Genomic DNA, 57,671 nt, shown 5'->3' on the forward strand with positions numbered 1-57,671 from the left:
CAATATTTGCTGCAGCCTTCCATGATGGAGACGAAGGCCGCCGGCCCGTCGACCCGCGCGGGGGGCATGGCGTCGAACTTCTCGATTTCCGGAAAGGAGATGTCCACCTGGGACTGGCCGGTGGTGCGGCGCCGGTCGATCAGTTCGGGCAGGCGGTGCAGGGTCTGGGGACCGAAGACCACGTCCACATAGGGCGCGCGGCGCACGATGGCCTCGCCTTCCTGGCTGGCCACGCAGCCGCCCACGCCGATCACCAGGTCGGGATTCAGCCGCTTCAGGTGCTGTACCCGCCCCAGGTCGGAAAAGACCTTTTCCTGGGCCTTTTCGCGCACCGAACAGGTGTTGAACAGGATGATGTCGGCGTCGTCCGGGATCTGGGTCAGTTCCACGCCCTTGGCCGCGTGCAGCACGTCGGCCATTTTTTCGGAATCGTATTCGTTCATCTGGCAGCCGAAGGTGCGGATGAACAGCTTTTTCACACGGCCGGGTTCCGTGGGCTGCAGCAGGGTCGCCAGGGCTTGGTCCTGGCTCTGGCGCCAGGACTGGTCCTCCAGGTGCTCGGCGGATTCACGGGATGCGGGGATGACGCCGGGGCGGCGCACGGGGGTTTCTTGCATGATGGCTGCCGTGACGGGTTTATATCCCGGGGGCGAAAGGTGGAAACCCCTGATTGTACCGTGGCGGGCATCCGATTCTTGTGGGCATGCCGTGTTGTTGCGCCGGCGAAGGACGTTATGGTTGAGCACTCAACAAATCATGGGTTATAAGCAAATTACCAAAAGCAGGATTGTTCAAAAATCCGCACCGGAGGCGATGCCGGCTGGATGGCGTCGCGGACCGGTATCACCAGGGGGAACGGACATGACCACTCAACACCTCGTGAATCACGGGCGCCGGCGCGCCCTGGCCGTCGGCGGCGGGCTGGCGGCCCTGGCGGGCCTGCCGGGGGCCGCGCTGGCCGACGGCGTGCGCCAGGATCCGCCCGCCAAGGCCGCTGCCGGCGGCGGCAAGGCCTTGCCGGAATATGCCGCGTGGAAGGACGCGGACGCCATGATCGTGCATAGCGCCAACACCATCGAATTGCGGCGCGAGGCTTTCGGCCACAGCACGATCACGCCCAGTGAACGCCTGTACGTGCGCAACAACCTGAATCCGCCTCCGGCCGACATCGTCAAGGATCCCGACGTCTGGTCGCTGGAGGTCGCGGGGGTCGCCAAACCCGGCAGCCTGACCGTGGCCGACCTGAAGCGCCTGGGCCTGACGGCCGTGACCATGGTGCTGCAATGCTCGGGCAACGGTCGGGCCTGGTTTCCGCACAAACCCAGCGGCACGCAATGGACGGTCGGCGCCGCCGGCTGCGTGGTGTTCGCAGGCGTGCCTGTCAGGGACGTCGTCGCGGCGCTGGGCGGCGTGGCGGGCGGCATGAAATACATGACCGGCACGGGCGGCGAGGCTCTGCCCGAGGGGGTCGATCCCAATATGGTGAGGGTGGAACGCTCCGTGCCTCTGGAAGCCATGGAGGACGCGATCCTGGCCTGGGAACTGAACGGCGCCGCTCTGCCGTTGGCGCACGGCGGCCCGTTGCGCCTGATCGTGCCCGGCTACATGGGTGTGAACAATATCAAGTACATCCGGCGTCTGGCGTTCACCGAGGCCCAGTCGCCGGCCAAGATCCAGCAGAGCAGCTACCGTTTCTACCCCGTGGGGGAAAAGGGCTCCGACAAGTATCCATCGATCTGGGAAATGCCGGTCAACTCCTGGCTCACCTCGCCCTACGAGCCGGGCAAGCCCCTGTCGGCGGGCCGGATGCTGCTGTCGGGTGTCGCCCTGGGCGGATTCCACGCGCTCAAGGGCGTGGAGGTTTCGATCGATGGCGGCCAGACCTGGCAGTCGGCCGAGTGGTTCGGCCCGGACATGGGGCGCTATGCTTGGCGCAGCTTTGCGATGTCCGTGGACCTGAAGCCGGGCAAGTACCGGATCGCCACTCGCGCGACCAATGACCAGGGCGAAACCCAGCCCAAGGAACGGCGGGAAAACAACCGGGGCTACAACAACAATAGCTGGCTGGATCACAGTGTCGAGCTGGAGGTGGTCTGAGTGCGCGGTTCGATGAGCTTGAAGGCCTGGCCGGTCCGCGCCGCGCTCCTTGGCGGATGGGGGCTGGCGGTCTGCGGCGCCGCGTTCGCCGCCGCGCCCGATGCGGCGCGGCTGGAAGAGGGCCGTGCCCTGTTCCGGAAGAACGCGGTTCCGGCCTGCGCGGTCTGTCATACCTTGCAGGATGCGCAGGCCACGGGGCCCGTCGGGCCGAATCTGGATGAGTTGCAGCCTGATCGCGACCAGGTGCTGGCCGCACTCAGGGACGGCGGCGGCGCCATGCCGTCCTTCGAAGAATCGCTGACACAGGAGCAGCGCGAAGCGGTGGCGGATTATGTGGTGTGGGCGACGCATCCGCATTGAGGGCGCGCCGCCGGTGTCCGGGCGCGTTAAAAACATAAAGGGATGCCTCACATCATGTGAGGCATCCCTTCCACGTCGCCGCTTGCAAGCGGCTCCGATTCGCCAGGCACCGTTCAGTCCGCAGGGACTGAACGGTGCCCTGCCTCATCCAAGCTCGACTTCCGGACCGTCCTTCTTGACGGGCTTGACCAGATCCTCGCGCTTGATGCCCATCCACATCGCCAGGGCGGCGGCCACGAACACCGACGAATAGATCCCGAACCAGATCCCGATCGTCAGGGCCAGCGAGAAGTTGTGCAGCGTGGGGCCGCCGAAGAAGAACATCGACAGCACCATCATCTGCGTCGAGGCGTGCGTGATCACCGTCCGGGAAATGTTCTGCGTGATCGACGCGTTGATGATCTCGCGCACCGAGGCCTTGCGCTGCTTGCGGAAGTTTTCGCGGATCCGGTCCATCACCACCACGGATTCGTTCACCGAATAGCCCAGTACCGCCAACACCCCGGCCAGCACCGACAGCGAGAATTCCCACTGGAAGAAGGCGAAGAAGCCCAGGATGATCACCACGTCGTGCAGGTTCGCCAGCGCGCACGAGGCCGCCAGTTTCCATTCGAAGCGCACGGCCAGGTACACCATGATGCCCACCACCACGAACAGCAGGGCCATCAGGCCGTTGTGCAGCAGTTCCTGGCCCACCTGCGGCCCCACGAATTCCACCCGGCGCAGTTGCACGTCCGCGCGCTGGGCCTGCAGGGCCGACAGCACGGTGCGGCTCTGGGTCGCGGTGTCCTCGTTCGGGCGCACCGGCAGGCGGATCATCACGTCCTGCGAGGTGCCGAAGTTCTGCACCTGGAAGTCCGAATAGCCCAGGGCGTCGATCGCCGTGCGGATCTCGGCCACCGGCGCGGACTGCTCGTAGTGGACTTCCATCACCGTGCCGCCGGTGAATTCGATCGACAGGTGGAAGCCCCGGGTGGCGATGAAGAAGACGGCGGCCAGAAAGGTCAGCAGGCTGATGATGTTCAGGATCAGCGCATGCCGCATGAACGGGATGGTGCGATGGATGCGGAAAAATTCCATGATGTGTCCTTTGAACCCGTCAGTCCTGCTTGGGTTTCCAGATCTGGCCGATGGAGATCGTCTTCAGCTTGCGCTTGCGGCCATACCACAGGTTCGCCAGGGCGCGCACGCCGACCACCGAAGAGAACATCGAGGTCAGGATGCCGATGCAGTGCACCACGGCGAAGCCGCGCACCGGCCCGGTGCCGAAGGTCAGCAGGGCGACGCCCACGATCAGGCTGGTCAGGTTGGAGTCGAAGATCGTCGCCCAGGCGCGGTCGAAGCCCAGGTGGATGGCCTGCTGGGGCGGCAACCCGGCGCGCAGTTCCTCGCGGATGCGCTCGTTGATCAGCACGTTGGCGTCGATGGCCATCCCCAGCGTCAGGGCGATGGCGGCGATGCCGGGCAGGGTCAGCGTGGCCTGCAGCATGGACAGCACCGCCAGCAGCAGCAGCACGTTGAAGCTGAGCCCCAGCGTGGAGAACAGGCCGAACAGGTGGTAGTACAGGATGATGAAGATCGCGATGGCGGTGAAGCCGTACAGCGTCGAATCGAAACCCTGCTTGATGTTGGCGGCGCCCAGGCTGGGGCCGATGGTGCGTTCCTCGATGATGTGCATCGGCGCGGCCAGCGCGCCGGCGCGCAGCAGCAGGGCCACGTCGGCGGCTTCCTGGGCGGTCATGCTGCCGGAGATCTGCACCTGGCCGCCGGGGATCTCGGAACGGATCACCGGCGCGGTCACGACCTCGCCCTTGCCGTTCTCGAACAGCACGATGGCCATGCGCTTGCCGATGTTGTCGCGCGTCACGTCGCGGAAGATGCGCGCGCCCTTGGAGTCCAGCGTCAGGTTGACGGTGGGCTGCTGGGTCTGGTGGTCGCGGCCGGGCTGGGCGTCCTGCAGGTTTTCACCTGTCAGGATCACCTGGCGGCGCAGCAGCAGCGGGCGGCCGTCGCGGTCGGTGTAGCGCACCAGGCCGAAGGGCACGCGGCCCGATGCCAGTGCGGCCGTGGCGGTGGGCGAGTCGTCCACCATGTGGATTTCCAGGGTGGCGGTGCGGCCCAGGATGTCCTTGGCCTTGGCCACGTCCTGGACGCCGGGCAACTGGACCACGATGCGGTCGCCGCCCTGCTGCTGGATCACGGGTTCGGCAACGCCGAGTTCGTTGATCCGGTTGTGCAGCGTCTGGATGTTCTGCTTCAGGGCATTGTCCTGGACCTGGGTGATGGCGGCCGGGCTGAGCTTGCCGTCCACCAGCCACTGATCGCCTGACCGGCCGGTGGTGAAGACCATTTCGGGCATGGCGCGGCGCAGCGTGTCGACGGCCGCGTCGCGGTCGGCCTCTGTGGCGAAGGTCGCGCGCACCGACTGCTGGTTGCGCTCGACGTCCTCGGCCTTGAGCTTGGCGTCGCGCAGGGTGGTGCGGGCCTCGCCGGCCATCGAGTCGTAGCGGCTGGTCAGGGCGCCCTGCATGTCCACCTGGAGCAGGAAGTGCACGCCGCCGCGCAGGTCCAGGCCCAGGTACATGGGGTGGGCGCCCAGGTCCGTCAGCCAGTTCGGCGAGGCCGTCATCAGGTTCAGGGCGATCGTATAGTCGGGATTCTGCGGATCCGGGTTGAGCGCCTTTTCGAGCTGGTCCTTGGCCTTGAGCTGCGTGTCGGTGGAGTCGAAACGCAGCCGGACCGTACCGACCGGCCCGTTCATTTCGAACGAGCCCGCGGTCGGGCGCAATCCGCCCTGGTCCAGGGCCTGTTCGGCCCGGGCCAGCGTGTTCTGATCGACCTTGACGGCCGTCTTGGCCCCCGCGATCTGGACCGCTGGCGATTCACCGTAGAGGTTGGGCAGCGTGTAGAGCACGCCGATCAGGACGGCGGCCAGAACGATGAGGTATTTCCAGAGAGGGTAGCGGTTCATGGTCGATCAGGTGGGGCGGGTCTGGAGAGACGAGGCGCCGGACGGCGCCCGCCGGGCGGATCAGAGCGACTTGATCGTGCCCTTGGGCAGCACGGCGGTGACGGCGCTGCGTTGCACGATGGTTTCCACGGCCTTGTCGCCCGACTGGGCGATTTCGACGGTCAGGTAGTTGTCGCTGACCTTGCTGATCTTGCCCAGCATGCCGCCGGTCATGATGACTTCATCGCCCTTGGCCAGGGCCTCGACCATTTTCTTGTGATCCTTCTGGCGCTTCATCTGCGGGCGGATCATCAGGAAATACAGAATGACGAACATCAGGATGATGGGCAGCATGCTCATCAGCGGGTTCGCTTCCGCGGCGGCTTGGGCCGGGATCAGGGTCAGGGTGTCGACGAGGGACATGAAGGCTCCTGCGGGGTCGTTGGGTTTCGATGGGCGGACACGCGCCGGACGATATCCGGCCCGTGTGTGAAATTAACTCTTGATTGTAGCGGGATATGCGCCAGGCCGCGTTTCCGCCCTCATTCGATGCCGCGCGCCCGGTCGCGGTGGAAAGCCTCGCGCCAGGACTCGAAACGGTCTTCCTCGATGGCCGTGCGCATGTCTTCCATCAGATGCAGGTAGAAGTGCAGGTTGTGCAGGGTGTTCAGGCGTGCCCCGGTGATTTCCCCGGTGCGCTGCAGGTGATGCAGGTAGGCGCGCGAGAAATGCCGGCAGGTGTGGCAAGCGCAGGTCGGGTCCAGCGGGCGGGTGTCGTCGCGATAGCGGGCATTGCGGATCTTGATGTCGCCGTGGCGGGTGAACAGCCAGCCGTTGCGCGCGTTGCGGGTGGGCATGACGCAGTCGAACATGTCCACCCCCCGGCTGACGCCTTCGACCAGATCTTCGGGCGTGCCCACGCCCATCAGGTAGCGCGGCGTCTGCGCGGGCATGCGCGGGGCCACGTGGGCCAGCACGCGCATCATGTCTTCCTTGGGCTCGCCCACGGACAGGCCGCCGATGGCGTAGCCCTCGAAGCCGATCTCCGTCAGGCCGGCCAGGGATTCGTCGCGCAGATCCTCGTACATGCCGCCCTGGATGATGCCGAACAGGGCATTCGGATTGCCCAGGTCCAGGAAAGCCTGGCGCGAGCGGCGCGCCCAGCGCAGCGACATGCGCATCGAGGCGGCGGCTTCCTCGTGGGTGGCGGGCCGGTCGCCGATGCGGTAGGGCGTGCATTCGTCCAGCACCATGGCGATGTCGGAATTCAGGCTGCGCTGGATGCGCATCGATTCCTCGGGCGTCAGGAACAGGCGCGAGCCGTCGATGGGCGAGGCGAAACGCACGCCTTCCTCGGTGATCTTGCGCATCCCGTCCAGGCTGAAGACCTGGAAGCCCCCCGAGTCCGTCAGGATCGGACGGTCCCACTGCATGAATCCGTGCAGGCCGCCATGGCGGTCCAGGATGTCGGTGCCGGGCCGCAGCCACAGGTGGAAAGTATTGCCCAGCACGATCTGGGCGCCGATGTCCTCGAGTTCGTGCGGCAGCATGGCCTTGACGCTGCCGTAGGTGCCCACGGGCATGAAGATCGGCGTCTGGACGACGCCGTGATTCAGCGTGAGGCGGCCGCGCCGGGCGGCGCCGTCGGTGTGCAACAGTTCGAATCGGAGTCCGGTCATGGTCTGGTTCTGTCGGTCAGGGCTGGCGTGCGGCGAGGTCCTGGGCGGCCTCGATGAACATGGCGTCGCCGTAGCTGAAGAAGCGGTAGCGCGCCTGCACGGCGTGGGCATAGGCGCGGCGGATCGGGTCCATGCCCGCCAGGGCGGACACCAGCATCAGCAGCGTCGATTGCGGCAGGTGAAAATTGGTGATCAGGGCGTCCACGTTCGCGAAGCGGTAGCCGGGCGTGATGAACAACCGGGTATCGCCCTCGCAGGCGTGTTCGCCGTCGCCATCGCGGGCGGCGGCCTCCAGCGAGCGCACGCTGGTGGTGCCCACGGCGACCACGCGCCCGCCGCGGGCGCGGGTCTCGCGGATGCGGCGCAGGGTCTCGGCCGGCACGACGTAGCGTTCGGCGTGCATGACGTGCTCGCTGATGCGCGCGACGCGCACCGGCTGGAAAGTGCCGGCGCCCACGTGCAGGGTGACGAAGGCGCGTTCCACGCCCATGGCTGCCAGACGGTCGAGCATGGGCTGGTCGAAATGCAGACCGGCGGTCGGCGCGGCCACGGCGCCGGGCTTGTCGGCGTAGACGGTCTGGTAGCGGGCTTCGTCCTCGCCGTCGGCGCCGTGCGTGATGTAGGGCGGCAGGGGCACGCTGCCGTGGCGTTCCAGGAGTTCCAGCACGGGGGCGGGAAAGTCCAGCTCGAACAGTTCGTCCCGGCGGCCCCGGACCTCGGCCTCGAAGGCGCCGTCGGCCAGGACCAGGCGTGTGCCCGGGCGTGGCGACTTGCTGGCGCGCACATGCGCCAGGGCGCGCCGGGGTTCGGTGATGCGCTCGACCAGGACCTCGACCTGGCCGCCGCTGTCCTTGCGGCCGCGCAGCCGGGCCTTGATGACGCGGGTGTCGTTGAAGACCAGCAGGTCGCCCGCGCGCAGCAGGCCGGGCAGGTCGGTGAATTGCCGGTCGTGCAGGCCGCCGGCGCCGTCCAGGTGCAGCAGCCGGCTGGCGTCGCGCCGTTCGGCGGGATGCTGGGCGATCAGTTCGGGGGGCAGTTCGTAGTCGAACTGGGAAATATCGAGGGAGTCGGTCACGGCTGGTCCGGCGGGCCGGCAAGGGCGTCCGGGAAGAAAAATGTCAGGGGAGGGAAAAACCGGAGGTATTTTAGTCCGATGCGTTGCCGGCTCGATGCGCGGTCCCCCGGACCGGGGAGCGGTGCGCGCGGATCGCCCGGCATTTGCCCGTTCATCGGCTCCGCCGCTTTGGATTATGCTGACGCTTTTTGACGCTTAGGGAACCTCTGAACATGTCGAGCGGCAAGCAGGCGCGGCGGATCTGGGCTGGATGCAAGGCGCGAACTGCGGCGATGGCCGGCGCCGTCGCAAGGATGCGCGACGCGGTGATCGATCCGCAGCGGCTGGGCGCGGGCCTGGCGGCATGCCTGCTCGCGGGCGTGTCCCTGGGGGCCGGCGCGCAGGCCCTGCCGCCGGAACTGCAGAAGGCCTGGAAAGCCACCAGGCTGCCGCTGTCGGCCTTGTCGCTGGAAATCCGCGAGGCCGGCGGTCCGGTCATCGCCCGTGTCCAGGCCGACGAGCCGCGCAACCCGGCTTCGGTGATGAAGACCGTGACCACCTGGACCGCGCTCTCGGCCCTGGGGCCGGATTACGTCTGGCGCACCCGGTTTCTGTCCGACCCGGGCGCCCGCGTCGACGATCAGGGCACCCTGAAGGGGCCGCTCTACGTCCAGGCGGCCGGGGATCCCTGGTTCCGCCAGGAAGACCTCTGGAACATGCTGCGCGAGCTGCGCCTGCGCGGGGTGAAGAATCTGTCCGAGGTCGTCGTGGACCGCGGCCGTTTCGGCGACGTGGCCATCGACCCGGGCGATTTCGACGATGCGCCGGACCGCCCCTACAACGCCAGCCCCGATGCGATGATGGTCGGTTTCGGCGCGACCCGGGTGGTCTTCCTGCCCGACGCCCGGTCGCACCAGTGGATTCCCCTGCTCGACCCGCCGGCCCGCGATGTGCGCGTCGAGGGCGGTCTCGAATGGCTGAACGGCACGTGCAAGGGCTCGCCCGCAGTGGCGGCCGACGTGCGGCCCGAAGGGTCCGGGGCGGTCATCCATGTCTCCGGCAAGGCGGTCGGCGACTGTGGCGAATTCAGCGTGTACCGCCTGGCCGGCAAGCAGGGCGATCATTTCGAGGCCCTGTTCCGCCTGCTCTGGCGCGAACTGGGCGGCACGCTGGCGCGCGGCGTCCGCGACGGCCGCGCACCCGCCCGGGCCGTGCCGCTGGCCTGGCACGATTCGCCCTCCCTGTCCGATGTGATCCGGCAGATCAACAAGCACAGCAACAACGTCATGGCCCGCATGACCCTGCTGACCCTGGGCGCGGAGCTGAACGGCCCGGGCGCCACGCCCGACAGTGGCGCACGGGCGGTCCGGCAGATCCTGAAGAACCAGGGGGTGGACACGACGGGCTGGGTGCTGGACAACGGCTCGGGCCTGTCGCGCCAGGGTCGCATCACGGCGCGCGGCCTGGCGCAGATGCTCGACGCGGCCTGGCGTTCGCCGCTGATGCCCGAATTCGTTTCTTCGCTGGCGATATCGGGGGTGGACGGCACGGTGCGCCGCCGCCTGCGCGCCGAGGACACGCGCGGCCAGGCGCACCTGAAGACCGGCACCCTGCGTGATTCGCGCGCGCTGGCCGGCTATGTGCGAGGCGCCAGCGGCAAGCGCTACATTCTGGTCAGCCTGGTCAATGATCCGGGCGCGGCCGCCGTGCGTCCATTCGACGATGCCGTCGTCGAATGGCTGGCGGCGCGCTGAGTCGCGCGACCCGGGGCTGTTTCAATTCACACGCATGAATATTCAATAACATCGGAGGAACAATCATGCATGCATCCTTGCGCTTCATGACGGCCGCTGTCGCGGCCGCCTGCCTGTCGGCGGGGGCCGCACAGGCCGCCGACACCGTCAAAGTCGGCCTGTTGACGACGTTGTCCGGCCCGGGCGCGGCCTTGGGCATCGACATCCGCGACGGTTTCGAACTGGCCGTCAAACAGGCCGGCGGCACGCTCGGCGGCCTGAAAGCCGATGTCATCGTGGCCGATGACCAGCTCAGTCCCGATGCCGCCAAGCAGACCGCCGACCGCTTGCTCAAGCGCGACCGCGTCGATTTCATGACCGGCATCGTGTTTTCCAACATCATGCTGGCGGTGGGCCAGCCGGTGTTCCAGTCCAGGACTTTCTACATCAGCGCCAATGCCGGCCCCTCGCAATACGCCGGCGCCCAGTGCAATCCGTACTTCTTCAGCGCCTCCTACCAGAACGACACCATGGACGAGGCGGCCGGCAAGGTCGTGCAGGACCGCGGCTTCAAGAAAGTCGCGCTGATCGCGCCGAACTACCCGGCGGGCAAGGATCACCTGGCCGGCTTCAAGCGGTTCTACAAGGGCGAGATCGTCATGGAGGACTACACCCAGCTGAATCAGCTGGACTACGGCGCCGAACTGTCCAAACTGCGCGCATCTCAGGCGGATGCCGTGTTCATCTTCCTGCCGGGCGGCCTGGGCGTGAACTTCATCAAGCAGTTCGTGGGCGCAGGACTGAACCGGAACATGAAACTGTTCGCGCCCGGCTTCTCGGGTGACGAGGACGTGATCCGCGCCGTGGGCGAACCGATGCTGGGGCTGTTCAACACGTCCCAGTGGGCGCACGACATGGACAACGCGGCGAACAAGCGGTTCGTGGCCGATTTCGAGAAAGCGTACGGGCGCCTGCCCACGATGTACGCTTCGCAGGGCTATGACGCCGCGCGCCTGATCGACGGCGCGGTGCGCAAGGTGAACGGCAATCTGAAGGACAAGGACGCGCTGCGCAAGGCGCTGGAGTCGGCGCCCTTCGAATCCGTCCGGGGCGCGTTCAAGTTCGATGCCAACCACTACCCCATCCAGGATTACTACCTGCGCGAAGTCGTCAAGGATGCCCAGGGCCGCGTGACCAACAGGCTCGTGGGTCGCGTGCTGGAAAACCACGCCGATGCGTACGTCGGCGCGTGCAAGATGCCGTCCTGATCCGCCGGAACGCGCGCGCATGAACGGCATCCTCCTGCTCGAACAGCTGCTCAACAGCCTGCAGTTCGGTCTGATGCTGTTCCTGCTGGCGGCCGGGCTGACGCTGGTGTTCGGCATCATGGACCTGATCAACCTGGCCCATGGTTCGCTGTACATGATCGGCGCCTACCTGGTCGCCACCCTCGCGGTCGCCTCCGGTTCGTTCTGGATCGGCCTGGCGGGCGGCGTGGCCGCCTCGGCGGTGTTGGGCGCGGTGCTGGAATGCACCGTGATCCGGCGGCTGTACCAGCGGGATCATCTGTCCCAGGTGCTGGGCACTTTCGCCCTGCTGCTGATGGCCAATGAGGGCGTGCGGATGATCTGGGGCTCGCAACCCTTGATGATGCCCATGCCCGCCGGACTGTCCGGCCCGGTCGAACTGCTGCCGGGCTTCAGCTATCCCGCCTATCGCCTGTTCATCATCGGCGCCGGCCTGGCCGTGGCGCTGCTGCTGTACGTGCTGGTGACGCGCACCCGGCTGGGCATGCAGGTGCGCGCGGGGGCATCCAACCGTGAAATGGCGCAGGCGATGGGCGCCGACGTGCGCCGCCTGTTCACGCTGTTGTTCGCCTTCGGGGCCGCGCTGTGCGCGGTGGCGGGGGGAATGCTCGGGCCCCTGCTGGCCGTCCAGGTCGGCATGGGGGAGAGCATTCTCATCCTGGCATTCGTGGTCATCGTGATCGGCGGCATCGGTTCGATCCGGGGGGCGCTGGTCGGCGCGTTGCTGGTGGGCCTGGTGGACACGGCCGGCCGCACGGTGGTGCCGATGCTGTTCGAGAGGTTGATGGGGCCCGCCGCCGCCGACAATGCCGGTCCGGCCGTGGCCTCGATCCTGATCTACGTGCTGATGGCCGCCGTGCTGTTCTGGAAACCGCGGGGCCTGTTCCCCGCCCGGGGGTGAGGAGAGGATGGCGCATTTTCCGCGACATGGGTCTCCGGGGCTGCTGGATCATGCGCTGCGCGCCCGCAGCGCCGTACCGCTGCTGCTTCTGCTGGCTCTGCTGCCTTTTGCCGCCCTGGCGCTGGACGAAGGCTTCTACATCGGCGTGGCCAGCCGCATCCTGATCTTCGCCCTGGCGGCGACCAGCCTCAACCTGATCCTGGGCTTCGGCGGCATGGTCAGCTTCGGCCATGCCGCGTTCGTCGGCATGGGCGCCTATACCGTGGGCATCCTGATGCAGGCCGGCATGGCGTCGGCCTGGGTTGCCTGGCCGGCGGCGCTGCTCGTCGGCGGGCTGTTCGCTTTCGTGATCGGGCTCGTCAGCCTGCGCACCCAGGGCGTGTATTTCATCATGATCACGCTGGCGTTCGCGCAGATGCTGTTCTACCTGATGGTATCGCTCAAGCAGTACGGCGGCGAGGACGGGCTTTCGTTGGCGACGCGTTCCGATCCGGGGCTGGGCCTGGACCTGTCCGACGATGTGCAGTTCTATTTCGTGGTGCTGGCGATCTGCGCCGGCGTATTCGTCTGCCTGGCCCGGCTGCTCAATGCGCGCTTTGGCCACGCGCTGCAGGCGATCCGCGAAAACGAGACGCGCATGGCCGCGCTGGGTTTCGCGGTCTATCGCCACAAGCTGATCGCCTTCACGCTGGCGGGCGCCATCGCCGGGCTGGCCGGCGCCCTGCTGGCCAACCAGAGCGGTTTCGTCAGTCCGTCCCTGCTGCAATGGAGCCAGTCCGGCATCCTGCTGGTCATGGTCATCCTGGGAGGCGTCGGCCATCTGTATGGCGGTCTGGCCGGTGCGGCGGCGTTCCTGCTGATCGAGGAAATCGTGTCCTCCTACACCATCCACTGGCAGTTCGGCCTGGGCGCCTTGCTGCTGGCCGTGGTGCTGGTGGCGCCCAACGGGCTGATGAGCCTGGTGCGCCGCCGGGGCGCGCCATGACGCCGGCCCCCATGGAAATCCTCTGCGCCGACCGGCTGGTCAAGCGTTTCGGCGGGCTGGTGGCCACCGATCAGGCCAGCCTGACGATCCGCGCCGGTGAACTGCATGCGCTGATCGGCCCCAACGGCGCGGGCAAGACCACGTTGATCCACCAATTGTCCGGCGCACTGGCGCCGACCAGCGGCACGATCCGCTTCGCGGGCGAAGACATCACGGCGCTGCCCATCCACGCGCGCGTACATCGGGGGCTGGTGCGCTCCTACCAGGTCACCAGTGTGTTCCGGCGCCTGTCGGTGCTGGACAATCTGGCCCTGGCGGTGCAGGCGCGCGACGGCGGCGGCCTAGGATTCTGGCGGCCGGCGCGGGCCGAGCGGGAACGCTATGCCGACGCCGCATCCGTGGCCGAGCGGGTGGGGCTGGCCGCTTGCCAGGATCGCATCGCCGGTGCGCTGTCTCATGGTGAACAGCGCCAGCTCGAAATCGGCCTGGTGCTGGCCTTGCGGCCCCGCCTGCTGTTGCTCGACGAACCGCTGGCCGGGATGGGCGCCGAGGAATCCGGACGCATGGTGGCGCTGCTGCGGAGTCTGCGCGGCGAACACACCATGCTGCTGGTGGAGCACGACATGGACGCCGTCTTCCGTCTGGCGGACCGGATTTCGGCGCTGGTGTCCGGCCGGGTCATCGCGACGGGCACCCCGGACGAAATCCAGGGCCATCCTGAAGTCCGGCGCGCCTACCTGGGCGACGAACAGGGGGAGGCATAGATGGGCGGTTTGCTGGAAGTCGAAGGCCTGGAGACCACCTACGGCGACAGCCGGGTGTTGTTCGGCATCGACCTGGCCATCGGACCGGGGGAAGTCGCCACGCTGCTGGGCCGCAACGGCATGGGCAAGACCACGACGGTGCGTTCCATCCTGGGCCTGACGCGCGCGCGGGCCGGCACGATCCGTTTCCTGGGGGAGCGGATCGAATCGCGTGCGCCGGACCGGATCGCCCGCATGGGCCTGGCCGTCGTGCCCGAAGGGCGCCAGATTTTCCCGAACCTGTCCGTACGGGAAAATCTGCTGGCCTTCGCCGCCCATCGAAATGCCAGCGCCGATCCCTGGACGCTGGAGCGCGTGCTGGCGATGTTCCCCCGGCTGGCCGAACGGTCCGCCAATATGGGCGGCCAGCTCTCGGGCGGCGAGCAGCAGATGCTGGCCATCGGCCGCGCCTTGATGACCAATCCGCACTTGCTGATCCTGGACGAGGCCACCGAAGGCCTGGCCCCGCTGGTCCGCGAGGAAATCTGGCGTTGCCTGGATGCCTTGCGCAGCCAGGGGCAGGCCATCCTCGTCATCGACAAGTATGTCCGGCGCCTGGTGCGGCTGGCCGACCGGCACACCCTCATCGAGCACGGCCGGGTCGTCTGGCAGGGCGATTCGGCCGCGCTGGCCGACCGCCCCGAACTATGGCAGCGCTACATCGGGGTCTGACCCGGATGCACCCGCGTCCGCCGCCGCGGCGCGGCTTTGTCGCCGTCCGGCGAGTTACACTTCAGTTCATTCTGTTCCTGACGCCGAACCGCCATGCCCATCCATGAAATCCGCCACCCCTTGATCCGCCACAAACTGGGCCTGATGCGGCGGGCGGACCTCAGCACCAAGAATTTCCGCGAGATGGCCCAGGAAATCGGCGCCCTGCTGACCTACGAGGCCACCCAGGACCTGCCGCTGGAGCCGGCCCGCATCGCCGGCTGGGCGGGAGCGGTCGACGTCGAGAAACTGGCCGGCAAAAAGGTCACCGTGGTGCCCATCCTGCGCGCCGGCATCGGCATGCTGGACGGCGTGCTCACGCTGATTCCGGGGGCCAAGGTCAGCGCCGTGGGCATCGCGCGCAACGAGGAAACCCTGCAGGCCCAGCCCTACCTGGAAAAGCTCGTCGGCCAGCTGGACCAGCGCCTGGCGCTGATCGTCGATCCCATGCTCGCCACGGGCGGCTCGATGGTGGCCACCATCGACATGCTCAAGCAGGCCGGCGCCCGCACCGTGCGCGCCCTGGTGCTGGTGGCCGCGCCCGAGGGCATCGCCGCCGTCGAACGCGCCCATCCGGACGTGCACATCTACACCGCGTCCATCGACGATCACCTGAACGAGAACGGCTACATCATTCCCGGCCTGGGCGACGCCGGGGACCGCATTTTCGGCACACGCCAGAAGACCGACTGAGGACACGGAAGGACCGTTGCCCGGCCCCTGTATCATCTTTGACTTCCGTCAGTTTTCTGATGTTTTGATACATCGGGTTTTCCCCGATCGGGTAGGATGAAGGCTCATCATTCCCTTTCACAGGAGCTGTCCATGGCCACTCGCAAGCAAATCGCCACGCAATCTGCGGGGGATGCGTTGATCGAAGACCTGAAATCCAGCCTGGACCAGGCGGAAAAACTCCTGCGCGAGGCCGCCGACGCGACGGGCGAAAAGGCCGCCGACCTGCGCGCCCGGGCGCTGAGCGCGCTCGACCAGGGCCGTGAGGCCCTGTCCGAAACCCAGGCCAGCCTGATGGAGCAGGGGCGCAAGGTCGCGCATGATACCGACGAATACGTCCAGGCCAATCCCTGGAAGGCCGTCGGCATCGCCGGGGTGGCCGGCCTGCTCCTGGGCGCGCTGCTGTCCCGTCGCTGATCCGGATGGGACCGCTCGGCCGCGCGTTCTCCGACCTGGCCGCCCAGGTGGCGGCCCTGGGGGGCACGCGTCTGGAACTTCTGGGCCTGGAGGCCCGCGACGCGGGCGACCGTCTGCTGCGCCGCCTGGCGGCGCTTCTGGCGGCGGCGGTCTTCCTGACGCTTGCGCTGCTGGTGGCCACGCTGGCCCTGGCATTGATCTTCTGGCCGACCGAATACCGTTACCTGGCCCTTGGTCTGCTGGCGCTGCTGTATGCGGCGCTGGGTACGGGTCTGGCCGCCTGGCTGATCCATCGCCTGAAACACGATCCCGACCCGTTCTCCGTGACGGTCGAGGTGCTGCGCGAGGATGAGGCGGGTCTCAGGGCCGTCCTTGCGGACGGCCCTGTGCCAGACGAATCGGAGCGGCATGCAGGCCGCGACGTGGACGAAGGCCGCAAGGGGGATTGATGAGCACACGTCTCGGAGATCGTCCAGGCCGCCCCAAGCGAGAATCCGCCGCAGACCGCCGCCTGCGCATCGAACTGCTGCGCATGCGCGCCGGGTACGAACGTCTGGCCGTCAGGCGCGGCGCCTGCCGGCTGGCCGGTGAATTGCGGCCCGAGGCCCTGGCCGCCCAGGCGCGCGACCGCCTGGGGTCGATCGGGCTGGGCTGGCTGGGCGGCGGGCTGCAGGCCCTGCGCCGTTATCCCGTGCTGCTGTCCTTGCTGACCTCGGTGGTGACCAACCGTCGGCGGCGCGGCATCGCACTGAAGACCGCCCTGATCGCCGGCCTGGTGTGGTTGGGCAAGCGCCGGAGCCGCGAAACCGATCCGTGAATCGCAGGAGGCTCGGTGGGCGCCTGTTGCTTTACAAGCCCAACGCCCCCCACATGTCGTCCACGCGCCGCTTGACCTCGGGCGTCATCTGGATCGGCCGGCCCCATTCGCGCTGGGTTTCGCCGGGCCATTTGTTGGTCGCGTCCAGCCCCATCTTGCCGCCCAGCCCCGAGACGGGCGAGGCGAAATCCAGGTAGTCGATCGGCGTGTTGTCCACCAGCAGGGTGTCGCGCACCGGGTCCATGCGCGTGGTCATGGCCCAGATGACCTCGGGCCACTGCCTGGGATCGATGTCCTCGTCCACCACCACGATGAACTTGGTGTACATGAACTGGCGCAGCACGCTCCACAGACCGAACAGGATGCGCTTGGCGTGGCCCGGGTACTGCTTGCGGATCGACACCACGGCCAGCCGGTAGCTGCAGCCTTCGGGCGGCAGGTGGAAATCGACGATTTCCGGGAACTGGCGCTTGAGCAAGGGCACGAAGACCTCGTTCAGGGCCACCCCCAGGACAGCGGGCTCGTCAGGCGGCTTGCCGGTGTAAGTGCTGTGGTAGATGGGGTCGCGCCGATGGGTGATGCGCTCGACCGTGAAGACCGGGAACCAGTCCTGTTCATTGTAGTAGCCGGTGTGGTCTCCGTAAGGGCCCTCCAGGGCCATCTCATAGCCGGTGTCCGGCGGCGGGGAGACGCCTTCGGGCACGTCGGGACGCCGCGCGCGCGGGTCGGAGGCCGGCAGGATGTGGCCTTCGAGGATGATCTCGGCGTGGGCCGGCACCGACAGGCCGCTGCTCAGCGCGGGGGCGACTTCCGTGCGCGAGCCGCGCAGCAGGCCGGCGAACTGGTATTCCGACAGGCTGTCGGGAATGGGGGTGACGGCCGCCAGCGTGGTGGCGGGATCGGCGCCCAGCGCCACCGCGATCGGGAAGGGTTCGCCGGGACGCGCCAGGGCGTGGTCGCGGAAATCCAGCGCGCCGCCGCGATGCGACAGCCAGCGCATGATGAGTTTGTTGCGGCCCATCAACTGCTGGCGGTAGATGCCCAGGTTCTGGCGGCGTGCGCGCGGCCCGCGCGTGATCACCAGCCCCCAGGTCAGCAGCGGCGCCACGTCGCCCGGCCAGCAGCTTTGCAGGGGCAGGGCGTTCAGGTCCACGTCGCCGGCCTCGACGACGACTTCCTGGCAAGGCGGGCTGCGCAGTTGCCGGGGGTTCATGTCCCACAAGGCCGATTTCAGCATGGAGACCTTGGACAGGGCGTCGCGCATGCCCTGGGGCGGCGTCGGCTCGCGCAGCGAAGCCAGCAGTTCGCCGGTCTCGCGCAGGGCGGAGACGTCTTGCGCCCCCATGCCCCAGGCGACGCGCCCCGGGGTGCCGAACAGATTGGTCAGCACCGGGGTGCCGCAGGCCTGGCCGCCATGCACCGGATGTTCGAACAGCAGGGCGGGGCCGGCGGCCCGCAGGACCCGGTCGCTGATTTCGGTCATTTCCAGGGCGGTGGAGACGGGGTGCGCGATGCGCTTGAGCTGGCCCTGGCGTTCCAGTTGGGCGATGAAGTCTCTGAGGTCGCGGTATTTCACGGCGTGATCGTCGATCGGTTACAGTGGTGTCGTGCCCAAGATTACCATTCCCCTTGCCCGGACGGTTTCCGGAGGTGCCCATGCGGTCCGTTCCTGAACGGCTGCGGCATGGTGTGCGCGCCGTGCTGCGGCCCGTGGGCGAGTTCGTCCACGTCAGTGCCATCTACCTGGGACTGGCTGTGCTCACCACGCTGGGCCTGAGCCTGGTGCTGCCGTCCATGCGCCAGCAGTCGCAACAGCTTCATGAAGTCGTCCTGGCGATGTTCCAGGCCGACGGGGGCGGCTATGCGCCCGATGACGAGGGCGATCTGCAGGACTGGGCGCCGCCGTCCCCCGCGGGCGGGGCGCCGGATGCGGGCGCTCCATCCGCCGAACCGGCTGGCGGCGACGCCGACGCGGCGGACGCCGGCCAGGCGGGCACGACCGGCCAGGACGGCGGGACGGGGACCGGGCGCATGGGGTTTTCCGCCGCGTTGGCCGCCAGTCTGCGCGACCAGCCGATCCAGGGTGTGACCCAGGTACAGGCGCATGCCCTGCGCAGCTATCTGTCGCGCAAATACCGTATCGCCAGCAGCGTGGCCGGCGCCCTGATCCGGACGGTCTTCGACGTCGGCCGCGAACGCAAGCTGGACCCGCAACTGCTGCTGGCCGTGATCGCCATCGAATCGCGCTACAACCCCTTCGTCGAGAGTTCCGTGGGCGCCCAGGGCCTGATGCAGGTCATGACCAGCGTGCATCGGGCCAAGCTGCGGCCCAGCGGGGGGCCGGCGGCGGTCTTCGATCCGGTGGTCAACATCCGGGTCGGGGCCCAGATCCTGGCGGACTGCATCCGCCGGCGCGGCAGCCTGGAGGGCGGCCTGGCGTGCTACGTCGGTGCGACCGGACCCAGCGATGGCGGTTACGGCGCGCGTGTGCTGGCCGAACGCCGCCGCATCGCTCTGGCCTCGGGGATCCCGCCCAAGAACTGAATCCCGGACACGTTCCGGCGGGGTGCTAGCGGTTTCCCAGGAACGCCGCCATCCGGTCGATGGCCTCGTGCAGGCGGTCCAGGCCGGTGGCGTAGGAAAAGCGCACGGTGCGTTGCGCATGGGCCTGGCCGAAATCCAGTCCAGGCACCGCGGCGACCCCGGCCTCGTGCAGCAGGCGGTGGCAGAACGCCGCGCTGTCCATCCCCAGGCCGTGGATGTCGGAAAAAATGTAGAACGCCCCGTCCGGCGCGGCGGGCACGCGCAGCCCCAACCGTTCGAAGGCGGGCAGCAGGAAGTCGCGGCGTTCCTTGAACGACAGGCGCCGGTGTTCGTAGACCTGCATGACTTCGGGCTCGAAACAGCTGAGCGCCGCGTGCTGGGCCAGCGCCGGGGCGCAGATCGCCAGGCTGGCGGCCAGGCGTTCCAGGGCGGGCATCATCGTGTCGGGCGCGATCAGCCAGCCCAGGCGCCAGCCCGTCATGTGGAAGTATTTCGAGAAGCTGTTGATGATCAGCAGGTCGTCGTCCAGCGTCAGGCCGCTTTGCGGCGGCTCGTCGTAATACAGACCCAGGTAGATCTCGTCCAGGATGACGAAGCCGCCGCGCGCACGCACGGCGGCGATCAGCGCGCGAAGGGCCTCGCGCGGCATGGAGGTGCCGGTGGGATTGCTGGGCGAGGCGATCAGCACGCCGCGTGTGGCCGGGCCCCAGTGGGCGTCGATGTCCTCGGGGCGCAACTGGTAGCGGTGTTCCGCCGTGGTCGGCACCAGGCGCGTGATCCCGCCGGCCGCCGTGATGAAGTTGCGATTGGCGGGATAGGACGGGTCCGGCATGAGGATTTCGTCGCCCGGATCGACCAGGGCCATCGCCGCCAGCAGCAGGGCGCCCGAGGCGCCCGAGGTGATCAGGACACGGGCCGGGTCCACTGTGGCGCCGAAGTGCGTGCCGTAATAGTGGGCGATGGCCTCGCGCAGCGCCGGAATGCCGGCGGGCGCGGTGTAGCCGCTCAGGCCGGCGTCGGCCGCCCGGTTCAGGGTTTCCAGTACGCGCGCGGGGGCGGTGAAATCGGGCTCGCCGATCCCCAGGCTGATGATGTCGCGCCCCTGGGCCGCGAGCGCCTGGGCCTGTTTCAGGACTTCCACGGCGTAAAATGGCGCCGTGCGTTCGGTTCTGTCGGCCAGTCGGACCATCGTGCAACCCTGCGATACTGTTCGGAAAGAAAGCCCGATTGTAGTCTCCTAGCCCCCGTCCCCGGAGCCCCGCCATGCAGTCCTCCTCGCGCCGCGCATTCCTGGTCGGCCGCCGCACGGAACGATCACCCTGGGAAACCTTCCTCGCCCGCCTGCGCCGCGCCGCGCAGGGCGCGGTGCACGATTTTTCCACGGAGGCGGGCAGCGCCCGGCTGGTGCCGGGCCACATGCAGGATGTCTATCATGCCCGGTCCCTGTGCGTGGAACACGGCGTCACGCTGGCCCTGGACGGCATGCCGTCGGCGGCGCGGCTGGACGACGGCCCCGTGCTGTGGATCGAACCGGGGGCCGCGATGGCCCGCTGCGAGCGTCTGGGGCCGGACGATCCGCGCTGGTTCGTGCAGCCCGGCTGCCTCATCGGCGACCTGGAGCAGGCCGGATTGCCTCAGTTCCGCGACCAGCCGCCGCATCTGACGGTGGCGGCCTGGCTGGCCGACCGGCGCGGTTGCGACTGGGACCGCGGCGACACGGCCTCCAGCGGCCTGGCGCATGCGCTGGTGCTGCTGGCCGACGGCACGCAGGCCAATCTGGGCGCCTTCGGTGTGGACAACCGCAAGCCGCTGGACAATCTGCGTGTCCAGGGCATGATCCCGCGCCTGTTCGAGCTTGCTTCGGCGCCGGGCACCGACGGCGCGCGGGACGATGCGCTCTGGAACGGGCGCTACCGGCTGGACGCCCTGCGGCCGCTGGACGGGCGCACCATCAATCTGGCCCATCTGCTGCTGGGCCACGGCGGCGAACTGGGCTGGGTCGAATGGCTGGTGTTCGACGAACGCGCCGGGGCTCCGTCCGAGCGGCCCTACGAACAGCGCTACGGACGCCGGCCGGGCACGGGCGACGCGGCGGGGGACACGGACCTCGCCGTGCGCGCCCTGTTCGATCCCGACGGTGTCTTTCCGGAACAGGGCCAGCAGTTCTGACCGTCCGCCCGGCTGCGGGCTTTCCCCCATATGGTCCGCATGCGTCCCGCGCCATACCGCCCGCCCGCGCAAGCGGCTAGAATGGCCGGCAGCACACCTGTTTATTTTCCATTACGTATCAAGGCTGCCTCAACATGGACGAATCCTTGCGCGCCGCGGCGCTCGAATATCACGAGCACGGCCGTCCCGGGAAAATCTCGGTCACCCCCACCAAACAGCTTTCCAATCAGCGCGATCTCGCCCTGGCCTATTCCCCCGGGGTCGCCGCCGCGTGCGAGGAGATCGTCGCCGACAGCCACAATGCCTTCCGCTACACGGGGCGCGGCAACCTGGTCGGCGTCATCACCAACGGCACGGCCGTGCTGGGCCTGGGCAACATCGGCCCCCTGGCCTCCAAGCCCGTGATGGAAGGCAAGGCCGTGCTGTTCAAGAAATTCTCCGGCCTGGACGTGTTCGACATCGAGATCAACGAACAGGATCCGGACAAGCTGGTCGACATCATCGCGGGCCTGGAGCCCACCTTCGGCGGCATCAACCTGGAAGACATCAAAGCGCCCGAATGCTTCTACATCGAGCAGAAACTTCGCGAGCGCATGAACATCCCCGTCTTCCACGACGACCAGCACGGCACCGCCATCTGCGTGACCGCGGCTTTCATCAACGGCCTGGAAGTCGTCGGCAAGGACATCTCCAAGGTCAAGGTCGTGGTCTCCGGCGCCGGCGCGGCCGCCCTGGGCTGCCTGGATCTGATGATGGACATGGGGCTGCCGCTCGAACACATCTGGGTGTCCGACATCGAGGGCGTGGTCTACGAAGGCCGCACGGTCCTGATGGACGAAAAGAAAGCCCATTTCGCGCAGCAGACCGACGCGCGCACGCTGGACGACATCATCGGCGGCGCCGACGTGTTCCTGGGCCTGTCGGCCGGCGGGGTGCTCAAGCCCCATATGGTCGAGAAGATGGCCGAACGCCCGCTGGTGCTGGCGCTGGCCAACCCCAATCCGGAAATCCTGCCGGCCGACGCGCTGGCGGCGCGGCCCGACGCCGTGATCGCCACGGGGCGGTCCGATTTCCCGAACCAGGTCAACAACGTGTTGTGCTTCCCGTACATCTTCCGCGGGGCGCTGGACGTGGGCGCGACCACCATCACGCGCGGCATGGAAAAGGCCGCCGTCATGGCGATCTGCAAGCTGGCGCGCGAAGAACAGAACGACGTCGTGGCGGCGGCCTACGGCCTGTACGACGTGTCCTTCGGGCCCAGCTACTTCATCCCCAAGCCCTTCGATCCGCGCCTGATCGTGCGGATTTCCCCCGCCGTGGCGAAGGCCGCCATGGACGACGGCGTGGCGACCCGGCCCTTGGCGGACCTGGAAGGCTACGCGGGCCAGCTGGAACAGTTCGTCTACCATTCCGGCGCCTTCATGAAGCCGCTGTTCTCGGCGGCGCGCGCCATGGTGCGCGAAGGCGGCAAGGCGCGCATCGTCTTCGCCGAGGGCGAGGACGAGCGCGTGCTGCGCGCCGTGCAGATCGTGGTGGACGAGCGTCTGGCCAAGCCCATCCTCATCGGCCGTCCCGCCGTGCTGGCCGACCGCATCGAGAAATACGGCTTGCGCATCCGCCTGGGGGTCGACGTCGAGGTCACCAACCCCGAGCACGACGAACGCTTCCACCAGTACTGGACCACGTACTGGGAACTGATGTGCCGCCGGGGCATCACCAAGGAAATGGCGCGGGTCGAGATGCGCCGTCGCCTGACCCTGATCGGCGCCATGATGGTGCGCCTGGGCGACGCCGACGGCATGATCTGCGGCACGGTGGGGTCCTACGGCAACCACCTGCGTTTCGTCGACGAGGTACTGGGGCAGCAGCCCGGCGCCCGCACCTACGCGGCCATGAACATCCTGCTCCTTGCGGAACGCACCGTGGCGCTGGCGGACACGCACGTCAACGACGACCCGGACGCGGCCCAGATCGCCGAGATCACCCTGATGGCGGCGGCCGAAATGCGCCGTCTCAACATCGAGCCCAAGGTCGCGCTGTTGTCGCGTTCCAATTTCGGCACCGGCAGTTCGTCCTCCGGCGAGAAAATGCGCCAGGCCCTGGCCCTGGTGCGCGAACGCGACCCCGGCCTGGAAATCGATGGCGAGATGCACGGCGACTGCGCCCTGGACCCGGCGCTGCGCGAGCGCATCCTGCCATCCACCACCTTGCATGGAGAGGCCAATCTGCTGATCTGTCCCAACGTGGACGCCGGCAATATCGCCTACAACCTGCTCAAGACGGCGGCGGGCGGCAACGTGGCGGTCGGGCCGTTCCTGCTGGGCGCCAACGCGCCGGTGCATATCCTGACCTCCAGTTCCACCGTGCGGCGGATCGTCAACATGACCGCGCTGACCGTGGTCGATGCCAACAAGCCCCGCCACGCATAGGAAAGTGCCGGACGATCGGCCAGCCCCCGATGCGTCCTCCGGCGTGATGGCCGGCAGGGCGGCCGGCCGGCCCAGGGTCGGCCTGGTCCTGACCGGCGGCGGCGCCCGCGCCGCCTACCAGGCCGGCGTGCTGGCGGGTGTGCTGGAACTGCTGGACCCGGAACGCCGCCCAGGCTTCCCCAATCCCTTCGACATCGTCTGCGGCACCTCGGCGGGGGCCATCAACGCCGCCGCGCTGGCCTGCCGCGCCCATCAGCCGCATCGCGCCATCGATCATCTGTGCGGCCTGTGGCAGTCCTTGCACACCCGGGACATCTATTACTCGGACGCCGTGCGGCTGATGCACACCGGCCTGCAATGGCTGGGCATGCTGAGCCTGGGCTGGATCCGGCCGCAACTGTCCCGCTACGCGCCGCATTCCCTGCTGGACAACGAACCCTTGTGCGGCCTGCTCGGCCATGCGCTCAATTTTTCCCGTCTGGGCACCAATCTGGAACGCGGCCATCTGAGCGCCTTGGCCATCACGGCGACCGCCTACACCACCGGCGAGCATCTGACGTTCTACCAGGCCCGGCGGCGCATCCAGCCCTGGTCGCGCACCTTGCGCCGGGCCGTGGCGTGCTCCATCGGCGTGGACCACCTGATGGCTTCCAGCGCCATTCCCTTCGTCTTTCCCGCCCGCGCCATCCTGATGGGCGGCCGCACGCTCTGGTGCGGGGACGGGTCGATGCGCCAGCTCGCCCCGATCAGTCCGGCCATTCATCTGGGGGCCGAGCGCGTCTTCGTGATCGGCACCAATTACCGCGACGAAACCAGCCCCGACAGCCATGGACTGGACCCGCCGTATCCCAATCTGGCCCAGGTCGCGGGCCACACGCTGTCGAACATTTTCCTGGACGGCGTGTCCATGGACATGGAACGCATGGAGCGGATCAATGCGCTGCTTGCACGAATCCCGGCAAATCGTTTAAAAAGCGATTCACTGCGACCCATCCACACCCTGATGATCGCGCCCAGCCGGTCCCTGGACCAACTGGCGCTGGAGCATCTGGATGAATTGCCGGGCGCCGTGCGCACCTTGTTTCGCGTGTTGGGCGTTTCGCCGCGCAAAATCGAGCCGGGAGGCGGCGCGCTGGCGTCCTACTTGTTGTTCGAGTCCGGCTACACTCGCAGCCTGATCGATCTGGGCAGGGCAGACAGCCTGAGTCAGGCAGAGAAAGTCATCGCTTTTTTCAAGGAGTGGTCCGCATGAGTCCGGCCCAGATAAAAAAAATGCTCACGCAGGGTGTGGTGGATGCCCGGGCGGTGAGCGAGCAGGAAGCCCTCGCGGCCGCGTCCGAAGCCGGTCTGGCCGCTTTCGTCGTCGATTGCGACCGCGCGCGCAACCGTTCCGCCGTGCTGCGGGCCGTGGTCAAGGCCATCGACTACCCGGAATATTTCGGCGGCAACCTGGACGCCCTGTACGATGGCCTGTGCGATACCCTGACGGACCAGAAAGAAGGCCTGTTCCTGTGGTTCCGGCATCTGCATTCCGGGGATCCGGCCCTGTCGGAGGACGCCCGGGCCATCCAGGCCGTGTGCGACGACGTGGTGGAATTCGGCCACAATAACGAACGCCGCTTCGCCTATGCCATCCAGCACGCCGGGGCGCATCCCGCGCCCGAGCCGGGGGTCGACCCCACGCCGTATTCCGGCCGCGAGGAATCCTGATTTCCCCGCGAAGGCAGCAAAAAAACGGCGCCGTCAGGCGCCGTTTTGCTACCAGTCCAGCAGGGCCGTGGCCGCCGCCGCCAGCGCCAGGCCGGCGGTTTCGGTGCGCAGCACCCGGGCGCCGAATCTCGCGCCCGCCAGGCCCCGGCGCCGCGCCAGGGTGAGCTCATCGGGCGACCAGCCGCCCTCGGGGCCGACCATCAGCGTCAGGCTGTCGCGCACGTCGGCCAGGGCCGCGCGGAAATCCAGAGGGCCGTCGGGGTGGCAGAACAGCGCCGGGCCGTCCACCGTTTCCAGGCAGGCCGCCAGCGGCGCGGGCGGGTGGACGGCCATCAGCCGGTTGCGGCCGCATTGTTCGCTGGCCGAGCGGGCGATGGCGCGCCAGTGATCCAGGCGTTTGTCCAGGCGGGGGCCGGACAGGCGCAGGACGCTGCGTTCGGCGGCCACGGGGCGTAGCTCGGTCACCCCCAGCTCGACCGCCTTTTCCACGATCCAGTCCATCTTGTCGCCCGAGGCCAGGCCCTGGATCAGGATCAGCCGGCCGCGCAGTTCGCTTTCGACGGCTTCGTGCGGGCCCAGTTCGGCCAGGGCGCGCGGGCCCTCGATGCGCAGCATGGCGGAGTATTGGCCGCCCCGGCCGTCGAACAGGACGATGGGCACGCCGTCCGCGAGCCGCAGCACGCGCAGCGCGTGATGCGCCAGGGCGGCCGGCAGCTCGATGCGCCCGCCGGTGGCCAGCGGGGTCTCGCAGAAGAAGCGGGGAGGCGACATGACGGTGTGCGGTCCGGCAATGACCATGGTGCGGATGCCGTGGAATATAAACCGGATCGGTCTGGGTGGTAAAATCCCTGGCTTTGTGATTCTGTATGCGGTGAGGCCATGGCTTCGGTCGTGCAGCGCTTGCCCCCAAGACCCCTATGAGCGCCTTGCCCGCCCCCGATCCGTCCATGGCCGATGCCATTCGCGTCCTGGCCATGGATGCCGTCCAACAAGCCAATTCCGGGCACCCCGGTGCGCCCATGGGCATGGCCGACATCGCCCACGTGCTCTGGACGAGGCACCTGCGCCACAATCCGGCCGATCCGGCCTGGATCGACCGCGACCGTTTCGTGCTGTCCAACGGCCATGGCTCGATGCTGATCTATGCGCTGCTGCACCTGACCGGCTACGACCTGCCGATCGATGAACTGCGCCGGTTCCGCCAACTGCATTCGCGCACGCCGGGCCATCCCGAGGTCGGCGTCACGCCGGGCGTCGAAACCACCACCGGTCCGCTGGGCCAGGGCCTGGCCAATGCCGTCGGCATGGCGCTCGCCCAATCGCTGCTGGCGGGCGAATTCAACCGCCCTGGGCACGAACTGATCGGCCACGATACCTACGCCTTCGTCGGCGACGGCTGCCTCATGGAAGGCATCTCCCACGAGGCCTGCTCGCTGGCCGGCACCCTGGGCCTGTCGCGCCTGATCGTGTTCTACGACGACAACGGGATCTCCATCGACGGCGAGGTCCGGGACTGGTTCGCCGACGACACCCCGGCGCGCTTCGAAGCCTATGGCTGGAACGTCCTGCGCGGCGTCGACGGCCATGACATGAACGCGATCGACGCCGCCATCGTCCAGGCCCGGGCGCACGCCGCCGACGGCCGGGGGCCGACCCTGATCTGCTGCCGCACCGTGATCGGCCGCGGCGCCCCGACCAAGGCGGGCACCGAGAAAGTCCACGGCGCGCCCCTGGGCGCCGACGAAATCGCCGCCGCGCGCAAGGCCATGGGCTGGAATCATCCGCCTTTCGAGATCCCGCGCGAAATCTACCAGTACTGGGATGCCCGCGCCCGCGGCTCCGACCTGCAGTCCGAGTGGCAATCGCGTTTCGATCGCTATGCGGAAGCCCACCCCGAACTGGCCGCCGAATTGTGCCGCCGCATGGCGGGGGAACTGCCGGCCGATTTCGCCGAGCGCGCCCGCGCCTTTGTGCTGTCCACCCAGGACAAGGCCGAATCCATCGCGTCGCGCAAGGCCTCGCAGCAGGCCATCGCCGCCTTCGCGGAAATCCTGCCGGAATTGCTGGGCGGCTCGGCCGACCTGACCGGTTCCAATTTCACCGACTGGAAAGGCGTCGAGCCCGTGCGCCGCGCGCCCGGCGGCCCCCGGTCGGGGCGCCACGTCAACTATGGCGTGCGCGAATTCGGCATGGCGGCGATCATGAACGGCGTCGCCCTGCACGGCGGCTACCTGCCCTTCGGCGGGACTTTCCTGACCTTTTCCGACTATTCCCGCAACGCCTTGCGCATGGCGGCGCTGATGAAGCAGCGCGTGGTGCACGTCTTCACCCACGATTCCATCGGCCTGGGCGAGGACGGCCCCACCCACCAGTCGATCGAGCATGCGGGCAGCCTGCGCCTGATCCCCAACCTTCACGTCTGGCGCCCCTGCGACACGACCGAAACGGCGGTCGCCTGGCAATGCGCCCTGGCGCGCCCCGCCAGCCTGGGCATGGCCGTCCACGCCGGCGGACCCTCGGCGCTGCTGCTCTCGCGCCAGAACCTTCCCTTCGTGGCGCGCGATGCCGCCACCACCGACGCCATCGCGCGGGGCGGCTACGTCCTGCGCGACATGGTGGGCGCGCGCGCCGTGCTGATCGCCACGGGTTCCGAGATCGAACTCGCCCTGCAGGCCCAGGACCGCCTGGCCGCGCGCGGCGTGGCGACTCGCGTGGTCTCCATGCCCTGCACCCAGGTCTTCGATGCCCAGGACGCCGACTGGCGCGACTCGGTGCTGCCGGCGGGCCTGCCGCGCGTGGCGGTCGAGGCGGGCGGCACGGCGACCTGGTACAAATACGTGGGCACGACGGGCGCCGTCGTGGGCATCGACACCTACGGCGAATCCGCCCCCGCGGGTGAACTGTTCAAGCATTTCGGACTGACGGCCGACCATGTGGCCGCCGCCGTCGAGCAGATTTTGTAAAGGAGCTCCTTCATGACCATCCGCGTCGCCATCAACGGTTACGGCCGCATCGGCCGCAACATCCTGCGTGCCCACTACGAAGACGGCAAGAAGCACGACATCCAGATCGTCGCCATCAACGACCTGGGCGATCCCAAGACGAACGCCCATCTGACCCGCTACGATACGGCGCATGGCCGCTTCCCCGGCACGGTCGAGGTCGACGGCGATTACATGGTCGTCAACGGCGACCGCATCCGCGTGCTGGCCGACCGCGATCCCGCCAAGCTGCCCTGGGGCGAACTCGGCGTGGACGTGGTGCTGGAATGCACCGGCTTTTTCACCTCCAAGGAAAAGGCCTCGGCCCACCTGAAGGGCGGCGCGAAAAAGGTCATCATCTCCGCTCCGGGCGGCAAGGACGTGGACGCCACCATCGTCTACGGCGTCAACCACCAGGTCCTGAAGGCCTCCGACACGGTCATCTCCAACGCCTCGTGCACCACCAATTGCCTGGCGCCGCTGGTCCACCCGCTGCACCAGCAACTGGGCATCGTCAACGGCCTGATGACCACGGTGCATGCCTACACCAACGACCAGGTGCTGACCGACGTCTACCATTCCGACCTGCGCCGCGCGCGTTCGGCCACGCAGAGCATGATTCCGACCAAGACGGGTGCCGCCGCCGCGGTGGGTCTGGTGCTGCCCGAACTGAACGGCAAGCTCGACGGCTACGCGATCCGCGTGCCCACGATCAACGTGTCCATCGTCGACCTGTCCTTCGTGGCCGCGCGTGAAACCACGGTCGAGGAAGTCAACGGCATCCTCAAGGCCGCCTCCGAAGGTCCGCTCAAGGGCATCCTGGCCTACACCACCGAACCGCTGGTATCGGTCGACTTCAACCACGATCCGGCTTCCAGCACGGTGGACGCCGGGCTGACCAAGGTGTCCGGCAATCTGGTGAAGGTCGGTTCCTGGTACGACAACGAGTGGGGTTTCTCCAACCGCATGCTCGACACCACGGTGGCCCTGATGGCCGCCAAATAAGGCATCCGGCGCATTGCGACGCGGGGCGGGGCAACCCGCCCCGCGTCGTATCCGCAGCGCTCGACGGCGGGCGCTCCGGCCAGGCGCGGAGCCTGGGCGTTTCGCCCCTGAACCCACTTCCGAGGCAATCTTCCATGACCATACAGACACTCACCGGCCTGGCGCAGTCCGGCGCCCTGAAGGGCAAGCGCGTCTTCATCCGCTCCGACCTGAACGTGCCCCTGGAACAGGGCCATGTCGCCGAGGACACCCGCATCCGGGCCTCGGTGCCGGCGATCCGGCTGGCGCTGGACGCGGGCGCCGCCGTGATGGTGACCTCGCACCTGGGCCGCCCCAAGGAAGGCACGGTCGGCCCGGACGATACCCTGCGTCCCGTCGCCGAACGCCTGGCCGAACTGCTGGGCCGGCCGGTGCGGCTGGTCGCCGACTGGGTCGGCGGCGTGGACGTGGCGCCCGGCGAGGTGGTGCTGCTGGAAAACTGCCGCTGCAATCCCGGCGAAAAGAAGAACGACCCCGAACTGGCCCGCCGCATGGCCGCGCTGTGCGACGTCTATGTCAACGACGCTTTCGGCACGGCGCATCGCGCCGAGGCCACGACCGAAGGCATCGCCCGCCATGCGCCGGTGGCCTGCGCCGGCCCGCTGCTGGAAGCCGAACTGGATGCCCTGGGCCGGGCGCTGCGGTCCCCCCGCCGGCCGATGGCGGCCATCGTCGGCGGCTCGAAAGTCTCCACCAAGCTGTCCATCCTGCAGTCCCTGGCCGACAAGGTCGACCAGTTGATCGTGGGCGGCGGCATCGCCAACACGTTCATGCTGGCCGCCGGCCTGCCCATCGGCAAGTCGCTGGCCGAACCCGACCAGGTCGATCAGGCCCGGGCCGTCATGGACGCCATGAAGGCGCGCGGCGTCGAAGTCCCGATTCCCGTGGACGTGGTGGTGGCGACGGCCTTCGCCGCCGACGCCCCGGCCACCGTCAAGGACGCGGCCGACGTCGGTCCCGACGACCTGATCCTGGACATCGGGCCGCGCACGGCCGCGGCGCTGGCCGACCAACTGCGCAAGGCCGGCACCATCGTCTGGAACGGGCCGGTCGGCGTGTTCGAGTTCGAGGCCTTCGCCGGCGGTACCCGGGTCATCGCCCAGGCGATCGCGGAATCGGATGGCTTTTCCATCGCCGGGGGCGGCGACACCCTGGCGGCGATCGCCAAATTCGGCATTGCCGACCGGGTCGGCTACATCTCGACCGGCGGCGGCGCCTTCCTGGAATTCCTGGAAGGCAAGACCTTGCCTGCGGTCGCCGCCTTGCAGGCACGCGGGGCATCCGAAAAATGAATAATCAGGATTCCAATATTTAATTGGAAAATACCACGGCTGGCCGGTAAGGTGGGGCATCCGCTTCCGGATCACCCGATACACGGCCTCCGCGCAGGGGGCCGCAACGCACCAACCGTGGAGTTTCCATGTCCAGGACTTACTATGCGCCGCACGGCGGCCACCCCCCGCAGACCGATCTGCTGACCGACCGCGCGATGTTCACCGAAGCCTACGCCGTCATCCCGAAGGGCGTGATGCGCGACATCGTCACCAGCCATCTGCCGTTCTGGGACAACACCCGCCTGTGGGTGCTGGCGCGTCCGCTGACGGGCTTCGCCGAAACTTTTTCCCAGTACATCGTCGAGGTCGGCCCGGGCGGCGGCAGCGACCGGCCCGAGCAGGATCCGCACGCCGAAGGCGTGCTATTCGTCGTCGAGGGCGAAATCGAACTGACCCTGGCGGGCGCGAAACACGTCCTGAAACCGGGCGGTTATGCCTTCATCCCGCCGGCTTCCGACTGGGCCCTGCGCAACCAGAGCGCCGCCGCCGCCCGCTTCCATTGGATCCGCAAGCGCTACCAGGCCGTGGACGGCGTGCCCGCGCCCGAAGCCTTCGTCACCAACGAGCAGGACGTCGAGCCGATCGCCATGCCGGGCACCGAGGGCCGCTGGGTCACCACGCGTTTCGTGGACATGGCCGACATGCGCCACGACATGCACGTGAACATCGTCACCTTCCAGCCCGGCGGCATCATTCCGTTCGCCGAGACCCACGTGATGGAGCACGGCCTGTACGTGCTGGAAGGCCAGGCGGTCTACCGCCTGAACCAGGACTGGGTCGAGGTCCAGGCGGGCGACTTCATGTGGCTGCGCGCCTTCTGCCCGCAGGCCTGCTACGCCGGCGGCCCCGGTCCTTTCCGCTATCTGCTGTACAAGGACGTCAACCGCCATGCGCCCCTGACGCTGGGCGGCCTGGGGCGCTGAGAGGCGGCCCGGATCCGTCCGGCTCAGGACAGTCCGCCGGGGACCGTCCTGTGTCCTTCCTCGTCGAGCAGGTCCGCCAGCGCGCGGGCCAGCGCCCGGACCGTGTCGTCCGCCGTCGGGCGGTGCAGGAGCACGATTTCGTAGTCGTCGACCACCGGCAGGCCCTCGCGGGGCCCGAGGACGGCATGGTCCGGGGTCACGGTCCGCAGGGGCAGCAGGCTGATTCCCAGGCCGGCGGCGACCGCGTGCTGGATGCCGTGCAGGCTGGAGCAGGTATAGGCGATGCGCCAGCTCCGGTCCATGGCCTCGATGGCGCGGATGATGTCCTCCCGGTACAGGCCCCGGGGCGGAAAGGTCACCAGCGGCACCGGGTCGACTTGGAAGCATGGATGCCGCGCGCTGTCGATCCAGGCCAGGGTTTCCGGCTTGCAGGCGACGGCCGCCCGGCTGTGGCGGCGCTGCTTGACCAGGATCAGGTCGAGTTCTCCCCGGTCGTAGCGGGCTACGAGCCCGGAACACAGGCCGCTGGTGATTTCCAGCTTGACCTGGGGGTGGCGTCGGCTGAAATCCGCCAGGACCTGTGTCGCGCGGCTGGCGACGAAGTCCTCCGGTACGCCCAGCCGCACGGTGACGGCGACCGCGGCGCCCGCCATCACGTCCAGGATCTGGTCGTTCAACGCCAGCAGGTGGCGGGCGTGGCCGAGCAACGCCTGGCCGGCGTCGGTCGGCAGGATCTCGCGGCCGCCGCGGTCCAGCAGCCGGTGGCCGACCAGTTCCTCGAGCCGGCGGATTTTCTGGCTGACGGTGGACTGGGTGGAGTGCAGGCGGGCCGCCGCGGCGGTGAAGCCGCCGCAGTCCACCACGGCGACGATCGCCTTCAGCAGGTCCGGGTCCAGGAGCGGCCGGTTGGGCCCATCGGGTTTCGTGCGGGATTCCATGTCGCCATCCGTGTGATGCATGGATTATCCCGCATTCATGGCCTCGACATTCATCGTCTCAATAAGCGCAGGCCGTTGCCCACCACCAGCAGGCTGGCGCCCACGTCGGCGAACACCGCCATCCACAGCGTGCCCAGGCCGGCGATCGTCAGGACCAGGAACACCGCCTTGATGCCCAGGGCGATGACGATGTTCTGCACCAGGATCCGGTGGGTGGCGCGCGACAGCCGGATGAACCAGGGGATCTTGCGCAGATCGTCGTCCATCAGTGCGACGTCGGCGGTCTCGATCGCGGCGTCCGTGCCCATCGCGCCCATGGCGAAGCCGACGTTGGCGCGCGCCAGGGCGGGCGCGTCGTTGATGCCGTCGCCCACCATGCCCACGGAGATGCCCGGAGCGGCCAGGCCATCGACGATCCGCAGCTTGTCCTCGGGCAGCAGGCCGCCTTCGGCGCGGTCGATGCCGGCCTGGGCCGCGATGGCCGCGACGGCGTGCGGGTTGTCGCCCGAGAGCATGGCGGTGCGCACGCCCAGCGTGTGCAGCGCCCGGATCGCGGCAGCGCTGTCGGGCTTGATCGTGTCGGCGACGGCGTAGAGCGCCAGGGCGCGGTGTTCGTCCGCCAGCAGGACGACGGTCTTGCCCTCGCGCTCCAGGGCTTCCAGTCGGGCCTCCAGGTCGGCAGAGCACAGGCCGCGTTCGTGGATCAGCCGGTGATTGCCCAGCAGGTGCGGGCTGCCGTCGACGAGGCCCTGGGTGCCGCGTCCGGCCAGGGCCTCGAAGGCCTCGACCGGCGCGGCGGGACCGGTGTCCAGGCCCTGCGCCACGGCGCGCGAGACGGGATGGTCCGAACGGGCCGCCAGCGCGGCGGCCACGGCATGGCTGCGCGCGGGATCGGTCGCATCCAGCGCCACCGCGTCGGTCAGCGCGGGGCGGCCATGGGTGACGGTGCCGGTCTTGTCCAGCGCGATCCAGCGCAGCAGGCGGCCCTGTTCCAGATGGACGCCGCCCTTGACCAGGACGCCGTGGCGGGCCGCCGCCGCCAGGCCGCTGACGATGGACACCGGCGTCGAGATCACCAGGGCGCAGGGGCAGGCGATCACCAGCAGGACCAGCGCCTTGTAGACCCATTCATACCAGCCGCCCAGGCCCAGCAGGGGCGGCAGGACGGCGATGGCCACGGCCAGCAGCACCACCAGCGGGGTGTAGATGCGGGCGAAACGGTCCACGAAGCGCTGCGTGGGCGCGCGCGCCGATTGTGCGGATTCGATGGCGCGGATGATGCGCGCCAGGGTGGATTCACCCGCATTCGCCAGGACGCGGTAGTGCAGTTCGCCCGTGCCGTTAATGGTGCCGGCGTAGACCGGGTCGCCGGCCGTCTTGTCCACGGGCAGGCTTTCACCGGTGATGGGGGACTGGTCCACGGCCGAGCGGCCCGATTCGACCTGTCCGTCCAGGGCGATGCGCTCACCCGGACGGGTGCGCACCAAGTCACCCGGGGACACGGTTTTGGCAGGGGTGTCGCGCCAACTGCCGTCGGCCTGCTGCACGGAGGCCCGGTCCGGGGCAAGCTGCATCAGGCCCCGCACGGCGCGGCGGGCGCGGTCCAGCGAGCGCGCCTCGATGCGTTCGGCCAAGGTGAACAGCACCATCACCATGGCGGCCTCGGCCCATTGACCCAGGATCAGCGCGCCGGTGACGGCGATGCTCATCAAGGCGTTGATGTTCAACTGGCCGTGGCGCAGCGCGGTCCAGCCCTTGCGATAGGTGACCAGGCCGCAGCCCGCGATGGCCAGCAGCGCCAGGATGGCGGGGACGGCCCAGTGCGCCCCGGTCCAGTGGGCGGCCTCGGCGGCCAGGGCGGCGGCGCCCGAGGCCGCCAGCGGCCACCAGGATCCGGACGTTTCGGCCGCTTCGGCCGCCGGTTCGGCCGCGCCGGCCTGTTCGGGCGAGAAACCCAGCGCGCGGATCGCCTGCAGGATGGATTCCAGCGCGTCGGGCGCATGGACGACGGTCAGGACGCGCCGCATCAGGTTGAAGTCCAGCGAGCGCACGGCGGGCAGGGCGCTCAGCGATTTGCGGATCAGGGCTTCCTCGGTGGGGCAGTCCATCTGCAGGATGCGCAGTTCGGTCCGCAGGTCGGCGCCCTGCGCGGTGGGGGGCGCCAGGGGATCGGCCTCCGGGCCTTGTCCGCCGTGCGCGGGGGCATGATCGTCATCCCTGCCGTGACAGCAGGCCGGGGCCGGCGCACGGGCATGGTCGTGCGCATGGCCATGGACGGAGGCGGCGTGTCCGTGTGCATCGTGAGCGGCGTTTTGAGGCATGACAGTTCCTGTGCTGCGATCTATGATGGCAGTACACACCTTGTAGTCGCTACAAGGTCAAGCCACCCGAACATGCCAGGAGGATCCCGCATGAAGATCGGCGAACTGGCCCGCGCCGCCCGCTGCGCCCCCGAGACCGTCCGCTTCTACGAGCGGGCCGGCCTGCTGCCCGCGCCCGCCCGCAGCGAGGGCAACTACCGGCAATACGGTCCGGCCCACCTGGAACGGCTGCGCTTCATCCGCAATTGCCGGGGACTGGACATGGCGCACGACGAGATCCGGGCGCTTTTGGACATGATCGACCATCCCGCCCGGGACTGCGGTGCGATCAATCATTTGCTGGACGAACACATCGCGCACGTCGATGTGCGTCTGCGCGAGTTGCGGGATCTGCAGCGTCAACTGGTCGGGCTGAGAGAACAATGCCGCGTCGAGCAACCGGTGGACGCCTGCGGCATCGTGCAGGGACTGGCGCGCATGGAGACGGCCGAAGGACCGGCGCGCGGCACGCACCTGGGCTGACCGGGACCCGGGGCGGGCCGGGAGCCGGCCGCCCGCCCGTGTCAGACGGGGTCGAAGTGCGTCATCACATCCAGCACCGGCAGGTCCGCCATGACGCGGCGCCGGGCCTCGACGGCGATGGCGTGGCCGGCCTCGATCGTCAGCTTGCCATCCATTTCGATGTCGACTTCCACCCAGATCATGTCGCCCATCTTGCGGGTGCGCAGGTCGTGGATGCCCTGCACGCCGGGCGTGCCCAGGATCCGTTCGCGGATGGCGCGTTCCGTGCCGGCGTCGGCCGCCCGGTCCACCAGATCGTTGAAGGCCTGCCAGGAGAATTTCCAGCCCATGCGCACGATCATCAGGCCCACCACCAGGGCGGCCAGGGGGTCGGCCAGGGGCAGGCCCGCCAGATTGGCGCCCACGCCCAGCGCCACCACCAGGGACGAGGCCGCGTCCGAGCGGGCATGCCAGGCGTTGGCCACCAGCAGGGTCGAGCGCACCCGGTGGGCGACGCGCAGCAGGTAGCGGAACAGCAGTTCCTTCGAGAGCAGGGCCAGCAGGGCGGTGTAGAGGGCGGCCTGGTGGACCACGGGAATCAGTTCGGGGGCCTGCAGGCGCTGGAAGCTGCCCCACAGCATGCCCACGCCGACGGCGGCCAGCAGCATGCCGATGCCCAGCGTGGCGGCCGTCTCGAAGCGCAGGTGTCCGTAGGGATGGTCGGCGTCCGGACCCTTGGCGCTGTGCTTGTTGGCGAACAGCACCAGGCCGTCGGAGACCAGGTCCGACAAGGAGTGGATCGCGTCGGCGACCAGCGCCTGGGATTGGGCGAACAGCCCGACCGCCAGCTGGGCGGCGGTCAGCAGCAGGTTCACCCAGACGCTCACCCAGGTGCTGCGCCGGGCGGCCGCCTGGCGGTCCGGCGTCTCGATGCGGGTATCGGGCAGGGATGACATGCCCGCAAGTATACGGCGACAACCCCGGCGAAAGCGCACGGTACACTGAAAGCCCGGCAAGCTCCAAAGGATCGCGGTCCGCATGCGGTTCCCTTTTCATTCCGTCCTGGCGCGCGGTGCGCGCCTGATGCATCGTTTTCCCTGGCACTGGCTGATCGCCGTGCTGGTCGCGCTCGACGGCTACCTGTTCATGCGGCCGCTCTGGCAGGCCATCGGCAGCCAGGGCCTGCTGCAGACCCTGCAGATCCATGACGGCGCGGGCATCGCGGCCTTTCTGGATTCGGGCGGCATCGCGCAGCTGTCGCGCCTGATGCTGGGCTTGGGCGTGCAGGTGATGGCGATCGGACTGCTGTATCGCGCCCGCATCGCCTGGACGATCACGCTGCTGTTGCTCGCGGCGGTGGGCACGGTGTCCTTGTGGCATGGCCGGGGTCACCTCGGCCTGCTGGTCTACACGGTCGTGCTGGCCGGGGCGCTGATCGGCTATTGGCGCCGTTTCGACCGGGCCAGCCTGACGGCGGGCGGCCTGTTCGCCGCGCTCAGCGTGGCCAGCCTCCTGGTCTACGCGGTCTTTGGCGTCCTGTACCTGGGCGAGGAATTCTCTCCGCCCGTGCGCGACCCGGTCACGGCGCTGTATTTCTCCATCGTTTCCATGTCCACCGTGGGCTATGGCGACATCGGCCCGAAGACCGACGCGGCGCGCCTGTTCACGATTTCGATCATCATTCTGGGAATCACGGTTTTCGCCACGTCGATCAGCGCCGTGGTCGGACCCTTGATCGGCGGCAACATCCGCCGGCTGATGCACGGAAGGAACCCACGCTCCATGAGAAAGAACCACATCATCCTGGCCGGAGTCGGCCCGCTGGCCCTGAGCCTGTATGGCGCGTTGCGCCAGCGCGGCCACGAGGTCACGGTCATCGTCCCGTCGGCCGAGGGCCATCCGTATCCGGCCGATGCCGACGTGCTGGCGGGCGACGCCTCGGAAACCGGTGTGCTGCTGCAGGCCGGCGCGGCGCATGCGCAATACGTCCTGGCCCTGCGCCAGGACGACGCGGAGAACGCCTTCATCGTCATGGCGGGCCGCGAGGCCGGCGGCCCGGACACCAAACTGGTGGCCCTGGCGAATTCATCCCAGCACCTGGCCAAGATCCGGCGGGTGAATCCCGACATCGTGATTTCGCCGCAGGCGCTGGGCAGCGAGATCCTCGCCCGCACCCTGAGCGGCGAGCCCATCGACGAGGCGCTGATCACGCGCCTGCTGTTCGGCGAGAAGACGCCCGATCCGGCCTGACCGGGCTTTCGGGCTGACTCAGTGGATGCGCATGCCCGGCTGCGCGCCCGGCCAGGGTTCCAGGACGTAGATCCCGGCGTCCACGCCCTCGTCGGCGTGGCTGGCCGCCAGCACCATGCCTTCGGACACGCCGAAGCGCATCTTGCGCGGCGCCAGGTTGGCCACCAGCACGGTCAGCTTGCCGGTCAGGTCGTCCGGCTTGTAGGCGGACTTGATGCCCGAGAACACCTGGCGCAGGCGGCCTTCGCCCACGTCCAGCGACAGGCGCAGCAGCTTGTCGGAACCGTCGACTTCCGTGCATTCGACGATGCGCGCGATACGCAGGTCGATGCGGCCGAAGTCCTTGATGTCGATGACGTCGGCGATGGGTTCGCCGCCCGGGATCGCCGCCGGCGCCTGGGGCGGCTCGAACAGATCGTCGAGCAGGGCCGGATCGACGCGCTGCATCAGGTGCTTGAATGCCGCGATGCGCGCGGGCAGTTCGCCGGCGTCGGCCCAGACGTAGGTCCGGTCGTGGCCGAACAGTTCGCGGGCGACGCGCCCGGTCAGGGCCGGCAGCACCGGCGTCAGCATCACCGACAGGGCCTGGAAGCCGGCCAGGGCGCGCGAGCAGATGTCCTGCAGCGCGGCCTTTTGCGCGGGTTCGGCCTGGGCGATGCCCTTGGCCAGCACCCAGGGCTGGGCCGCGTCGAAGGCCTGGTTGATCTTGTCGGCCTGGGCCATGATCCGGCGGATGGCGCGGCCGTATTCGCGCGCCTCGAAGTCGGCCCGCACCTGTCCGGCGCAGTCGCGCAGTTCGGCGCGCATCGCGTCGGTGTCGCCGGTGTAGGCCAGGGCGCCGTCGAAGTGGCGGGTGATGAAGGTCGCCGCCCGGCTGGCGATGTTGACGTACTTGCCGATCAGGTCGCTGTTGACGCGCGCGACGAAGTCGTCCGGGTTGAAGTCCAGATCCTCGACGTGGGCGTTGAGCTTGGCGGCGATGTAGTAGCGCAGCCATTCGGCGTCCATGCCGATGTCCAGGTAGCGCAGCGGCGAGATCCCCGTGCCCCGGCTCTTGGACATCTTTTCGCCGCTGACGGTGATGAAGCCGTGCACGTGCAGCATGTCGGGGATCTTGCGGCCGGAGAACTTCAGCATCGCGGGCCAGAACAGGGCGTGGAAATAGACGATGTCCTTGCCGATGAAGTGCACCTGCTCGGTGTCGCCGTCCGGCGCCAGCAGGGCGTCGAAATCCAGGCCGTTCTTGCGGCAGTAGGCCTTCAGCGAGGCCAGGTAGCCGACCGGGGCGTCCAGCCAGACGTAGAAATATTTGCCCGGCGCGTCGGGGATGGGAATGCCGAAGTAGGGCTCGTCGCGGGAGATGTCCCAGTCGGCCAGGTTGGCCTCGGCGCCCTCGGCCGTGCCCAGCCATTCGCGCGTCTTGGCGAGGACTTCGGATTGCAGCCGGGCGGTGCCGTCGGCGCGCGCGCCGGTGGTCCATTCCTGCAGGAAGGCCACGCAGCGCGGGTCCGACAGGCGGAAGAAGAAGTGTTCGGACGTGCGCAGCACCGGCCGCGCCTTGGTCAGGGTGGAATAGGGCTCGATCAGCTCGGTCGGGCTGTAGACGGCGCCGCAGACCTCGCAGGAATCGCCGTACTGGTCCTTGGCGTGGCAGCGCGGGCATTCGCCCTTGATGTAGCGGTCGGGCAGGAACATGCCCTTGATCGGGTCGTAGAACTGCTCGATCTCGCGGCTGTCGATGAAGCCGGCGGCCTTCAGCGCGCGGTAGATGTCCTGGGACAGTTCGATGTTTTCCGGCGTGTCGGTGCTGTGCCAGTGGTCGAAGCGGATGTGGAAGCCGTCCAGGTATTTCGGCCGTTCGGCGGCGTAGCGGCCCACCAGGGCCTGGGGCGTGATGCCCTCGGCCTGTGCCTTGAGCATGATGGGCGCGCCGTGGGCGTCGTCCGCCCCCACGAAGTGCACGGTGTGGCCCGCCATGCGCATGGCGCGCACCCAGGTGTCGGCCTGGATGTATTCCATGATGTGGCCGATGTGGAAGGAACCGTTGGCGTAGGGCAGGGCGGTGGTGACGAAGATCGTGCGCGACATGGGGCGGGAAGAGGGGAAAAAGGCAAAGGATTGATTCTATCAGGCGGGGTCGGTGGGGGGGGGGCGGTCTTGTCCGCTGTGGCGATGGGGCGGATCAGGCGCATTTGCATCCGATGTGGCGTTATCGGATGCTGTCCCCGAGGGGGCTGGAGGTGGGTAGCCTGGTGGCGATCTGGAAGGGGATGGGGTTGAGATTGGTGGTGCAGCCGGTGGGGCTTGCTGAGTCTGTGTAGGGGGATGACTTGAATCGGCCAGAAGCGGCAATTCCTCTTTCTGAATTCAATGACAGCACTGTCGCGAATTGCAGCTTTTCGGGCCATGAATCACGTTTCCTATGCCGAGAGTGGTAAACACATAACTCGCTTCCTTTTGGGCTGAATCGCCTAGGACCAATAAACAACACAAATACAAATGCTCGGTGCCGACTATCGGCGCGCCAGTTCAATGGTCCGGAACTCGTCACCCAGGAATCCGAACTTGTGTACGAATAGGCCTGCAATTTTCTCGTCGGCGGTGGCAAAAAATACTTGTCGATCCGACTTGACAACCAGATTTCGCAGGTAGTCCAGGAAGGACAAGGCGTTGAGGTCGTCAATGTGCGAAATCGGGTCATCTAGCAGAATGACCTTAGGGCCAGCTTTCACTTGGGCGTTCATTGCCAAGAACATTGACAAGGCGTAGGCGGACCGCTGGCCTGTACTGACTTGGTTGAGTTGAACCGGCAAATTGTTGTCACGCCTTCTCAATGGCGTCTCAGCGTCGGCGGTGACCACATATTCAGCTGGTGCGTGTATTCGACCAAAGATGCTGTCAGCCACCTTATGTGTCGCCGCGACGACAGCAGCACTAGCAGCGTCGAGCGATTGTTTATCGATGATGTTGTCCAGAACACGCTGCGCGCCCGACAGTCGCTCAATCGCCCCCCGGGTGCGAGCTAGGCGGCCAGAGAGCTGTGCAAGCTGTTCCCGGAGCGTTGTCAAACGCGTTGCCGAACGGTTGTCGGCCTGCAGAGCCGCTTGGACCTTCTTGGCCCCCAAGACGGCTGCTTCCAACGAAGTCAGGAGCGATCGCATGTCAGCCTCAGGCACGAAGTCCAAGTAACGATGAGCCGCAGCGCACGCATCGGCAGCCCGCTGTCCCACTCTTTGACGTGCTACCAGTTGCTGAATGGCGGTGTCCAAGGTGTTGTTGCTTTGAACACCTGTGTCATAAATGCGGTACTTCAGTCTCTCGTTCTGCTGAAGGATTCGTGCCTCTAACTCGGCGATGGCGTCCTGAAGCTGCTCTAAATGCTGCCTTGTGTGCTCCAGCGCGTCAATTACATCTAGCGACACCTGTCCTGGCTGTTCGTCTCCATCAATAGGACGGCATAGCTCTTCGATGGTCTTTAAAGACAAACCACCTTGCTCGTAGGCATCGAGCCCCTGCTGCGCAGTCTGTTTTGCCTCGAGCAACTCTCTCTGCCGTTCAATGGTGCTCGAGACCGCAAGTTGGGCATCGCGGACTGTCAACGATGCATTGGTGTCAAGAAGAGAGCGAATGAACTTTTCGAGTTGACCAAGCCAAGATGTTTCTTCTCCAGCTCGCTGTTTTTCAGCATTGAGCTGTTCGATACGGTGCCGGAGCTCTGAAATTGTGGCGTCCGAAGGAGCGAGTGAGAGCGCGTGCATGCGTTGAATTAGTTCACCTGGGCCAAACTCGGTTCCGCAAACAGGACAGTTGGAATCCGAGTGTCGATGCCCGACGACTTTCTGAGCCCAGCTATGCAGTTCGGTTATCGCGCGCTGCAGCTCTGATTGCGTGCGTGTGGTTGCGACAAGAGACTTCTGAAGCTCATCAAGTTGGGAGCTTATGTCGTGAAACTTAGTATTGGCTTCTGCGCGAGCCGTCGAGAGCCACTTGTTTCCCAACGAGGGCTCCCAGCCTTCTGGAGCAGCGTCCGAAGGCAAGGCAGCGTATGCGGGGGCGTTCAGTGCCAATTCATCGTTGGATTGCTTGAATGCTGCTGACAATGCCTTCAGCTCAGCGAATGCAGTTGGAGGAATCGCCTCCAAGTTGGTCAGCCTGGACTTTGCCAAGTCATGTCGCTGCGCGAGGACATTAAGAGCACGCTCATCCTCACGAATGGCAGGGAGTTCATTCTCTACGTACGCGTAGGCTCTTTGCAGGGCTGACGCTTGCTGCGCGATGGCGACTTCAGTGATTGGCCCTACAAGCCAATCCAGCTGCTGGATCACGTTCAATTGCGACGTCAGGCCAGACAGGGTTCCAACAAGCCTTTCGGTCACTGCCTCTTTGCTTTCAGGGGCAACTCGCCACCCAATGTGTTCAAGGTCTTTCAAGAACACAGCGAAAGCCACATCAGCTTCGCCTGGCGCTGCTTCCAGCGCTAAGAGCTCCTTTTCTGTTCCTTCTTTGTCCTTCGCCGCGACTGCACGTTCAGAGCGCTTAGAGCGGGTTTCTTCAGCCACTGCCTTTCGTATTTCCTGAATCCGCCGCCACATTAGGGTCGCTTCGTGTCCGCTCAGCAAGGCGGCTAGGCTTTCCGCAGTGCCTTCCTTGGGAGACTCCTTAAGCAGCGAAAGCTCCGCCGCAGCATCCGTATTGAGGAAGTTGAAGCGTGCGAATTGGTTCGGCAACTTGTTTTGCCGACTGTTGTCATCGCCGCCATACCACAGACGCTGACGAGTCTTGAAATCGGAAAGCAGTTGCTGCGCCGATGTTTTGACTGCAAGGCCAGATGCCAACACCCCCTCGACGGTGGCAGTTCGGGAACAGCCTGAACGTCGATTAGCGCCGCAAAAGAGAAACTCCAGACCTTCGAGCAGGGATGTCTTGCCAACTCCATTCGAGCCGAAGAGAAGATTGGCCTTCCCAAGTTTCTCGAAAGACCTTCGTCTCGGATATGGCCGGAACCCACTCAGGTTAATGCTTGCAATATGCGACTCAACAAGCTGCTGACTCGACTCAACTCCGGTGACCTTCTTGGTTCGGATGGACTGTTTGGCCGTTCCGGAGGAGATGCTTCGGACGACATCTGCAATCGGGCGCTCTCCGTCCAGCACGTCTTCCAGTCCGACAGCGCTGAGCCCGTCAAACCACACACGAACGATGTCTGTCGCCGCTAAGGATTCATCAACCACTGCGACCGAGTCGAGCTCATCCAGCACACGGTCTAAGTCTTCTTCATTGACGACGAACTTGCGGGCGTAATTCCTGTCGGCCTCCAAGTTGCGCTTGGTTGCCCTAAACTCCGAGTTGCCATCATTGCCCTTAGCGACGACAAAGTAGAGATAGTTGTTCCATCGCAAGTCCGGTGACGCATCCCTGTCGAAATAGGCTGGCCCCATCACCTCATCAAGGTAGCTGTTCAATTCGCCCACGGTGTCGGGTAGGCGATTGTTTAGGTCGAATACATAGGCTGCCATATCGCGTTCGTTGCTACGCCTGATTCCACGTAGTACGCCTGCGGCGACTTCTGAGACGTTGGTCAGCTTCCGACCCAGCTTTTCCCGTGCTGACTGGATATTCATTCTTGTGCTCCCGGGCTATTGCGCGCGAGTCCGGTTAGCGACGGAACCCCAATGTCGACAGCCGACTGACCACTCGGTCTGGTGAACGAAATGTCGCGACCACTTAAGTAGTTCTTGGGGCCGGACCCGGTCATGTAGATGATGCAGAAGCGCTCGGCACGGGCTGCGTAGTGCTGGCTCAGGAGCAGTTTCTCTTGCTCTTGCGAGAGCTCGCGCTCCGGCTCTGGAGGCGGGCCTGCGAGAGCCTTGCGAACTTTCTGGTCAAGCCGATCTAACACCTGGGGGTCAACAACTAACCCCGCGTGCACGACTGTTGCTAAAGTGCCGTCTTCGGCGACGACGTTGCGATTTGGGAACTTCGGAAGCCACTTGAACTTGAAGCCCTTGCGAAGTGCTTGTACGGACGATGGCCAAGCATAGCCGCCCGCGCGAAGCTGGGCCACGGCTCCCGTCAGGGCAAACCTACTGTCCCTGAATGCAACCGCCTCTTGTGCCGGGTCTTGGGTGACAGTGATTCGTCGTACGACTTCTTGCTCACAAAGCCGCATCGAATCGAGGCGTGTCGGTGAGTACCAATCCGCAGGTACCCCAAACTCACCTGCAGTGATAGCCATCGCTCGCTCGACAGCAATTGGGCCGGTGCGATATAGGTCATAAAGATCGCCAAGTGGGGTGCCACATGCATTGAGTTTCTCAAGCTGTCTTCCGAACCCATCGTCCGGGCACTCGTCTAGTTTCCGAGGCTCGACCCATCGGCTTTGGTCTTCAGCCCAAACGAACGTCTTTCGAGCCTTCGGGCCAGTGCGCATCGAGCGCGGCTTCGGAATTGCATGATGAAAGACTTTGGTCGCCTCGAACAAGAAGACGCGAGGTCGATAGTGGAACTGAAGTGCGTGCGCGCGTATGGGTTCGTGCCGCGTGTAATAAATGCCGCGACTGTGATTTTCTAGAATGGCATCGTCCGACAAGTTTGTTTCGGGCGAGCACAGATACCAGGCTGAGCCGCAGATGTTCTTCCACTGGTGTTCGTTCTCACCGCTCTCGTCAACTGAGACCACGTTGTCAGCCCAGTTAAGGCACAACAGCTCGGTTTCACCGGCACTAGCAAACAGTTCCTGTCTATATTTTTTGTACAGAAGGTGACGTGGACTATTGTTGAGCTGAATGTGCAGAAGAAGTAGGCCCTTGTAATATTGGTTGATTAGGTCTTGCTTGAATCCGAATACGTCAGAACAGATGAGTGTGATAAGACGGACTTCGGTCGGCAGAGTACCGAACGCGTATATATAGACGCCGGGGAGCATTCCCGTCGCTTCGGTATTCTGAGGATCTCCCGAAGGTTCAGTCTTGTATTGGACTAAGAGTACGAGGCGAACAGACTGGTCTGTGCTGCTGTTGGTCAGGAAAGCGTATACGAGCGGATTGCGGTATTGCTGTGTGGTCCGAGCCCCAGGAAACACGTCGTCATCGAGGACTACTGCTCGTTCTCCAAGCCGGTGGCGAATAGCGTCCAGTTCGCCTAATGGCAGACTTTCGCATCCCAGAGCCCAAAGCTTGCCCTCCTCGGGCATAACCCCTTGCTCAATTGCTTCGAGCAGCGCGTCCCATGGGACGCTGTACTCCGGGCTGACGACTAAGTCAGGTTGGCTTCCTGCCGTGGCTGCCAGCTCAAGGAATGTCGCTGCGCGTTGCTTTGCTTCTGCACTGTTGGCGTTACTAATCGAGCCGGGTGTAATTCGGATGTGGCCAGGCGGCTGGTGCGCGAGCACCGTATAGAGCGTGTCGTCTGCTTGTAATGCGTTGAGACGAGGAGGTTCTAGCCCTTCACGTTCGAGCCTTTGCCTGACAGGAATGATTTCCAATCTTGCCTCCTTCTCATATTCCACAGCTTAGCTGTTCGATTTGATACGAAAGATTACTACAGAATTCTGGCGAACTGGCGATCAACGTATGCAATTCGCTGGACACCAGCCGTTAACCTTGAAAGATCGACCGTCAACAACGGCTCGGGTAGCGTCCGTCCGTAGGCGCACACTCAATCTCCCGATGTTTGAAAGGAGATTGTCATGAAATCCGAGAATGTCGCCGTTAGCCATCGTGTGCCATGGAACAAGGGCAAACTCACCGGGCAGAAGCCGCCGCTAAAGCTCAGAGAAATTTGGGCGATCCGGACGAGGCTTCAGATGGCGTCGAATGCCCGTGAGCTTGCGATGTTCAATCTTGCAATCGATAGCAAGCTTCGAGCGTGCGATCTCACGCGATTGCAGGTGCGGGACGTCCGTCACGGAAGCCACGTGGTAGCAAGGGCCGCCGTCATGCAGCAGAAGACCCAGCGGCCAGTCCAATTTGAGATCACGGAACAGACCCGTGAGAGCCTCGAGGCATGGATCGAAGCGCGAGGACTGAAGGAGCCGGATTTTCTGTTTCCGAGCCGGTTGCATACGTCGCCGCATCTGTCGACCCGGCAATACGCCTGGATGGTGCATCGCTGAGTCGCGTCGATTGGTCTTGACGATACCGCATACGGTACCCACACTATGCGGCGCACAAAAGCCTCGCTGATCTACCGGCGAACGAAGAATCTTCGAGCGGTGCAATTGCTGCTCGGACATACGAAGCTCGAAAGCACGGTTCGCTATCTTGGCATCGAGGTTGACGATGCCCTTGAGATGGCAGAGCAGACAGAGGTCTAATGATGCGGTGGCCGGCGAGCGGTCGCTTGCCGGCCAGAAGCAGTCCACTAGAGCTCGCCGCCCTGAGGAAGCATTAACCATCTATATGCACTATGCTAAGTGCGTCTCTTTGGTGATGGCTTAGTAGTTCCGAATGAAAATCGACATAGCTATAGCCTGCTGTTTTCGTCAATTTTTTAGGCGTTTTATGTCCGATTCGGCTGAGAAAAGCCGATGTTATACACCACCATAGTTGCTCGAAAATAGTTAGCCTCACGGGAGCATGAATTGAGCTTCAAAGATTTCATTCCGTATATTGCGTTAGCAGTGTCGCTTACTGCCTTGTACTTTGTAGTTAGGAACTACCGGAGAAAGTCCGGGACGCACATTAAGGGGATGTTTTGCATTAGCTCAAGCGCATACGCTGAAGACAAGTATGTTGACAGCGTTACGCTAGAGAACTTCAAAGATAGGTCAGTAATCATATTCAAAATTTTTCTACGGATTGGAGCTAACTATTACATTGAACTGGATGATTTCGAGCATGAACCGAAAATCCTAAGGCCATATGAGTCATACGCGAATCACTATGGACCAGTAGATTTCTACTGTGTGAATATGAACCGTATTAAGCTCAATCAGCTTCTTGGTTCGAGACGGGTAAAGAAGAGATTAGTTTTATCTACTTCTCACGGAAAGTATGTGGTGAAGAAGTGGATAAATAGATGGGATCCTATAGGTGACTTCTTCGACAATCACCTGACAGCATCGATCATACCAATGCGACCCCCTGAAGGCGCAGGCTATTACGGCTCAGATGTCAAGTATTTAGTGAGATTGCTCACCGAGGATGGATATAAGAAAACAATTCCAGTGTATCTCAGCGACTACAACTATCCTCGGTTCGAGAAATTTAGACTTACAGAAGAGTCACTTTTTTCACAGGAAAATCTTGAGGATTTTCTAACTAATCAAGCAATAAATGGAAATCTCAAATGTATTAATGTTGAGGTTATCGACGCTGACCAACTTAGGAAAAAAACGTATGGTCATGACTTCGGAGAATCGTTTGAAGCGAAACACTACAGTTGGTTTTTCTATGTTTTTGTCGGAAAATTACTAACCGTATGGAGCAATATTCGGCTCTACTTCATCAACCGAAAGCACCAAAAATCTAACAAAGTACTGCACCAAACAAGGCGGTGAATGCAGCATTGATTTACAGCGTTTCTAAAAGCTCAGCGGCGGCACTGGGTCGAAAGCAGCCCCTGACGAGCGGCCGTTTTCGACCCGGAGCCGTCTTTCGAGAAACTACTGAAAGCGACCCGTCAGAACTCGCGCTATACTTTTTGCAAAAAACACGCATCGCGGCTGCTGAGGTGCCACAGCCATATGCTAGTGCTAGATATGGCCTATGGTATGTGGCGGCGCACATTACGTTAGACCTCACCCCCCAAAATCCTCACCATTTTAATTCAAATGAAAATAGCAAACGCAATTGATCTGGCATTTGAGAACGTACTCAAAGAGGGACTAACGGATGTTGAGGTCTTCGCTCGACCGTTTGAGGTCGATCTACTAAAGAACGCAAAGATATCTGAAGACATCAAGCAAGACATCAAAACATCATTAAAAGAATCTCAAATAAAAGGAATGGGCTTTACACCCATATCACACATACTCGTCCCCAAGAAAGAGCTTTTTGACTTCAGAAAGTGCGCGATCATTGAGCCGGTAGACGAACTCAAATACCTGACACTTGCGTTGCAGATAGCAGACCAAATTGAAACAAAGCGCCCCAACAAGAGTAAAAATCATGTTTTTTCTTACAGATTTTCTCCAGGCAAAGGGTATCTCTTTGATGTGAAATACAATTACACAGCATTCCGTGAACATGTTTCAAAAAAGTCCAAGCAGCGCAATGTCAATGTAATTGTGTCATGCGATATTTCAAATTTCTATGATAGGCTCAACCTTCACAGGCTAGAGTGCGTTCTTTCCTCGAACCCAAAGATTGACAAGAAAATAATATTACAGATAAATGAACTCCTACTATTCTGGTCAGGAAGGGACTCATATGGTATTCCAGTAGGCTCCAATGCCAGCAGGATTTTGGCAGAGGCTGCATTGATTGAAGTCGACAACTTTCTTTTGTCTCACAAGGTATCGTACTGCCGCTTTGTTGATGACTTCAGGCTGTTTGCCCCAGATTCAGCCACTGCACACAGGTGGCTAGCACTACTAGTCGACAGGTTGTCTAAGGAGGGGCTTTTCCTCAATACCGGCAAAACAGAAATCAAGGATGTTTCGGCCTTCAGGGAGGAAGCAGACAGCGGAGCAGAGAGCCAGGACGAAAGTGATCCGCCACCGGAGTCGCCCAAAGAACCAACAGATTCGCAGCCGGATAAGTCAAATCACGAAGCATCTCGCGTCATTCGAGGCTACTCAGGGCTCATACCAACAAAATTTCGGACCTTGTCTGATGCGGAAACGGAAAAAATTCTCCGAGAAGATTTTACCGAAAAGTTGAAACAGGTCACCAAGTCAGTTCTAATTGAGCCTACAAATTTGGTTTCGCTTGTAAAGGCATGTATAGCCAAGAAGGATCCGGACGGGATAATTAAGATAACAAAAAATCTAAACAAATTCCCCCAGTTTATCCCCTATGTCATTGATGCGATCATCAAGAATGATTCAATATTCGATGACGGGAAGATAACGTCCTTATCTGAGTCTTTGGCATTTTGGCTTGATAGGGAGCATGCGCCAGAGTTTGTGTCGATATATGCAATTAGATTCTTTGGTCACCAGCCATTTGTTAACAAGCCAGTACTAATGGAATGCTTCAGGAAACTAAAGAGAAATGATGGAAGCTACATTGGCAGAGCTTTGCTTGAGCAGTTGGAGAAGATTGTTGAGCGAGGCGAGGTGATTGAGATAAGGGACTACTTTACGCGCGCCGATCAGTCTGAGCGGCGCCAAATATCAAGAATGGTTGACATTAGCCTCACAAAGGGCGAGAAGCGGCCATTTTTTAAGAATGCACTTACACAGTCTCAAGATATCTTCCTAAAGAACATGGAAAATTTGTTTTCTTAGTTTTTCGCATATGCAACCAAGGTTTAACTGTCAGTTCAACGCGGACGCCAACACTGGCCATGCCTTCGGCATTTTCATGGCCAGTGTTGGTTCCCTACGCGCTTCGCGCTCCGGCGCCGATTAACCTGGGCGTTGAATGTCTGCCTCTTGATCCCACCAGCGGCAGCTCCTGGCCGAAAGCAACCACCCACACTGACTAGATTGCCCCCCCCACCAGTCCCACAATTTGACATAACCCAATAACACTGATATTTTATACAGCATCAGTGGCGGCGCACAACGTGCTGCCACATTGCTTTGGGAGGAAACCATGACCACACCTAAACGTGTCGCCTGGAAAGACATTGTCGCGCCGCCGCTTGACTGGGCAGCCCCAAAGAGGTCCGATCAGGACGCCGAATCCGGCGAGACCCAACAAGACCAGAAAGAGCAGGGCGCCGACCAGTAAGCCTCTTGCCCACTGGGCTGTGGACGCGTAATCGGCGGCACAGCCTCAGCATGCGACGGCCCCTTCAGAAGGACTCTGAAGGGGCCGTTTCGATTGCGGCAGACAGCGGTCGTTCGTCTCGGGGCCTGGACAGGGTCACGAGACGCCTGTGGCTCAGGGAATCTCGCGCATCTCGATATCCGTCACGTCCCGTTCGCGCGCCGGCTGACTCCCCCGCGACCAGGCCCCGGGTCCGGTCGGCATGGCCGAGCGCCGGCGTTCGGCCCAATAGGCCTTGACGCCGAAGGGCCGGCCTTTCAGCCGGGCGACGATGTACAGCACGCCGATCGCCAGGGCGGTCGAGGCCATGAAGACGAACGCCATCACCAGGCCGAAGAAGGCCAGGATCAGGAACAGGATGGCGCGCAGGATTTGCTGGATCAGATTCATAAAACTTGGACTCCTGTGGCCGGAAAAGGTTGCATGCGCGTCGCGGCGGGACGCCGGGCGGGCGGCAGTGGCGTCCGGCCGGATCCGGGGGCGCCTGTCATGCCCATATTGGGGTCAATCGGCGGATTTCCAGGGGAATCCGCTATGCTTCTGGTTTCGACTGTTTTCACCCGATCTCTCATCATGGCTACCACGATACAGGACATTCGCGCGATCCTGTCCAGGGTCATCAACCCCGACACCCGGAAAACGCTGGCGGTGACCGAACCCGAATTGCGGATCGCCGCCTCGGGCGACGCCTTCGACATCACTGTAACCCTGGGCTATCCCTTGTTCAATGGCGAGCAGGCCCTGGGTGCCGCCATCCGGACCGCGCTGGACGCGGCCGGCGCGCGCCTCGGGAAACTGGAATTCCAGTCGCGGATCGTCGCCCATGCGGTCCAGCGCGGGCTGCGCACCCTGGGCAACGTGCGCAATGTCATCGCGGTGGCTTCCGGCAAGGGCGGGGTCGGCAAAAGCACCACGGCCGTCAACCTGGCCCTGGCGCTGCACAGCCAGGGCGCGCGCGTCGGCCTGCTGGACGCCGACATCTACGGCCCCAGCGTGCCCATCATGCTGGGCCTGTCGGGCAAGCCGAAAAGCGCCGACGGCAAGAGCATGGAACCCATGATCGGCCATGGCCTGCAGGCCAATTCCATCGGCTTCCTGATGGACGACGACGGGCCGGCGATCTGGCGCGGCCCCATGGTCACGCAGGCCCTGACGCAGTTGCTGTCGCTTACCAATTGGAACGATCTGGATTATCTGATCGTGGACATGCCTCCGGGAACGGGCGATATTGCCCTCACCATGGCGCAAAAGGTCCCGCTGACGGGGGCGATCATCGTCACCACCCCCCAGGACCTGGCCCTGGCCGATGCCCGCAAGGGTCTGATCATGTTCCAGAAGGTGGATGTCCCGGTGCTGGGGATCGTCGAAAACATGTCCGTCCACGTGTGCTCCAACTGCGGGCACGCGGAGCCGATCTTCGGCCAGGACGGCGGCCGCCAGCTCGCGGCGACCTATCACCTGCCCTGGCTGGGGGATTTGCCGTTGCAGCTCGACATCCGCCAGGAAACCGACTCCGGCCGGCCCAGCGTCGTCGCCTCGCCCGACGGCGAGGCCGCGCGCCGTTACCAGGACATCGCCCGCCAGCTGGCCATCCACGTGGCCGGACAGCCGCTGGACGATTCCGGTTCCCGGCCCAAGGTCGTGGCGCGCACGAGCTGATGCCGGGGGATGGTCTGACCCTGTCCGCCCGGCCGTCGCATCCCGGCCGTCCGCGCATCGGGCCTGGCCGGATAGTCCACGGGGTGCGCCGGGCGCTGCTCGGTCTGGGGGTCGCCGCCTGCGCCCCCGCGCTGGCCGCGCCCCCGGAAGTCATCATCGACCCGGGCGGCGCTCCGCCCAAGGTGTTACAGGCCATTACCAATGCGGTCGGCGCCATCACGCGCCTGACGGAAGACCAGGACGTGCGCGAGGTCTCGCGCCTGCGGCGGCGCGCCTGGGAGGCCGCCCAGGCCGCCCTGCGGACCCAGGGCTACTTCGGCGCGACCGTCACGCTGGACGTCTCGCCGGGCGCGGCGAACGGCGGTGAATTCTGGGACATCGCGATCGACACGGGCGAGCGGGCCCGGGTGCGCCAGCTCGGGCTGCGCTTCGAGGGCGCGCTCGCCGGGGACGCCTACGCGGCCCGGCGCCAGTCGTTGCGCGGCGACTGGCTGCTCAAGGAAGGCATGCCCTTCATCAACGACGACTGGAACCGGGCCAAGACCGAACTGCTGGACGCCGCCTCGCGCCGGGATTTCTATTACGCCCGTTATGCGCAGACCCGCGCGCTAGTCGACCCCGGGGCGGCCAAGGCCGACCTGGACGTCGCGCTCGACAGTGGCCCGCCGGTGCGGCTGGGCGAACTCCAGATCATCGGCTTGAAGCGGGTGCCTGAATCCCTGATCCGGCGCTATGTGCGCTACGACCCGGGCGACGCCTACGACCAGACGCGCCTGGAGGACTGGCAGCAGGCCCTGCAGTCCACCACGTTCTTTCGCGGCGCCTTCGTCACGCTGGCCGACGGCGCGCCGCCGGCGCCGGCGGGCGCCGCGTCGGCCGGGACGCCCGCCGGCGCCGGCGGGGACATGGCCCCGCAAGCCGCCGCCGCACAGCCGGCCGCGCGGCCCCGGGGCACCGACCCCGTCACGCTGCCCGTGCGTGTCCAGGTGACCGAAGGCCCGGCCCGCTATGCCAGCGGCTCATTGGGTGCCGACAGCGATTATGGCGTGCGGGTGGAGGGCCTGTACCGTCAGAACGTGGTTTATGGCTTGCCGGTCTGGATCGAGACCGGCGCCGGGGTCGACAACAAGCGGCAGCGCGCTTTCTTCGACGTGCACCTGCCGCCCGGCATGGACGGCAGCAAGGACAGTTTCGGTCTGCTGTACGACCATTCGGACATCGAGGGCCTGGAGACCAGCCGCGCCGGCCTGGGCTGGAAGCGCAGCCAGACGCGCAAGGCGGCGGGCGACAGCCGCGTCGAATACGAAGTCCGCTGGGGCGCGCTGGTCGCCTACGACAAGACCCGCATTTCCGGCGATTCGCGCTACGAGGTCCCGAGCTGGGCGGCCACCTGGCAGTGGCTGCGCCGCGATGTGGACTCGAAATACGATCCGCGCGAGGGCAACCTGGTCGAATTCGGCCTGGGCGCGGGCACGACGCTGGACGACGGCAAGGCCTTCTACCGCAGCAGCCTGCGCGCCCAGCAATGGTGGCCGATCGGCGAGCGCGACGTGCTGACCGTGCGCGGCGAGATCGGCAAGGTCTGGGCGCAGACCGACCGCCTGCCACAGGATTTTTCCTGGCGTACCGGCGGATCGCGCAGCATCCGGGGCTATCGCTACCAGAGCATCGGCCTGCGGCGCGGCGACGCGGTCATCGGCGCGCCCGCGCTGGGCGTGGCCAGCATCGAATACACGCACTATTTCACCGATACCCTGGGCGCCAATCTGTTCGTCGACGCCGGGGACGCGGCCGCGTCCTTCGGCCAGTTCGACTGGCACCTGGGCTACGGGGCCGGCCTGGCGGTGCGCACGCCGGCCGGCCCGTTCTTCGTCGACCTGGCCTGGGCGCAGAAAGACCGGCGCCTGCGGCTGCAATTTTCCCTGGGGATCGCGTTTTGAAGGCGCGCATCTGGCGTGGCCTGCGGGCCTTCAGTCTCTGGGGGCTGCCGCCGCTCGTGCTGGCGCTGTTGCTGGCCATCGGCTTCGCCGTCTGGTGCGTCACCAGCACGACCGGTACCCGCTGGCTGCTGCGCACGGCGGCCGCCCAGCTGGGCGGCGAGGCCCATGGCGTGCGCGGCACGCTGGCCCGGGGTCTGTATGTCGAGGGCCTGACGATCGTCCTGCCCGACGTCGACGTGCGCGTGGTCGGGCTGCACCTCAAGGCGCTCTGGCCGGAATTGCTGGACCGCCGCCTGCACGTCAACGATCTGTCGGCGGTGCGCGTGGACGTGGCGTTGCGCACCGCGCCGGCCGCCGCGCCCGTCGCGGGCGACGGCCAGCCCTTCCGGATGCCGTCGCTGCCGCTCGGATTGCGGATCGACCGGCTAGCGCTGGGGGGGCTGGGCCTGCGCATCGACGGAGAGCCGTTGCCCGTCGACCTGCTGTCCGTCTCGACCGCCCTGACCCTGGACGCCCATACGGCGACCGTGACGCTGGACCACCTGCAGGCGGCCCACCGGGACACGCTGCTCAAGCTCGACGGCAATCTCGCCCTGCGCGGTCTGGCGGCGCCCTGGCCCTTCGAACTCAATCTGCACGGATCCGCCCAGGATCGCAGCGCGCACTCGCCGGTCTGCCTGCGGCGGGCGATGGCGCCGGGAGGCGGCGCGGCCGGGGGCGAGCCGCCCGGGGATGCGTGCCGCGTCGACCTGGACCTGCGTCTGGCGGGGACGCTCCAGTCCCTGCATCTGCAGGCCAGCGGGCGGGGCGAAGGCCTGGAACTCCGGGCGGAGGCCGATATCCGCCCCGGCCAGTCTTTTCCCCTGGAAGCGGCGCAGGCGGATCTGCGTCTGCCGGGCGATGCCCGCGTGACGCTCGACATCGCCCCCGGGGTGCCGGGGGCAGACGGCCTGCGCCCGGTCCGCGCCCGGTGGGCCGTCCGGCAGTTCCGGCCCGATCCCTGGCTGCCCGCGGACCTGGGCCCGGCGCTGCTCAACCTGAAGGGCGAGCTGCGCGCGCGTCTGGACGCCGGCCAGCGTGTGCGGGACCTGGGCCTGGACCTGGCGTTCGATGGCCCCAACCGCTGGAACGGTCAGCCCCTGTCGGGCAAGGTCCGGCTGGAGCGCCTGTCGCGGACGGGGGGCGCGCTGCTCGATGCGCGGGCGGCGGGGCCGGCGGATCTCCTGGGCCTGCGGGCCGAGGGCCTGGACATGGACCTGGCCCTGGGGCCGGACCGGATCCGCGCCGGAGGCGACGCGTCGGCGGACGCCAGCCGGCTGTCGCTGCGGGCGCGGCTGCCGGCCCTGGCGGCGTTGTGGCCCGGCCTGGAGGGCGGGGCGGACCTGGATTTCAATGTGTCCGGCCCCCTGGCCGACCACCGGGGCGGCCTGCAGGCCCGTTACACGCCGCCGGATGCCCTGGATGACGTGCCCGGGCGGGCGCCGGTGAGCCTGGAACTGGCCTTCGGCGGCGGCTGGACGCAGGCCCAGGGCTGGCGCGGACAGTTGACCGCCCTGCGGGCCGGGCATGCCGGCCTGGTCCTGGACAGCCGGGCGGCGGTGCCGCTGGCGCTCGACGCCGCGGGCGGCTGGCGGGTCGGTCAGGCGGTCCTCGGGTTGTCGCTGGACGGCGAACCCCTGCTCGGCGTGAATCACCAGGTTTCGGCCGGCGGGCAGGGCCGTTGGGAAACGCGCGGCCGCATCGATCCGCTGACCATCACCCCGGCACGCATCGACCGGCTGCGGGCCTGGCTGGGCCGCGCCGCCGCGCGGGAAGGCGGGGTACGCACCCAACTGTCCGAACAGGCGCGGCGCAGCCGTCTGGACGCGCGCCTGGAATGGAACTTGAAGTTCGACGACGCCCTGAGCGGCGACATCCATCTGGCCCGCCAGGACGGCGACCTGACCGTGCCCGGCGACGTGCCCCTCCAGCTTGGTCTGGAGGAGGCCCGCCTGGATATCGTCATCCGGCGCGTCGGTGCCGGCCTCAGCCGCGCCGATGCCGACCTCCGGGTCCGGACGCGCGAAATGGGCAGCATGCGCTTGCGCGCCGACACGCCGATCCATGCGGCCCCGGGCGGCGGCCTCGTCCTGCGGCCGCAGGATGCGCGGCACCTGCGCTTCGAGGCCCGGTCCGAGGACCTGGCCTGGGCGAACCTGCTGCTGGGCGGGGAGATGGAAATCGGCGGCACCCTGCAGGCCGACATCCAGGGCGGCAGCCGGCCCGATGGCCGCTGGACGCTGTCCGGGCCGCTGAGCGGCGACGGCCTGCGCCTGCTGATCGCCGACCAGGGCGTGCGGCTGCTGGACGGCACCTTGCGGGCGCATTTCGACGGCACCCGGGTGCTGCTGGATCATCTGCGCTTTCCGGCGCTGCGCCGGGTCGTGCCCAAGGAATGGCGCACCGCCACCTGGATCGCCGAAAACCCGGATGCCCAGGACGGATACCTGGACCTGTCGGGCGCCTGGGATCTGACCGAAAGCCAGGGCCAGGCGGACATCGCTTTCCGGCGGTATCCGATCCTGCAGCGCTCGGACCGCTACGCCATGATCAGCGGCGATCTCCAGGTCCGGGCGACCTTGCCGGAAATCCTCATCGGCGGCAAGATCACGGCCGACGCCGGCTGGTTCGACCTGGACATGCTCAACGCCATCCCGTCCCTGGACAGCGACGTGGTGGTCCTGCAACCGGGGGCGAAGGACGCGCCGCCATCGGCCTCGCCGCCGCTGGACCTGCGCGCCGATCTGACCATCGACCTGGGGCCGCGTTTCTATCTGACCGGCTTCGGCCTGGACTCGGGGCTGGTCGGCGGCATGAATCTGCGCATGACGGACGGCATGCTCACGGCGCTGGGCCAGTTGCGCACCCGGGGCGGCGCCATCAATGCCTATGGCCAGCACCTGCAGCTGCGGCGCGGCACCATCACCTTCCAGGGCGATGTGGCCAATCCCGTGCTCGACATCCAGGCCCTGCGCACCGACGTGGCGGTCCAGGCCGGGGTCCGGGTGGCCGGCACCGCCCGGCGTCCGCGCATCGACCTGATGTCGATCCCCGAAGTCAGCGAAACCGAAAAACTGACCTGGCTGCTGCTGGGCCACGGTCCGGACCAGGGCGGCGGCGACATGTCGCTGCTGTTCTCGGTGGGCAGTTCCTTCCTGTCGGGCGGCGAGCCGTTCTACAAGCGTTTCGGCCTGGACGAACTGAGCATGCGCTCGGGCGAACTGGGCAGCACGGGCAGCATCTTGCCGGTCGAGAGCGTGGTCAGCGGCCTGGACGCGGGCGCCAGCGCCATCGAACAGCGTTTCGTCCTGGCCGGCAAGCGTCTGACCGACGACCTGCGGCTGAGCCTGGAACAGGCCCTGGCGCAGACCGGCACCGTGGCGCGGCTGAGCTACCGCCTGATGCGCGGCCTGCGGGCCGAGCTGACCACGGGCACCGTCAGCGGCCTGGCGCTGGTCTATCGATGGTTCTCGATGGAATAGGGCGTTTCTGGACAGGCCCTCGCGCCGCGCGTCCTGATGTGCCTTAAAATACCGCAACTTTGAACAGAGGGCGCCCATGAGCATCAAAAACGACCGCTGGATCCGGCGCGCCGCGCAGGCCGGCATGATCGAACCCTTCGAGCCCGGCCAGGTGCGCTCGGTCGATGGCCAGCGGATCGTCAGCTACGGCACCAGCAGCTACGGCTACGACGTGCGCTGCGCCAACGAATTCAAGATCTTCACGAACATCAATTCCACGATCGTCGACCCCAAGGCCTTCGATGAAAAATCCTTCGTGGATTTCCAGGGCGACGTCTGCATCATCCCGCCCAATTCCTTCGCCCTGGCTCGCACGGTCGAATATTTCCGCATTCCGCGTTCCGTGCTGACCGTGTGTCTGGGGAAAAGCACCTATGCCCGTTGCGGCATCATCGTCAACGTCACGCCGCTGGAACCCGAATGGGAAGGGCACGTGACGCTGGAATTTTCCAACACCACCCCCTTGCCGGCGAAGATCTACGCGGGAGAGGGTTGCGCCCAGATGCTGTTCTTCGAAAGCGACGAGGTCTGCGAGACCTCCTACGCCGACCGGGGCGGCAAATATCAGGGCCAGCAGGGGGTCACGCTGCCTCGCACATAGTGTCCGTCCGTCCATTCGGGCGGATCCGGCCCCGGGCGGGCGCCCGGGGCCGGGGTTCTTTCGGGGTTCCGGCCCCGACACGGTGAATGCCATGAAATTTCGTTTTCCCATCGTCATCATCGACGAAGACTATCGCTCCGAGAACGCCTCGGGTTTCGGCATCCGCGCCCTGGCGGCGGCCATCGAGGCCGAGGGCGTCGAGGTCCTCGGGGTCACCAGCTACGGCGACCTCAGTTCCTTCGCCCAGCAGCAGAGCCGCGCCAGCGCATTCATCCTGTCGATCGACGACGAGGAATTCGACGAGGATTCCCCGCAAGACGTCGCCAACGCGATCAAGAACCT

47 protein-coding genes and 1 pseudogene (2 of these 48 only partly in view) are annotated in these 57,671 nt (G+C 65.8%); 32 read left to right on the top strand and 16 right to left on the bottom strand.

Annotation, left to right across the window (positions count from 1 at the left end):
• Window positions 1–617: the start of a tRNA (N6-isopentenyl adenosine(37)-C2)-methylthiotransferase MiaB gene (gene miaB / locus O4H32_RS06855; protein ID WP_269357832.1), read on the bottom strand. Its footprint begins 886 nt before the window's first position; only the first 617 of its 1,503 coding nucleotides appear in the window; its start codon is at window positions 615–617; its stop codon lies beyond the left edge, outside the window.
• Between the two features lie 244 nt (window positions 618–861).
• On the opposite strand from miaB, the gene sorT reads away from it, so the two are divergent.
• Both sorT and sorU read left to right on the top strand, forming a co-directional pair.
• On the top strand, window positions 862–2,097 hold the full coding sequence (gene sorT / locus O4H32_RS06860; protein WP_269357833.1) for a SorT family sulfite dehydrogenase catalytic subunit: 1,236 nt from the start codon (window positions 862–864) through the stop codon (window positions 2,095–2,097).
• 12 nt (window positions 2,098–2,109) lie between these two features.
• Window positions 2,110–2,457 carry a SorU family sulfite dehydrogenase c-type cytochrome subunit gene (gene sorU, locus O4H32_RS06865; protein ID WP_269357834.1) on the top strand — a complete coding sequence of 116 codons (348 nt, stop codon included), beginning with the start codon at window positions 2,110–2,112 and terminating at the stop codon, window positions 2,455–2,457.
• Between the two features lie 144 nt (window positions 2,458–2,601).
• Here sorU and secF read toward each other — a convergent pair whose 3' ends face one another.
• From secF to queA, 5 genes are all read right to left on the bottom strand, one after another.
• Window positions 2,602–3,537: a protein translocase subunit SecF gene (gene secF, locus O4H32_RS06870; protein ID WP_269357835.1), complete on the bottom strand. Its 936-nt coding sequence runs from the start codon at window positions 3,535–3,537 to the stop codon at window positions 2,602–2,604.
• 19 nt (window positions 3,538–3,556) lie between these two features.
• Entirely contained in the window at window positions 3,557–5,428 is a 1,872-nt protein-coding gene (gene secD, locus O4H32_RS06875; RefSeq protein WP_269357836.1) for a protein translocase subunit SecD, read from the bottom strand.
• Between the two features lie 60 nt (window positions 5,429–5,488).
• Window positions 5,489–5,830: a preprotein translocase subunit YajC gene (gene yajC, locus O4H32_RS06880; protein WP_269357837.1), complete on the bottom strand. Its 342-nt coding sequence runs from the start codon at window positions 5,828–5,830 to the stop codon at window positions 5,489–5,491.
• 119 nt (window positions 5,831–5,949) lie between these two features.
• Window positions 5,950–7,086, bottom strand: coding sequence for a tRNA guanosine(34) transglycosylase Tgt (gene tgt / locus O4H32_RS06885; RefSeq protein WP_269357838.1), 1,137 nt, complete (start codon window positions 7,084–7,086; stop codon window positions 5,950–5,952).
• 16 nt (window positions 7,087–7,102) lie between these two features.
• Window positions 7,103–8,161, bottom strand: coding sequence for a tRNA preQ1(34) S-adenosylmethionine ribosyltransferase-isomerase QueA (gene queA, locus O4H32_RS06890; RefSeq protein WP_269357839.1), 1,059 nt, complete (start codon window positions 8,159–8,161; stop codon window positions 7,103–7,105).
• Window positions 8,162–8,454: 293 nt separating this feature from the next.
• Between queA and dacB the strand changes: the two genes are divergently transcribed.
• From dacB to O4H32_RS06940, 10 genes are all read left to right on the top strand, one after another.
• Window positions 8,455–9,894, top strand: a complete 1,440-nt coding sequence (dacB, locus tag O4H32_RS06895) for a D-alanyl-D-alanine carboxypeptidase/D-alanyl-D-alanine endopeptidase (RefSeq protein ID WP_269357924.1) — start codon at window positions 8,455–8,457, stop codon at window positions 9,892–9,894.
• A 65-nt stretch (window positions 9,895–9,959) separates the two neighbouring features.
• Window positions 9,960–11,141, top strand: coding sequence for an ABC transporter substrate-binding protein (locus tag O4H32_RS06900; RefSeq protein WP_269357840.1), 1,182 nt, complete (start codon window positions 9,960–9,962; stop codon window positions 11,139–11,141).
• Between the two features lie 19 nt (window positions 11,142–11,160).
• Window positions 11,161–12,081: a branched-chain amino acid ABC transporter permease gene (locus O4H32_RS06905; RefSeq protein ID WP_269357841.1), complete on the top strand. Its 921-nt coding sequence runs from the start codon at window positions 11,161–11,163 to the stop codon at window positions 12,079–12,081.
• A gap of 7 nt (window positions 12,082–12,088) precedes the next feature.
• Window positions 12,089–13,066 (top strand): branched-chain amino acid ABC transporter permease, encoded by a 978-nt coding sequence (locus O4H32_RS06910; protein WP_269357842.1) that lies wholly within the window; start codon window positions 12,089–12,091, stop codon window positions 13,064–13,066.
• On the top strand, window positions 13,063–13,830 hold the full coding sequence (locus O4H32_RS06915) for an ABC transporter ATP-binding protein (protein WP_269357843.1): 768 nt from the start codon (window positions 13,063–13,065) through the stop codon (window positions 13,828–13,830). The genes O4H32_RS06910 and O4H32_RS06915 overlap by 4 nt, the downstream gene beginning before the upstream one ends.
• Complete coding sequence (locus O4H32_RS06920; protein ID WP_269357844.1) at window positions 13,831–14,541, top strand: ABC transporter ATP-binding protein; 711 nt, start codon at window positions 13,831–13,833, stop codon at window positions 14,539–14,541. It abuts the gene before it with no gap.
• Between the two features lie 93 nt (window positions 14,542–14,634).
• A complete protein-coding gene (upp, locus tag O4H32_RS06925; RefSeq protein WP_269357845.1) occupies window positions 14,635–15,273 on the top strand; it encodes a uracil phosphoribosyltransferase in 639 nt (212 codons plus the stop codon).
• Between the two features lie 132 nt (window positions 15,274–15,405).
• On the top strand, window positions 15,406–15,729 hold the full coding sequence (locus O4H32_RS06930) for an ElaB/YgaM/YqjD family protein (RefSeq protein ID WP_269357846.1): 324 nt from the start codon (window positions 15,406–15,408) through the stop codon (window positions 15,727–15,729).
• A 5-nt stretch (window positions 15,730–15,734) separates the two neighbouring features.
• On the top strand, window positions 15,735–16,178 hold the full coding sequence (locus O4H32_RS06935) for a phage holin family protein (protein ID WP_269357847.1): 444 nt from the start codon (window positions 15,735–15,737) through the stop codon (window positions 16,176–16,178).
• Entirely contained in the window at window positions 16,178–16,546 is a 369-nt protein-coding gene (locus tag O4H32_RS06940; protein ID WP_269357848.1) for a hypothetical protein, read from the top strand. The genes O4H32_RS06935 and O4H32_RS06940 overlap by 1 nt, the downstream gene beginning before the upstream one ends.
• Before the next feature lie 31 nt (window positions 16,547–16,577).
• Here the strand turns inward: O4H32_RS06940 and O4H32_RS06945 are convergent, their stop codons facing one another.
• Window positions 16,578–18,122, bottom strand: a complete 1,545-nt coding sequence (locus tag O4H32_RS06945; protein ID WP_269357849.1) for a UbiD family decarboxylase — start codon at window positions 18,120–18,122, stop codon at window positions 16,578–16,580.
• 80 nt (window positions 18,123–18,202) lie between these two features.
• Here O4H32_RS06945 and O4H32_RS06950 point away from each other — a divergent pair, with 80 nt between their 5' ends.
• The gene (locus tag O4H32_RS06950) at window positions 18,203–19,090 is read left to right on the top strand and encodes a lytic transglycosylase domain-containing protein (protein ID WP_269357850.1); all 888 of its coding nucleotides are present in this window, start codon (window positions 18,203–18,205) and stop codon (window positions 19,088–19,090) included.
• A gap of 25 nt (window positions 19,091–19,115) precedes the next feature.
• Here the strand turns inward: O4H32_RS06950 and O4H32_RS06955 are convergent, their stop codons facing one another.
• On the bottom strand, window positions 19,116–20,279 hold the full coding sequence (locus O4H32_RS06955; RefSeq protein WP_269357851.1) for a pyridoxal phosphate-dependent aminotransferase: 1,164 nt from the start codon (window positions 20,277–20,279) through the stop codon (window positions 19,116–19,118).
• 74 nt (window positions 20,280–20,353) lie between these two features.
• On the opposite strand from O4H32_RS06955, the gene O4H32_RS06960 reads away from it, so the two are divergent.
• The 4 genes from O4H32_RS06960 to O4H32_RS06975 all read left to right on the top strand — a co-directional run bounded on the left by O4H32_RS06960 (window position 20,354) and on the right by O4H32_RS06975 (window position 25,398).
• Complete coding sequence (locus O4H32_RS06960) at window positions 20,354–21,259, top strand: hypothetical protein (protein ID WP_269357852.1); 906 nt, start codon at window positions 20,354–20,356, stop codon at window positions 21,257–21,259.
• A 134-nt stretch (window positions 21,260–21,393) separates the two neighbouring features.
• Window positions 21,394–23,688, top strand: a complete 2,295-nt coding sequence (locus tag O4H32_RS06965; protein WP_269357853.1) for an NADP-dependent malic enzyme — start codon at window positions 21,394–21,396, stop codon at window positions 23,686–23,688.
• A gap of 46 nt (window positions 23,689–23,734) precedes the next feature.
• Entirely contained in the window at window positions 23,735–24,940 is a 1,206-nt protein-coding gene (locus O4H32_RS06970) for a patatin-like phospholipase family protein (protein ID WP_269357925.1), read from the top strand.
• A complete protein-coding gene (locus tag O4H32_RS06975) occupies window positions 24,937–25,398 on the top strand; it encodes a barstar family protein (protein ID WP_269357854.1) in 462 nt (153 codons plus the stop codon). Before O4H32_RS06970 ends, O4H32_RS06975 begins: the two co-directional genes overlap by 4 nt.
• 48 nt (window positions 25,399–25,446) lie before the next feature.
• Here O4H32_RS06975 and O4H32_RS06980 read toward each other — a convergent pair whose 3' ends face one another.
• Window positions 25,447–26,169: a 16S rRNA (uracil(1498)-N(3))-methyltransferase gene (locus O4H32_RS06980; protein ID WP_269357855.1), complete on the bottom strand. Its 723-nt coding sequence runs from the start codon at window positions 26,167–26,169 to the stop codon at window positions 25,447–25,449.
• A gap of 146 nt (window positions 26,170–26,315) precedes the next feature.
• Between O4H32_RS06980 and tkt the strand changes: the two genes are divergently transcribed.
• The 4 genes from tkt (at window position 26,316) to O4H32_RS07000 (ending at window position 31,680) form a co-directional block, all read left to right on the top strand.
• Window positions 26,316–28,361, top strand: a complete 2,046-nt coding sequence (tkt, locus tag O4H32_RS06985) for a transketolase (RefSeq protein ID WP_269357856.1) — start codon at window positions 26,316–26,318, stop codon at window positions 28,359–28,361.
• A 12-nt stretch (window positions 28,362–28,373) separates the two neighbouring features.
• A complete protein-coding gene (gene gap, locus O4H32_RS06990) occupies window positions 28,374–29,384 on the top strand; it encodes a type I glyceraldehyde-3-phosphate dehydrogenase (RefSeq protein ID WP_269357857.1) in 1,011 nt (336 codons plus the stop codon).
• 134 nt (window positions 29,385–29,518) lie between these two features.
• Entirely contained in the window at window positions 29,519–30,715 is a 1,197-nt protein-coding gene (locus tag O4H32_RS06995; RefSeq protein ID WP_269357858.1) for a phosphoglycerate kinase, read from the top strand.
• A gap of 128 nt (window positions 30,716–30,843) precedes the next feature.
• A complete protein-coding gene (locus tag O4H32_RS07000) occupies window positions 30,844–31,680 on the top strand; it encodes a bifunctional allantoicase/(S)-ureidoglycine aminohydrolase (RefSeq protein WP_269357859.1) in 837 nt (278 codons plus the stop codon).
• A 23-nt stretch (window positions 31,681–31,703) separates the two neighbouring features.
• Here the strand turns inward: O4H32_RS07000 and O4H32_RS07005 are convergent, their stop codons facing one another.
• Both O4H32_RS07005 and O4H32_RS07010 read right to left on the bottom strand, forming a co-directional pair.
• Window positions 31,704–32,639 carry a LysR substrate-binding domain-containing protein gene (locus O4H32_RS07005; protein ID WP_269357860.1) on the bottom strand — a complete coding sequence of 312 codons (936 nt, stop codon included), beginning with the start codon at window positions 32,637–32,639 and terminating at the stop codon, window positions 31,704–31,706.
• A 29-nt stretch (window positions 32,640–32,668) separates the two neighbouring features.
• Window positions 32,669–34,939: a heavy metal translocating P-type ATPase gene (locus O4H32_RS07010; protein WP_269357861.1), complete on the bottom strand. Its 2,271-nt coding sequence runs from the start codon at window positions 34,937–34,939 to the stop codon at window positions 32,669–32,671.
• A 90-nt stretch (window positions 34,940–35,029) separates the two neighbouring features.
• Here O4H32_RS07010 and cadR point away from each other — a divergent pair, with 90 nt between their 5' ends.
• Window positions 35,030–35,461 (top strand): Cd(II)/Pb(II)-responsive transcriptional regulator, encoded by a 432-nt coding sequence (gene cadR, locus O4H32_RS07015; RefSeq protein ID WP_269357862.1) that lies wholly within the window; start codon window positions 35,030–35,032, stop codon window positions 35,459–35,461.
• 41 nt (window positions 35,462–35,502) lie between these two features.
• Here cadR and O4H32_RS07020 read toward each other — a convergent pair whose 3' ends face one another.
• Window positions 35,503–36,396 (bottom strand): cation diffusion facilitator family transporter, encoded by an 894-nt coding sequence (locus O4H32_RS07020; RefSeq protein WP_269357863.1) that lies wholly within the window; start codon window positions 36,394–36,396, stop codon window positions 35,503–35,505.
• Window positions 36,397–36,478: 82 nt separating this feature from the next.
• Here O4H32_RS07020 and kch point away from each other — a divergent pair, with 82 nt between their 5' ends.
• Window positions 36,479–37,690 (top strand): voltage-gated potassium channel protein, encoded by a 1,212-nt coding sequence (gene kch, locus O4H32_RS07025; RefSeq protein WP_269357864.1) that lies wholly within the window; start codon window positions 36,479–36,481, stop codon window positions 37,688–37,690.
• A gap of 18 nt (window positions 37,691–37,708) precedes the next feature.
• On the opposite strand, the gene metG is transcribed toward kch, so the two are convergent.
• The 3 genes from metG to O4H32_RS07040 all read right to left on the bottom strand — a co-directional run bounded on the left by metG (window position 37,709) and on the right by O4H32_RS07040 (window position 45,173).
• Window positions 37,709–39,778 carry a methionine--tRNA ligase gene (gene metG / locus O4H32_RS07030; protein WP_269357865.1) on the bottom strand — a complete coding sequence of 690 codons (2,070 nt, stop codon included), beginning with the start codon at window positions 39,776–39,778 and terminating at the stop codon, window positions 37,709–37,711.
• A 425-nt stretch (window positions 39,779–40,203) separates the two neighbouring features.
• A complete protein-coding gene (locus tag O4H32_RS07035) occupies window positions 40,204–43,311 on the bottom strand; it encodes a hypothetical protein (protein ID WP_269357866.1) in 3,108 nt (1,035 codons plus the stop codon).
• Window positions 43,308–45,173: a hypothetical protein gene (locus O4H32_RS07040; RefSeq protein ID WP_269357867.1), complete on the bottom strand. Its 1,866-nt coding sequence runs from the start codon at window positions 45,171–45,173 to the stop codon at window positions 43,308–43,310. Before O4H32_RS07040 ends, O4H32_RS07035 begins: the two co-directional genes overlap by 4 nt.
• Window positions 45,174–45,377: 204 nt before the next feature.
• On the opposite strand from O4H32_RS07040, the pseudogene O4H32_RS07045 reads away from it, so the two are divergent.
• The 4 genes and pseudogenes from O4H32_RS07045 to O4H32_RS07060 all read left to right on the top strand — a co-directional run bounded on the left by O4H32_RS07045 (window position 45,378) and on the right by O4H32_RS07060 (window position 49,530).
• Window positions 45,378–46,004: pseudogene (locus O4H32_RS07045) on the top strand (tyrosine-type recombinase/integrase).
• 597 nt (window positions 46,005–46,601) lie between these two features.
• Window positions 46,602–47,189: a hypothetical protein gene (locus O4H32_RS07050; protein WP_269357868.1), complete on the top strand. Its 588-nt coding sequence runs from the start codon at window positions 46,602–46,604 to the stop codon at window positions 47,187–47,189.
• Window positions 47,190–47,462: 273 nt separating this feature from the next.
• A complete protein-coding gene (locus O4H32_RS07055) occupies window positions 47,463–49,082 on the top strand; it encodes an RNA-directed DNA polymerase (protein ID WP_269357869.1) in 1,620 nt (539 codons plus the stop codon).
• Window positions 49,083–49,392: 310 nt separating this feature from the next.
• Window positions 49,393–49,530 carry a hypothetical protein gene (locus O4H32_RS07060; RefSeq protein WP_269357870.1) on the top strand — a complete coding sequence of 46 codons (138 nt, stop codon included), beginning with the start codon at window positions 49,393–49,395 and terminating at the stop codon, window positions 49,528–49,530.
• Window positions 49,531–49,683: 153 nt separating this feature from the next.
• On the opposite strand, the gene O4H32_RS07065 is transcribed toward O4H32_RS07060, so the two are convergent.
• Complete coding sequence (locus O4H32_RS07065; RefSeq protein WP_269357871.1) at window positions 49,684–49,959, bottom strand: hypothetical protein; 276 nt, start codon at window positions 49,957–49,959, stop codon at window positions 49,684–49,686.
• 183 nt (window positions 49,960–50,142) lie between these two features.
• On the opposite strand from O4H32_RS07065, the gene apbC reads away from it, so the two are divergent.
• The 5 genes from apbC to O4H32_RS07090 all read left to right on the top strand — a co-directional run.
• A complete protein-coding gene (gene apbC / locus O4H32_RS07070) occupies window positions 50,143–51,228 on the top strand; it encodes an iron-sulfur cluster carrier protein ApbC (protein WP_269357872.1) in 1,086 nt (361 codons plus the stop codon).
• Window positions 51,228–53,168, top strand: a complete 1,941-nt coding sequence (locus O4H32_RS07075) for an autotransporter assembly complex protein TamA (protein ID WP_269357873.1) — start codon at window positions 51,228–51,230, stop codon at window positions 53,166–53,168. The genes apbC and O4H32_RS07075 overlap by 1 nt, the downstream gene beginning before the upstream one ends.
• Entirely contained in the window at window positions 53,165–56,689 is a 3,525-nt protein-coding gene (locus O4H32_RS07080) for a translocation/assembly module TamB domain-containing protein (RefSeq protein ID WP_269357874.1), read from the top strand. Before O4H32_RS07075 ends, O4H32_RS07080 begins: the two co-directional genes overlap by 4 nt.
• A gap of 76 nt (window positions 56,690–56,765) precedes the next feature.
• On the top strand, window positions 56,766–57,329 hold the full coding sequence (gene dcd / locus O4H32_RS07085) for a dCTP deaminase (RefSeq protein WP_269357875.1): 564 nt from the start codon (window positions 56,766–56,768) through the stop codon (window positions 57,327–57,329).
• Between the two features lie 91 nt (window positions 57,330–57,420).
• Window positions 57,421–57,671 carry the start of an arginine/lysine/ornithine decarboxylase gene (locus O4H32_RS07090; RefSeq protein ID WP_269357876.1) on the top strand. Its footprint extends 2,014 nt past the window's final position, so 251 of the gene's 2,265 nt are visible here — the first part of the coding sequence; it begins with the start codon at window positions 57,421–57,423; its stop codon lies off the right edge, out of view.

The organism is Castellaniella denitrificans (assembly GCF_027214045.1).
Taxonomy (GTDB): domain Bacteria; phylum Pseudomonadota; class Gammaproteobacteria; order Burkholderiales; family Burkholderiaceae_B; genus Castellaniella; species Castellaniella denitrificans_A.

Excerpts from the sequence above, each read along its gene's own strand:
- sorT (WP_269357833.1), top strand. The coding sequence starts at position 862 with ATGACCACTCAACACCTCGTGAATCACGGGCGCCGGCGCGCCCTGGCC.
- sorU (WP_269357834.1), top strand. The coding sequence starts at position 2,110 with ATGAGCTTGAAGGCCTGGCCGGTCCGCGCCGCGCTCCTTGGCGGATGG.
- secF (WP_269357835.1), bottom strand. The coding sequence starts at position 3,537 with ATGGAATTTTTCCGCATCCATCGCACCATCCCGTTCATGCGGCATGCG.
- secD (WP_269357836.1), bottom strand. The coding sequence starts at position 5,428 with ATGAACCGCTACCCTCTCTGGAAATACCTCATCGTTCTGGCCGCCGTC.
- yajC (WP_269357837.1), bottom strand. The coding sequence starts at position 5,830 with ATGTCCCTCGTCGACACCCTGACCCTGATCCCGGCCCAAGCCGCCGCG.
- tgt (WP_269357838.1), bottom strand. The coding sequence starts at position 7,086 with ATGACCGGACTCCGATTCGAACTGTTGCACACCGACGGCGCCGCCCGG.
- dacB (WP_269357924.1), top strand. The coding sequence starts at position 8,455 with ATGCGCGACGCGGTGATCGATCCGCAGCGGCTGGGCGCGGGCCTGGCG.
- O4H32_RS06900 (WP_269357840.1), top strand. The coding sequence starts at position 9,960 with ATGCATGCATCCTTGCGCTTCATGACGGCCGCTGTCGCGGCCGCCTGC.
- O4H32_RS06905 (WP_269357841.1), top strand. The coding sequence starts at position 11,161 with ATGAACGGCATCCTCCTGCTCGAACAGCTGCTCAACAGCCTGCAGTTC.
- O4H32_RS06910 (WP_269357842.1), top strand. The coding sequence starts at position 12,089 with ATGGCGCATTTTCCGCGACATGGGTCTCCGGGGCTGCTGGATCATGCG.
- O4H32_RS06915 (WP_269357843.1), top strand. The coding sequence starts at position 13,063 with ATGACGCCGGCCCCCATGGAAATCCTCTGCGCCGACCGGCTGGTCAAG.
- O4H32_RS06920 (WP_269357844.1), top strand. The coding sequence starts at position 13,831 with ATGGGCGGTTTGCTGGAAGTCGAAGGCCTGGAGACCACCTACGGCGAC.
- upp (WP_269357845.1), top strand. The coding sequence starts at position 14,635 with ATGCCCATCCATGAAATCCGCCACCCCTTGATCCGCCACAAACTGGGC.
- O4H32_RS06930 (WP_269357846.1), top strand. The coding sequence starts at position 15,406 with ATGGCCACTCGCAAGCAAATCGCCACGCAATCTGCGGGGGATGCGTTG.
- O4H32_RS06935 (WP_269357847.1), top strand. The coding sequence starts at position 15,735 with ATGGGACCGCTCGGCCGCGCGTTCTCCGACCTGGCCGCCCAGGTGGCG.
- O4H32_RS06940 (WP_269357848.1), top strand. The coding sequence starts at position 16,178 with ATGAGCACACGTCTCGGAGATCGTCCAGGCCGCCCCAAGCGAGAATCC.
- O4H32_RS06950 (WP_269357850.1), top strand. The coding sequence starts at position 18,203 with ATGCGGTCCGTTCCTGAACGGCTGCGGCATGGTGTGCGCGCCGTGCTG.
- O4H32_RS06955 (WP_269357851.1), bottom strand. The coding sequence starts at position 20,279 with ATGGTCCGACTGGCCGACAGAACCGAACGCACGGCGCCATTTTACGCC.
- O4H32_RS06960 (WP_269357852.1), top strand. The coding sequence starts at position 20,354 with ATGCAGTCCTCCTCGCGCCGCGCATTCCTGGTCGGCCGCCGCACGGAA.
- O4H32_RS06965 (WP_269357853.1), top strand. The coding sequence starts at position 21,394 with ATGGACGAATCCTTGCGCGCCGCGGCGCTCGAATATCACGAGCACGGC.
- O4H32_RS06970 (WP_269357925.1), top strand. The coding sequence starts at position 23,735 with ATGGCCGGCAGGGCGGCCGGCCGGCCCAGGGTCGGCCTGGTCCTGACC.
- O4H32_RS06975 (WP_269357854.1), top strand. The coding sequence starts at position 24,937 with ATGAGTCCGGCCCAGATAAAAAAAATGCTCACGCAGGGTGTGGTGGAT.
- O4H32_RS06980 (WP_269357855.1), bottom strand. The coding sequence starts at position 26,169 with ATGTCGCCTCCCCGCTTCTTCTGCGAGACCCCGCTGGCCACCGGCGGG.
- tkt (WP_269357856.1), top strand. The coding sequence starts at position 26,316 with ATGAGCGCCTTGCCCGCCCCCGATCCGTCCATGGCCGATGCCATTCGC.
- gap (WP_269357857.1), top strand. The coding sequence starts at position 28,374 with ATGACCATCCGCGTCGCCATCAACGGTTACGGCCGCATCGGCCGCAAC.
- O4H32_RS06995 (WP_269357858.1), top strand. The coding sequence starts at position 29,519 with ATGACCATACAGACACTCACCGGCCTGGCGCAGTCCGGCGCCCTGAAG.
- O4H32_RS07000 (WP_269357859.1), top strand. The coding sequence starts at position 30,844 with ATGTCCAGGACTTACTATGCGCCGCACGGCGGCCACCCCCCGCAGACC.
- O4H32_RS07005 (WP_269357860.1), bottom strand. The coding sequence starts at position 32,639 with ATGCATCACACGGATGGCGACATGGAATCCCGCACGAAACCCGATGGG.
- O4H32_RS07010 (WP_269357861.1), bottom strand. The coding sequence starts at position 34,939 with ATGCCTCAAAACGCCGCTCACGATGCACACGGACACGCCGCCTCCGTC.
- cadR (WP_269357862.1), top strand. The coding sequence starts at position 35,030 with ATGAAGATCGGCGAACTGGCCCGCGCCGCCCGCTGCGCCCCCGAGACC.
- O4H32_RS07020 (WP_269357863.1), bottom strand. The coding sequence starts at position 36,396 with ATGTCATCCCTGCCCGATACCCGCATCGAGACGCCGGACCGCCAGGCG.
- kch (WP_269357864.1), top strand. The coding sequence starts at position 36,479 with ATGCGGTTCCCTTTTCATTCCGTCCTGGCGCGCGGTGCGCGCCTGATG.
- metG (WP_269357865.1), bottom strand. The coding sequence starts at position 39,778 with ATGTCGCGCACGATCTTCGTCACCACCGCCCTGCCCTACGCCAACGGT.
- O4H32_RS07035 (WP_269357866.1), bottom strand. The coding sequence starts at position 43,311 with ATGAATATCCAGTCAGCACGGGAAAAGCTGGGTCGGAAGCTGACCAAC.
- O4H32_RS07050 (WP_269357868.1), top strand. The coding sequence starts at position 46,602 with ATGAACCGTATTAAGCTCAATCAGCTTCTTGGTTCGAGACGGGTAAAG.
- O4H32_RS07055 (WP_269357869.1), top strand. The coding sequence starts at position 47,463 with ATGAAAATAGCAAACGCAATTGATCTGGCATTTGAGAACGTACTCAAA.
- O4H32_RS07060 (WP_269357870.1), top strand. The coding sequence starts at position 49,393 with ATGACCACACCTAAACGTGTCGCCTGGAAAGACATTGTCGCGCCGCCG.
- O4H32_RS07065 (WP_269357871.1), bottom strand. The coding sequence starts at position 49,959 with ATGAATCTGATCCAGCAAATCCTGCGCGCCATCCTGTTCCTGATCCTG.
- apbC (WP_269357872.1), top strand. The coding sequence starts at position 50,143 with ATGGCTACCACGATACAGGACATTCGCGCGATCCTGTCCAGGGTCATC.
- O4H32_RS07075 (WP_269357873.1), top strand. The coding sequence starts at position 51,228 with ATGCCGGGGGATGGTCTGACCCTGTCCGCCCGGCCGTCGCATCCCGGC.
- dcd (WP_269357875.1), top strand. The coding sequence starts at position 56,766 with ATGAGCATCAAAAACGACCGCTGGATCCGGCGCGCCGCGCAGGCCGGC.